Source organism: Massilia sp. BAP21 (assembly GCF_057801335.1).
The window spans coordinates 572,291-629,961 of the sequence record NZ_CM173596.1; the positions used below are offsets into that span (position 1 = coordinate 572,291).

Here is a 57,671-nt window from a genome sequence, read left to right on the forward strand (position 1 = left end):
AAGCCCTGATCATTCCACCGGAACTGGTGCACGCCCACCAGGGCGGCATGCTGCGCTATGTGACCAGCGGCGTCTCCACCGTGCTCGGCAAGCGCCTGGAACTGCCGGCCGTCCGCAAGGACGGCTCGCGCCTGACAGTGGAAGTGCGCATCAACGAACTCGAGGTGCGCGGCCAGAAGATGTTCAGCGCCTTCCTGCACGATATCACCGAGCGCAAGCAGGCCGAGGCCCGGCGCGAGTTCGAATCGCGCCACGACATGCTGACCGGCCTCCTGAACCGGCGCGCCCTGATGGAAACCCTGCCGATCGCCCAGTCGCGCGCGAACCGCAGCGGCCGGAGCCTGGGCCTGCTGTTCGTCGACCTGGACGGTTTTAAAGCCGTGAACGACACCCACGGCCACGAAGCCGGCGACCGCCTGCTGAGCGAAATCGGCACGCGCCTGCGCGGCGTGGTGCGCAAGACCGACAGCGTGTTCCGCCTGGCCGGCGACGAATTCACCGTGCTGCTCGAAGGCCTGCACGACACCGGCAGCGCCTACGTGGCGGCCTCCAAGATCATCGAGGACGTCAGCCGTCCGGTGGCCGTCGATGGCGGCCAGGCCCGGGTAGGGGCCAGCATCGGCCTGGCCCTGTTCGCCCCGAACGACGGCGCCAGCCCGGAGGCCTTGATCAAGGAAGCCGACGAGCGCATGTACCAGGCCAAGCGCGCCGGCAAGGGGCGCATCTGCCCGCCGGCGCCTTGACTGTCATCGCTTGACGCTGCCGAACGGATCGCCCTTCTTCCAGGTCGGCATGGCCGGCGCGTTGGCCACCGCATAGCCCAGATTCAGGGTGAACTGGGCCTGCTGCAGCATGCCCGACAAATCCCACTCCGGACGGTACTCGTCGCTCACCTGGTGGTAATCCTTCTTGAAGCCGACCATCTGCGCGCTGGCGTGGGCCTGGTCGTGCTCGAAGGTGAAGTGGCCGTCGCCCGAGAACACCGCCGAGCCGACGTTAAACGCCGGCACGCCGGCCTTGGCGAAATTGAAGTGGTCGGCGCGGAAGTAGGCGCCCGACAGGTCGGGAATCGTCGGTGCCAGCTTGAGTCCCATCTTCTTCGCCACCACGGCCGCCGTGTCGTACAGGCTGCTGCGCTCGGCGCCGGGCACGCCGATGTCGCGCGTGCGTCCGACGAAGTTCAAACTGTCGAGATTCAGGTCGGCCGCGGTCTTCGCCAGCGGCACCACCGGATTGGCCACATACGCGGCGCTGCCGAGCAGGCCCTGCTCCTCGGCCGCCGGCCACAGGAAGACCTGGGTGCGGCGCGCCGGCTTGCGCACCGCCTCGGCCGCCATTGCCAGCAGGGCCGCGGTGCCGGTGGCATTGTCGATGGCCCCGTTGAACACGTGGTCGCCCTCGCTGCCCAGCTTTTCGTCGATGCCGAAGTGGTCCCAGTGCGCCGAGTACACCACCGCCTGGTCTTTCAGCTTCGGATCAGTGCCGGGCACGATGCCGACCACGTTGAACTGCTCGACCTGGCGCACGGCCGACTTCATCCGCACGCTGACCTTCGTCTTCAGGTCCACCGGCTGGAAGTCGCGCCGCTCGGCCTGGGCGCGCAGGGTGTCGAGATCGAAACCGGCGGCGGCGAACAACTGGCGCGCGGTGTCTTCCTGCAGCCAGCCCTCGACCCCGTTGCCCGGGCTGGCCAGGCGGAAGCGCTCGTGCGAGAAGCTGTTGGCCGGCACGCTCCAGCCGTAGGAGGCCGAGGGCGTGGTGTGGATCAGCAGCGCGCCGGCCGCGCCCTGGCGCACCGCCTCCTCGAACTTGTACAGCCAGCGGCCGTACCAGGTGTAGGCCTTGCCGGCGAAGCGATTCGGTTCCTCGACGGTGGGCTGCGGGTCGTTGACCATCATGACCAGGATCTTGCCCTTCACGTCCTGGCCCTTGTAGTCGTCCCATTTTTCTTCCGGCGCCGAGACGCCGTAGCCGACGAAGAGCAGCGGCGCATCGAACGCCACGTCCGCCTTGCCGCTGCCGGTGCCGAACACGATTTCCTGGCCCGGCTTCGGCGCGATGCGCTTGCCGCTGGTATCGAAGCTGACCTCGCCCGACACCAGGCGCGTGCCGACGATGGGCACCGGCTGACGGTAACCGCCGCCCGGCATCGGCTGCAGGCCGATCGCGGCGGCCTGGGTTTCCAGGTAACGCACCGTCAGGTCGCCGCCACGCTGGCCGGTGCCGCGGCCTTCCAGCAGGTCGTCGGCCAAAAAGGAGAGGTGGGCGCGCAAGGCCGGCTCTTTCAACAGCGGGGCTTCCTGGGCAAACGCCGGGCAGGACAGGATGAAGGCGGCGCAGGCCGTCGATACCGAAGTGCGAAGACGCATCGTGATGGTTCCATGGGGTGATGAGAATCACAACATGTTACCGCAGGTGGGTGGACACGGTCGGCCGGGCGCAGGCGTATCGACAATCACGCGCCGTACCGCGTGGACACAGGTGTCCACCCTACGAACCCCGCCTTGGTAGGGTGGACCGGGCCACGCAAGGCACCTGTGTCCACGCTGTCTCACCATGTGATCATCGCCCATCATTCCACTCAATTGGAACGCTTGTACACCCTTACCCAATCCACCAGCATCCTTTGCGGCAGCACCGTCGTCTGGTCCGGATACCCCGGCCAGTACCCGCCTACCGCCAGGTTCAGGATCACATAGAAAGGATGCTCGAATACCCACTCCCCCTTCACCTTGTCCGGCGTGGCCGTGTGGTACAGGATGCCGTCGCGGTACCAGCGAATCTGCCTTGGCTCCCACTCCACCGCATACACGTGGAAGTCGTCGGCATACGCCCCGCTCTCGAGCTTCGACGGCGCGCCAAAGGCGTGCTCGCCCGAATAGCCCGGCCCGTGCAGAGTGCCGTGCACGATGCCCGGCTCCTTGCCGATGTTTTCCATGATGTCGATCTCGCCGCAGCGCGGCCAGCCGACTGTCCTGATATCGGCGCCCAGCATCCAGAACGCCGGCCAGATGCCCTGGCTGCGCGGTATCTTGATGCGCGCCTCGTAGCGCCCATAGGTGCGCTCCTGCAGGCCGGCGGTCTTGATGCGCGCCGAGGTGAATTCCTTGCCGCCGTAGGCTTCGCGATGCGCTTCCAGCACCAGCATGCCGCCGGCCACGCGCAGGTTCTCCGGGCGCTCGGTATAGAACTGCTTTTCGTTGTTGCCGTTATCCTGGCCGCCCGGCTCGGGCACCCACTTGCTGCGGTCCAGGGCCGTGCCGTCGAACTCGTCGTGCCAGTCGATGGCCCAGCCGGCGGGAACCAGGATCGGCTGCGCCGGTGCCGGGGTCTGTGCCTGCCCTGCGCCGCCACTGAATGCCAGCACTGCGGCCAGCACCGCCGCCAGCGCCATCCACCTTTTTCGCATCCGCTCCTCCTGTTGTTGGAAACGTTACCAAGCACCTGCGGGAAATGTAACACCCGGCTGTTTCGGGTGTCAACGCACGCCGTGTTGTTGCGCCTAGCACCCAGGCCCCCGCCCCGAAGAATATTCCGTTGACAATTTTTTTTCCTAAGCCTAATATTCAATCAGAACATATGGAAACGTTTCCACAGTTTCCAAAAAAACGCCACGAAAAGCCAGGTGGCATGGAAGGAATGACGAAGCGCCGCTGCTCCGGTTCAGGGATGCAGTCGGCCTTTCGTGTTGGGCAGCGCGGCAGCAAAGACAAGGCAACGAGACAGCGGCAGGTCGGCAGACCGGGTGCGGAGACCCGGGAAGGTGTGGCTGACAATCAAATCTATAAGAAAAGAGGAGAACACATGCACTACCCTTTGGCAAAGCAGAAACTCATCAGCCTGGCCGTCGCCGCTGCCTGCGGCGCCTTCCTGGCGCCGGCATACGCCCAGGAAGCCGGCCAGCCCGCCACCAGCACCAGCGGTAGCGAAACCGGCACAAGTTCCGGAACCAACGCCGACCAGGCCAGCGGCGCCAGCCCGAATTCGGGCGTCGTCGCCGATGCCACCGCCGCACCGCAGGTGGTCCTGGTCAAGGGCATCCGTCAGAGCATGGCCTCGTCGATGAACATGAAGCGCAACGCCACCGGCTTCGTCGACGGCATCGTCGCCGAGGACATCGGCAAGTTCCCCGACACCAACCTGGCCGAATCGCTGCAGCGCATCAGCGGCGTCTCGATCGACCGCAGCATCGGCGAAGGCTCGAAGGTCACCGTGCGCGGCGTCGGCCCCGACTTCAACCTGGTGCTGCTGAACGGCCGCCAGATGCCGACCTCGAACCTGGGCGACCGCAACGGCCGCGCCTTCGACTTCGCCAACATCGCCTCGGAAGGCATCTCGCAGATCCAGGTGTACAAGTCGGCGCGCGCCGACACCCCGACCGGCGGCATCGGCGCCACCCTGAACGTGATGACCGCGCGTCCGCTCGAGCGCAACGGCCAGCAGGCCAGCATCGGCATCAAGGGCGTGCACGACACCTCGTCCGACAACCTGCCGGACGACGTCAAGCGCGGCAACAAGAAGGTCACGCCGGAAGTGTCGGGCATCTACAGCACCGCCAGCGCCGACGGCAAGTTCGGCGTCGCCATCAGCGGCAGCTACCAGGAACGCCACCTGGGCTACAACCAGGCCGCGGTGCCGGGCGGCTGGCGTGGTCCGATCCGCGCCGGCGATCCCAACGCCTGGGGCGCAATCCCGCAGGCGAACACGCCGGGCGGCGCCAACATCGTCAACCGGCCGTCGGGCGACACCATCTACTCGGTGCCGCAGAACCTGAACTATTCGATGAACGGCGTACAGCGCGAGCGCACCAACGGCCAACTGGTCCTGCAATACGCGCCAAGCAAGGCCCTGACCACGACCCTCGACTACACCTATTCCGAAAACAAGATCCACACCCGTCGCCAGGACATGTCGGCCTGGTTCAACTTCGGCCCGTCGACCAGCAGCTGGGGCAATCCGGTGGGCGGCGTCGCGCCGCCGCTGGTGTACAGCGAAACCATCGAGCCCTACCTCGACGAAGAAACCGGCCGGATCGTCCAGCCGTCGAGCGACGTGGCAATGGGCAGCGGCGACTTCGCTACCCGCACCCGCAACAAGTCGCTCGGTTTCAACGCCGTGTGGAAGGTCAATCCCGACCTGCGCCTGGAATTCGACGGCCATAAATCGACCGCCGAATCGACGCCGAACAGCCCGTGGGGTTCATCGAATACCCTCGGCACCGCCAGCTTCAGCCGCGGCACCACGACCGCCGACTTCACCAAGGACTTCCCGGTCCTGGGCATGCAGTACGTCGACTTCGCCCGCGCCGGCCAGCAGGTGACCGGCTCGACCTTCCAGAACGGCTACATGAAGGGCGAAGTCGAGCAGGCACAGGTGAAAGGCAGCCAGAAACTGTTCGAGGCATCGGAACTGAACTTCGGCCTGGGGCTGACCGAGGTGAACAACCGCTCGGCCTTCTCGAACCAGCAGCGCGAAACCTGGGGCGGCGCCACCAGCGCGGCCGACTACCCGAGCAGCCTCTGGCACCAGGAAAGCCTGCGCCAGTACTTCGACAAGATCAACGGCAGCAACGATCCGAACCTGTTCAACACCTTCTACACCTTCGACTTCGGCCAGGTGCGCCAGATCGCGGCGAATGCCTCGGGCCAGCCGGAACTCTACCTGCCGAAGACGACCTACGACACCGACCAGCGCACCCGCGAACGCTCGAAGAGCCTGTACCTGCAGTTCAATACCGACTGGGACTTCGGCCTGCCGGTCCACACCGGCATCGGCGTTCGCTACGAAAACACCCACGTGGTCTCGACCGCGCTGGTGCCGATCCCGAACGGCTACAGCTGGGACTCGAACAACGAATTCAAGGCGCAGTTCGGCGAGAAGAACTTCACCACCCTGACCGGCAAGTACCAGTACTTCCTGCCGACGGTGGACGCCGACGTCGACCTGCGCCCCGACATGAAGCTGCGCTTCGCCTATGGCGAAACGATCGGCCGTCCGCGCTGGGACCAGATCGCCGGCGGCCAGGTGATCCTCGAACTGGGACGTGTGATCGGCGGCGACGGCTCGCAGGGCAATCCTTCGCTGAAGCCGGTCCATTCGAAGAACACCGACCTGTCCTATGAATGGTATTACGGCAAGCAGAGCTTCTTCTCGATCGGCCACTTCCGCAAGAACCTGAAGAACTACGCCGGCACCTCGCAATTCGTGGCCCAGCCGTTCGACGTGCACACCCCGGTCGGCGGCGCCTTCTGGAACGAAGCGATCGCCAGCGGCTGCGGCAACGCCGACACGACCTGCATCCGCAACTACATCTTCCGCAACAAGGCCGGCCAGCCGGGCGTGACCCCGCAGGGTGTCGACGCGAGCGGCAACTCGACGGGCAAGATCGCCGGCCAGCCTGGCGACCCGGTGGCCAACTTCACGATCACCACGTTCTCGAACGAGAAACGCGCCATGTTGTACGGCACCGAACTGAACGTGCAGCACATGTTCGGCAACAGCGGCTTCGGCGTCCAGGCGAACTACACCTTCGTCGACTCGAGCCTGCGCTTCAACAACAGCAGCCTGGGCGAACAGTTCGCGCTGCCGGGACTGAGCGACTCGGCCAACCTGGTGGGTATCTACGAAAACGACAAGTGGACGGTGCGCGCGGCTCTGAACTGGCGCGACGAGTTCCTGGCGGCCACCTTCGACGATGCCGGCCCGAACCCGCAGTACCAGGAAGCCTACAGGCAGTTCGACCTGTCGATCGGTTATGCGGTCAACGACCGCCTGAGCATCCAGTTCGAAGGCATCAACCTGACCAACGAAACCCAGCGCTCGCATGGCCGCACCAAGAACCAGGTGCTGTTTGCAACGCAGAGCGGACCGCGCTACATGCTGGGTGCGCGGTACAAGTTCTGATGAGGTGAGTTGAAAGGCCACGGCGGAATATCGCCGTGGCCTTTTGCTTGATCATCCGATGGTATGCGTCGGATTGCGATGTCAACCGTAAGGTGGGCACTCCGTGCCCACGCGGAACGTCGCGTTCAGTTGACGCTCTTGCTGTCACAGAGGCGAATGCTTGTTGACGCGTCCAAATGATCATTCGTGACGCTTCGATACATACCGGGTGTGTATTCAAAAAAAGCGCCAACATGGCGCCACCTTCCGCGTGGGCACAGCGTGCCCACCGTACGGTTCACGCCGCAGGCCAGAAAAACGCCAGAAGCTCTCTGCTTTTCGTGGTTTTTTTGGCTAGACTGCAATAAACTTCAAGCAACTTCAGTTTTTTGGAAACCATTCCATGGCGAGCAGCACCATCCGCCACGTGGTCATCGTCGGCGGCGGTTCGGCTGGCTGGCTGACCGCCGGTTTGATCGCGGCCGAACACCGCGCCAGCGTGCCGGACGGCCTGCGCGTGACCCTGATCGAATCGCCCGACGTGGCGCCGATCGGCGTCGGCGAAGGCACCTGGCCCTCGATGCGCGACACCCTGCGCCGCATCGGCGTCTCCGAGTCCGATTTCTTCCGCGAGTGCGACGCCGCCTTCAAGCAAGGCTCGCTGTTCGCACGCTGGAGCAGCGACCAGGAAGGCGACTATTATTTCCACCCCTTCTCCCTGCCGCAAGGCTACGGCGAGACGGACCTGGTCGAACGCTGGCAGCAAGCCCACGCCCAGGTGCCCTTCGCCGATCTGGCCAGCTACCAGCCACACCTGTGCATGGCCGGCCGCGCGCCGAAGCAGGCGGCCACGCCCGAATTCGCAGCGGTGGCCAACTACGGCTACCACCTCGACGCCGGCAAGTTCGGCCTCTTCCTGAAGAAGCACTGCCTGGAGCACCTGGGCGTGCACTACGTGCCCGACCACGTGCTCGGCATCGTGTCGCACGAGAATGGCGACATCGCCGCCCTGCGCACCCAACACCACGGCCTGCTGGCAGGCGACCTGTTCGTCGACTGCACCGGCATGCGCTCGCTGCTGCTCGGCCAGCACTACGGCGTGCCCTTCCTGTCGCAGCAGCACGTCCTGTTCAACGACACCGCCCTGGCGGTGCAGGTGCCCTACGCGCGCGAGGACAGCCCGATCGCCTCGCAAACCACCTCCACCGCCCAGCAGGCCGGCTGGATCTGGGACATCGGCCTGCCGACCCGGCGCGGCGTCGGCCACGTGTACTCCAGCGCCCACACGAGCGACGAGGAAGCCGAACGCGCCCTGCGCGCCTATGTCGTTGCCAGCGGCGGGCCCCGGGATTGCCCGGCTCCTCGAAAGATCAGCTTCCAGCCCGGCTACCGCGAACGCTTCTGGCACCGCAACTGCGTCGCCGTCGGGCTCTCCAGCGGCTTCATCGAACCGCTGGAAGCCTCGGCCCTGGCCATGGTCGAACTCTCGGCGGCGATGATCTGCGACGAAATGCCGGTCACGCGCGAACACATGGATGTCGTCGCGCGCCGCTTCAACGAGACTTTCCGCTACCGCTGGGAGCGCGTCATCGACTTCCTGAAGCTGCACTACGTGCTGAGCCGGCGCGAGGACAGCGCTGATTGCAGCTCTTATTGGCGCGACAACCGCACGCCCGAATCGGTGCCCGAACGCCTGCGCGAACTGCTGTCGCTGTGGCGCTACCGCGCGCCGATGCGCGGCGACTTCCCGCGCATCGAGGAAGTCTTCCCGACCGCCAGCTGGCAGTACGTGCTGTACGGGATGGGCTGGCGTAATGATGCCGGCGCCACCCGCCGCGCCGACGGCGCCCTGGCCGACCGCTACTTCCGCGAGGCGGCCGACCTGACGCGGCGCATGCTGCCCGCCCTGCCCGCCAACCGCGAGCTGCAGTCCCACATCCGCGCACACGGCCTGCCGCGGACCTGACAATCACAACAAAGAGACAACCATGCCGAATCCGGTCTTACTGAACAATATCGACCACGCCGCCATGCGCGTGATCGCCACCCGCGGCGCCGCCTACGGCGACAACGTGATGTCCGCGCTGACTTACCCGGACGAGTTCCGCACCTTGCAGGCGCACTACCCGATCGTCTTCCAGCAGAACGGCGCAGGCAGCTACGATGCGCTGGCCCTGTTCGGCTTCCAGCCGGGCGAAAACCTGTTCCTCGACGGTGCGCACTGGGACGCGTCCGAGATTCCGCTGTCGATCCAGCGCCAGCCCTTCCTGATCGGCACCGACGGCGCCGAACTGGTGGTCCACGTCGACCTCGACAGCCCGCGCCTGAGCCGCGACCAGGGCGAGCCGCTGTTCCTGCCACAGGGCGGCAACACCGAGTACACCGAGCGCATGGCTTCGGTCCTGCGCGCGATCCACCTCGGCCTGGAGGGCGCGCGCAGCTTCACCGCCGCCCTGCTCCAGCACAATCTGCTCGAATCCTTCTTCCTCGACATCACCCTCGACGACGGCTCGGACAACCGCCTGGCCGGCTTCTACACCATCCACGAGGAGCGCCTGGCGGCACTCGACGGCGCGGCCCTGGCGAACCTGCACGCCGCCGGCCACCTGCAGGCGATCTACATGGTGCTCGCTTCGCTGTCGCAGTTCCGCGCCCTGATCGACCGCAAGAACCGACGCCATGCCGGACAGCGCTGAACCCATCCGCGAGATCGACGCCGGCGGCCCCGGGGTCCTGAGCGATGCGCTGTTGACCTCGACCGAGCCGGTGGTGCTGCGCGGCCTGGTGGCGCGCTGGCCGCTGGTGCGCGCGGCGATCGCCTCGTTCGACAGTGCCGACGCCTACCTGCGCCGCTTCTACCGCGACGCCACCGTCACCGCCATGCTCGGCGCGCCCGACATCGGCGGCCGCTTCTTCTACAACCAGGATTTCACCGGCTTTAATTTCGCGCCGGTGCGGGCGCGCCTGGACACCGTGCTGGCCGAGCTGCGCGGCCACCTGCGCGACGATGTTCCGCCGGCGATCTACGTCGGCTCGACCACGATCGACACCTGCCTGCCGGGCCTGCGCGCCGAGAACGACATCGACCTGGGAAACCGCGACGCCCTGGCCAGCATCTGGATCGGCAACCGCACCCGCATCGCCGCCCACTACGATTTACCGGACAACATCGCCTGCGTGGCGGCCGGACGCCGCCGCTTCACCCTGTTCCCGCCGGAGCAGGTGGACAACTTGTACATCGGCCCGCTCGACCTGACGCCGGCCGGCCAGCCGATCAGCCTGGTCGATTTCCACCAACCGGACCTGGCGCGCTTCCCGAAGTTCGCCGACGCCATGCGCCACGCGCGGGTAGCCGAACTGGCGCCGGGCGACGCCCTCTTCATTCCGAGCATGTGGTGGCACCACATCGAGGCGCTGTCCCCGTTCAACGTGCTGGTGAACTACTGGTGGCGCCAGTCGCCGGACTACATGGACACGCCGATCAACGCGCTGATGCATGCGCTGATGAGCGTGCGCGACCTGCCGCCGGAGCAGCGCCGCGCCTGGCAGGGGCTGTTCAAGCGCTACGTGTTCGAGGCCGACGCGGAGACCGCGGCCCATATCCCGCCGCACGCACGCGGCGTATTGAACCCGCTCGACGATGCCGCCGTACGCGCCCTGCGCGCCCAATTATTAAAGCGGATGAACCGCTGAGGAGACAAGCATGGAGACGCACGTGAATAACAAACCCGTCCGCCGCGTGGTGATCGCCGGCGGCGGCACGGCCGGCTGGATGGTCGCCGCCTGCCTGAGCAAGTCGCTGGGCAAGCGCCTCGACATCAAGCTGGTCGAGTCCGACGAGATCGGCACCGTGGGCGTGGGCGAAGCGACCATCCCGACGCTGCAGAACTTCCACCACCTGCTGGAGATCAACGAGCAGGAATTCATGGCCGCCACCCATGCCACCTTCAAGCTGGGCATCAGCTTCGAGAACTGGCGCGACGTGCACCAGGACTACATCCACTCCTTCGGGAATACCGGCATCGACCACTGGACCGCCGGCTTCCAGCACTTCTGGCACAAGGGCCGCGAGCGCGGCCTGGCCGGCGACTACGGCGACTACTGCCTCGAACACCGCGCGGCCCAGCTGAACCGCTTCGCCCACCTGCCGAAGCAGATCATCAACTACGCTTACCACATGGACGCCGGCGCCTATGCGCGCTTCCTGCGCCGCTTTTCCGAGCACTACGGCGTGCAGCGGGTCGAGGCGAAGATCGTCGACGTGGTGAAGGACGCGCAGGCCAATACGATCCGCTCGATCAGGCTCGATTCCGGCACCGAACTGGAAGGCGATCTGTTCATCGACTGCAGCGGTTTCCGTGCGCTGCTGATCGGTGGCGCGCTGGGCGTGGAATACGAGGACTGGTCGCACTGGCTGTTCAACGACAGCGCCGCCGCCGTGCAGACCGCGTCCAGCGGCGAAGCCGTGCCCTACACCCGCTCGATCGCGCGCGAAGCCGGCTGGCAGTGGCGCATCCCGCTGCAGCACCGGGTCGGCAACGGCCACGTGTTCTCGAGCCGCTTCATCGACGACGAAGCGGCGATTGCCACGCTCAACCGGCACGTCACCGGCGAGCCGCTGATGCAGCCGCGCGTGATCCGCTTCCAGCCGGGGCAGCGCAAACAGGTCTGGGTCGGCAACTGCGTCGCCATCGGCCTGGCCAGCGGCTTCCTGGAACCGATCGAATCGACCAGCATCCACCTGATCCAGCGCGGCATCGTGCGTTTGATGCAGATGTTCCCGTCGAACGGCATCCGCGCCAGCGACGTGGCCGAATACAACCGCCAGGCGGCGGACGAGATCGCGCACATCCGCGACTTCATCGTGCTGCACTACAAGGTGACGAATCGCCGCGACACGCCCTACTGGCGCGCCTGCGCCGAGATGGACGTGCCGGCCTCGCTGCAGCACCGCATCGATCTGTTCCGCGAGACCGGGCGCGTGTTCCGGGCGCCGAACGAACTGTTCGCCGAGAACTCGTGGATCCAGGTGATGCTGGGACAAGGGATCATGCCGGACGGGCATCACCAGACGGCGGACTTGATGGGGGATGCGGAGCTGAAGGGCTTCCTGGACAACATCAGCGGGACGGTGAACCGGACCGTGGCGCAGTTGCCGCCGCATGAGGCGTACGTGCGGCAGTATTGCGGCGTCGCCAAATAAAACCCGCGGCTTGAACCGTATGGTGGGCACTCCGTGCCCACGCGGAACGTCGCACAGCGTTACAGCATGTTCGTGGCATAAAGAAAGCGCCGCGTTATCGCTTCAGAAGCGGTAACGTGGCGCTTGTTTTTCGGCCGGATCAAACGTCAACATGACGCGACGTTCCGCGTGGGCACAGCGTGCCTAGCGCGGCCCGGCCCACCGTACGGTTGACGCTACAGACTCCGGTTACTGCGCGGTGCCTTCGCGGTGCAGCCCCGCATACTTCACCCCGAAGAACAGGATGAACAGGTAGCACGCCGCCGGCACCAGGAAGGAAATCTGCAGCCCGATGCTGTCCGCCATCCAGCCCTGGATGAACGGCACGATCGCGCCGCCGACGATCGCCATGCACAGGATGCCCGAACCCTGGCCGGTGTGACGGCGCAGCCCATGCAGCGCCATGCTGAAGATGGTCGGGAACATGATCGAGTTGCACAGGCCGACGGCGACAATCGCCCACATCGCCACCGAACCTTGCGTGAAGGTCGCCAGCAGCACCAGCGCGATCGCACCCAGCGCGTTGAAGGCCAGTGTCTTGCCCGGGCTGACGTAGCGCATCACGGCAAAGCCGATGAAGCGGCCGATCAGCGCGCCGCCCCAGTACATGCTGACGTACTTGGCCGCCGCCGCGTGGTCCAGGCCCGCGATGTGCGACTCGCCCAGGAAGTTGACCAGGAAGCTGCCGATACTGACCTCGCCGCCCACGTACACGAAGATCGCCACCGCGCCCAGCACCAGGTGACGGTAGCTCCAGGCCGAACCCTTGCCGGCCACGGCGGCCGCCGCAGGACCTTCTTCATGGTTGATCTTCGGCAGGCGCGCCAGTGCGAACAACACCGCCAGGACCGCCAGCGCCGCGGCGAGCGCCAGGTAAGGCCCCTGCACGGTAGCCGCTTCCTGCGCCTTGTAGGCTGCCTGCTCGGCCGCCGTCATGGCCGCCAGCTGGTCGGCGCCGACCGCGGCCGCCGACAGGATCAGCATGCCGCCCAAGAGTGGGCCGATGGTGGTGCCGAGCGAATTGAAGGCCTGCGTCAGCGTCAGGCGGCTGGACGCGGTGCGCGCCGGTCCGAGCACGGTGACGTAAGGATTGGCCGCCACCTGCAGGATCGTGATGCCGCTGGCCAGCACGAAGAAGGCGAACAGGAACAGCGCATAGCCGCTCTGCGCCGCCGGGTAGAACAGCGCGCAGCCGCTGGCGGCGATCAAGAGGCCGGTCACGGCACCGCGCTGGTAGCCGATGCGGCGGATCAGGCCGCCGGCGGGAATCGAGACGATGAAGTAGGCGCCGAAGAAGCAGAACTGCACCAGCATCGCCTGCACATAGGTCAGCGTGTAGATCGATTTCAGGTGCGGGATCAGGACGTCGTTCAGCGAGGTCAACAGCCCCCACATGAAGAACAGGATGGTGACGATGACCAGCGGGCCGGTGTTCGATTTGAACTCGCCCTCGTGTGCGGCAGCGGCGCCCTTGTCGATGCGTGGACTGCCTGCGGTGTGTTCCATGTTGCCTCCTTCAGTGCTTCTTTATTGTTGGTTGGCGATGTGCGCGGACAGCATGGCCGCCACGCCTTGCAGCGCCGGGTAAGGTTCGGTAATCAGCCAGGTCGGAATGCGCGCGAGATAGGGCGACAGGCGCCCCTTGTCTTCGAATCGCCGCCGGAACGAAGACTGCGCAAACAAGGATCCCAGGCGCGGCACGATGCCGCCGCCGATGTACATGCCGCCGGTGGCACCCAGGGTCAGGGCGACATTGCCGGCAACGCTGCCGAGGATACCGCAAAACGTCTCGACCGTACGAATACAGGCGTCGCATGAACCGTCCAGTGCCTGGCGCGTGATGTCGGGTGCGGCCAGCGAATCGCCCGACAGCACTCGGTGGATCGCTTCCAGGCCGGAGCCGGACAGCAGGCGCTCGGCCGACACATGGCCGTATTCTTCCTGCAGGCGTTCGAGGATGACGAACTCGTCGCGCGTGCAGGGCGCAAAGCTGGCGTGCCCGCCTTCGCCCGCCAGCGCGGTCCACTGGCCACCGGCCGGGATCACGCCCGACACACCCAGGCCGGTGCCGGGGCCGACCAGGCCGATCGGACGTCCGCTCAGATCCATGCCGCCGCCCGCATCCCCTCCTATACGTTCGCGCTGGTACGGCTGCAGATAAGGCAGCGACATCGCCAGCGCCGCGAAGTCGTTCACCACCAGCAGCGTCGCCAGAGCACGCTCGTCGCGCAGGCCGGCAATCGAAAAGCTCCAGTGGTGATTCGTCATGCTGACCCGGTCTTCCTCGACCGGATTCGCGATCGCGATCGCCGCGTGGCGGATGCCGTCCACGGCAAAGCCGCGCTTCCCCGCCGCGCCAAGGTAGCTGTGCATGGCGCCGGCCAGCGTCGCGTGGCCGGCGCAGGGCAGCACCTCGATGCAGTCGAAGCGGCCTTCGTGATGCAGGGCGAAGCGCGCGTTCGTGCCGCCGATGTCGGCGACCAGGCTGGGCATGTTCATTTCAGTTCCTCGCAGCGCACGGCATCCGCCTCTTTCGCGCCGCCGCCCAGGATGTCGATGTTGGTGAACGAGGCCGTGAAGGCAGCGCTGCTGCCCACCACGAACGGCGCCTCGACCCGCGCCAGGTTGGCGCCGCGCGCGCTGAAGCAGGCCAGAGGAATCTTGACGGTCTGCTTGCCCTTGCCGGCCAGGCGCGCGAACAGCGCGGTGGCGTCGAGCGGCGTGCCGCAGGCGGCGTTGGCGCCGCAAGCCATGGCAACCGTCACCTTGCCCGCCGGCGCGGCGCTGACGATGGTGTCGAAGCGCAGCGCGCCATCCGCCGCAGCGGCAGGCGGCAGCACCATGGCTTTCGTGCCGCGCGCCTCGATGCTGGCAGGCCCGGTCCAGGTGACCTGCTTCGCATCCTGCTGGGTGTTGATCTGCGACGTCTGCACGCTGACGTTCGGCAGCGTGAACGTGGCGTTCAGGTCGGCGCCGAGCGGCTTGAATTCGCCGCCGCTCCTGATCGCCAGCGGGAAGCTGGCGCGGTCGGCCTGGCCATACACCGGGAAGCTGTTGCTGACGCCGCAGCCGCCGGCCGAATAATTCGCATCCAGTTGGCCGAGTTGCGAGCGCGTGCCCGTACGCAGGCCGTAGCCGAGCTTGAACAGCGGATCGTAATTGGCGCTGCCGGCGTTCAAATCGGTCTGGCAAACGGTCTTCGGCCACGAGAACGACAGCGTACCGGTGAAGTCATACCGTTTCGGCCCCGCGACCAGCAAATCGGCCACGCCCTTGCCTTCGCTGCCCGGCAGCCAGGCGGCGACAAAGGTGTCGGACAAATTCATCAGGTCGTTGACCCAGAGCGGGCGCCCGGCCACGAACACGGTGACCACCGGCTTGCCCTTGCCGGCAACCGCCCGCAGCACGGCCAGGTCTTCCGGATGGCGGCCGCTGTGGCGCAGCGTGCCGGTCGGGCCGATGTCGCCGTCGCCTTCGGCATACGGGGTTTCGCCGATCACGGCCACCACCGCGTCGAAGTCGGCCACGTTCACCCCCGCCCCATCGGCGCTGTAGCTCACGTTGGCGGCGCCGGCTGCTTCGCGGATGCCGGCCAGGATGCTGTCGGCGTTCGGGAAATCGGCATTCGTGTTGGCCGTGCCCTGCCAGGTGAGCGACCAGCCGCCGGTCTGGTTCGAGATGCTGTCGGCGGTCTTGCCGACCACCAGGATTTTTTTACCTTTCGCCAGCGGCAGCGCTGGTCCCTCGTTCTTCAGCAGCACCAGCGACTGGCGCACGGCGCGGCGCGCCAGGGCGCGGTCTTGCAATGCCGCGTCCTTGCCGGCATAGGCGTTGGTCGAAGGCCGCTTGCCGAACAGCCCGGCGCGCAGCTTCACGCGCACGATGCGGGTCACGGCGTCGTCGATGCGCGCCATCGGGATTTCGCCGCTTTCTACCTGTTTGGTGGTGTTGGCGATGAAGGCCTTCCAGTCGTCCGGCACCATGAACATGTCCATGCCGGCGTTCACGGACTGGGCGCAGCTGTCGTTGCGGCAGCCCGGCACTTCGGCGATGCCGTTCCAGTCGCTGACGACGAAGCCGTCGAAGCCCATCCTATTCTTCAGGATGTCGGTGATCGCCACGCGGCTGCCATGCAGCTTGCCGTGTTCGGTGTTGGTAGCAGTGTCGGTCCAGCTGTTAAACGAGATCATGACCGTCTGCGCGCCCGCCTCCAGGCCGGGATAGTAACCCTGGCCGTGGATGTTCATCATCTGCTCGGCGCTGGCTTTGGTGACGCCGCGGTCCTTGCCCTGGTCGGTGCCGCCGTCGCCCATGAAGTGCTTGATCGAGGCAACCACGTTCGCGTCCTTGTCGAAGCGGCCCTGCAAGCCCTTCACGTAAGGACCGGCATAGCTTTTCACCAGCAGCGGGTCTTCCGAGAAGCTTTCGTAGGTGCGGCCCCAGCGGTCGTCGCGCACCACGGCCACCGTCGGGCCGAAGACCCAGGCCAGGCCGGTGGCGCGTACGGCGCGCGCGGTGGCGGCGCCGATCTCGCCGGCCAGCTTCGGATCGTGGGCCGCGCCCAGGCCGATGTTGTGCGGGTAGATGGTGGCGCCGACCACGTTGTTGTTGCCGTGGACGGCGTCGATGCCCCAGATGACCGGCACCTTGATCGCCATGTCGGTGGCCATCGAGGCGTCGTAATAGGCGTTGGCCAGCGCCAGCCAGTCGGCGGCAGTGCCGTGCTTGTTGTTGTTCGGCCAGCTGCCGCCGCCGTTCAGCACCGAGCCGAGGTAGTAGCGCTTGACGTCGTCAGGCGTGGCGGTCTTGATCTCGGCCTGGGTCATCTGGCCGATCTTCTGGGCCAGCGTCATCTTGCTCACGATCTCGGCGACGCGCGCTTCCAGTTTCGCATCCTTCGCGATCGCGCTTTTCGGCGCGGGCCAGTCGGTCAGCGCCGCCGTGGGTGCGGCAGTGGCGGGAAAGGCAAAGGCGACGGCCAGGGCCAGTACAGACAGGTGCAGCTTCTTGTTCATCTCGTCTCCGTGTTTTTATCGTGCGTTAGTCCTGGCGCAGGAAGCCGCGGTACCACTTGCCGCTGTCCTTGAGCGTGCGTTGCTGGGTGTCGTAGTCGATGTGCACCAGGCCGAAGCGGCGGCCATAGCCCTCGGCCCACTCGAAGTTGTCGACCAGGCTCCAGGCGAAATAACCCTTCACCGGGACGCCGCCGTCAATCACGTCGCGCAGCGCCGCCAGGTGGCGCTGCAGGTAGCGGCGGCGCTCGGTGTCGTTGACGCTGCCGTCTTCGCCCACCACGTCGTCGTAGCAGGAGCCGTTCTCGGTGATGTACATCGGCCCCGGATGATAGTCGTTCTCGATGCGCGCCAGCAGTTCGGCCAGGCCCTCGGGCGCGACTTCCCAGCCCAGGGCCGTGGTCTCGACGTCTTGCGGCGGCAGCACGCGCACCGACAGCGGGCCCTCGCCCGGCGCATCCTGGATGGTCTCGGGGAAGTAGTAGTTCACGCCCAGGAAGTCGGTCTGCACGGCGATGGCGTCCAGGTCGCCCGGGTGCACTGCCGGCGCCGCATCCTTGATGAGATCGAGCGTGGCCTGCGGATAGCCGCGGCCGTACAGCGGGTCGAGGAACCAGCGGTAGCGCAGGCCGTCGTGGCGCAGCTTGGCCGCCTGGTCCTCGGGGCTGTCGCTCGCTGCCCTCAGCGGGTGCAGCGACAGCGACAGGCCGACCTTCGCATCCGGCACATTCGCGCGGATCAGCGGCACCGCCTTGCCGTGCGAAAGCAGCACGTGGTGACAGACCTGGAGCGCGGTGGCGAAGTCGGTGTGGCCCGGCGCATGCAGGCCTTCCCAGTTGCCGATGAAGGCGGTGCACCAGGGTTCGTTGTGGGTGATCCAGTGCTGCACGCGGTCGCCCAGGCGGCGCGTCATGGCATCGACGAATTCGAGATACGCGTCGACCGTGCTGCGCTCGGCCCAGCCGCCGCGGTCCTGCAGGAATTGCGGCAAGTCCCAGTGGTAGAGCGTGGCCCAGGGCTGCAGGCCGCGTTCGAGCATGCCGTCGACCAGGCGCGAATAGAAATCCAGGCCTTTCTGATTGGGCTTGCCGCCGACCTCGGAAAAGATGCGCGGCCAGGCGATCGAGAAGCGGTAGGCGTTCAGGCCCATGTCGCGGCCGATGTCGAAGTCCTCGGGCCAGCGGTGGTAGTGGTCGCAGGCCACGGCGCCGTTCGCGCCGCCCTTCACCTTGCCGGGGGTGGCGGCGAAGCGGTCCCAGATCGACTCGACGCGGCCGTCTTCGAAGCCGGCGCCTTCGATCTGGTAGGACGAGGTGGCGCAGCCCCAGAGGAAGTCGGAAGCGAATTCGCTGCGCGCGGGCGGGTGCTGGTCTGTGCTGTTCGTTGTCGTCATGGTCTCGGTTCGGTGGACAATAGTCGAATGTTTTGGAAAGCTTTCCATATTCATCTCAAAAAAAAGCGCCAGGCCGGCGCCTTTTCCGTCTGTTCGTGTTCATGCGGCCTTTGGGCGGCGTGCGCGTTTGGCCACTGCGCCCACCTCGCCCGCCTGCGCCAGCGAGGCGCGCAGCGTTACCGACACCGGGAAGCTGCGCTCGACCGGGCGCTGCAGGTCGTAGCAGCGGTTCAGCAGCGCGTTCAGGCCGTTCAGGGTCATTTCACGCCAGGGCATGCGTACCGAGGTCAGGCGCGGCGCAGAGAACTCGGCGCTCGGGGTGTCGTCGTAGCCGATCACGGACAGATCGTGCGGCACGCGGATGCCCGCTTCCTGGAAGTAGGACAGCGCACCGACCGCCATCTCGTCGTTAGCGCAGAACAGCGCGCTGCACGGGTTGCCCGATTCGATCAGGGCCTTTGCCGCGGCCCAGCCGCCGGCCGGCGAGAAGTCGCTCTCGGCCACCCACAGCTTGCCGGTGACGATGCCGGATTCTTCCAACTCGGCCTTGAAGCCTTCCACGCGCTCGACGTTGTCGATCAGGCTGGCCGGGCCGGCGACAATCGCGACGTTTCGGTGGCCGTGTTCGAGCAGCGTGCGCGCCGCCAGGCGCCCGCCGAGGCGGTGGTCGACCATGAAGCACTGGTCGGGGATGCCGGCGAAGCTGTGGTTCAGCGCCACCAGCTGGCGGCGCTTGGCGCCCAGCGCGGCAATGTCTTCTTCGAGCAGGGCGCCGGTCATCACGATCAGCCCGTCGCAGCCGCGCTCGAGCAGGAAGTCGATGCCGTCGATCGCCTGGCGCCGGGCGTCGCCCAGGCCGACGCCAAAGGCGACCACCATGTGCAGGCCGGCGGCGCGCAGTTCGGTGTCGATGATCTGCAGGATGGGCGTATAAAAGGTGCCGGAGAGGACGGGAATGTAGACGCCGATCATGCGGCTGGAGCCGGACAGCAGCGCGCGCGCGGCGTGCGAGGGCCGGAAGCCCAGCTCGTCGATCGCCTTTTTCACGCGCTCGAGCGTCGCCGGCGAGACCGAACCCTTGCCGCTGACCACGCGCGACGCGGTTCCCAATCCCACGCCTGCCAGGCGCGCTACGTCTTTGATCGTTGCCACTTAATTCCTTCGTCTATCGTTGTTGTCGTCAGCATGAAAGCATACTCCATGCCTGCTTATCTTTACAGCCGCCTGCCATCAGCCGGGTCGAACAGCGACACGCGCGCGGCGTCGATCCCGAAGCGCAAGGCCTGCCCTGCCGTGAACACGGCCGGCCCGTGCACGATGGCCGACAGCACCTGGCCGCCGCAATCGAGCCACAGCACCTGGTGGTTGCCCATCGGTTCCACCAGGGTCACAGTGCCGGCCAGCGGACCGTCCGCATCGATGTGCACGTGCTCGGGCCGCACGCCCAGGGTGGCCGCGCCGGTCGGCACGGGTTCCTGCAGGGCCAGCGCCAGGCTGCGCGAACTGAAGCGGTTGTGCAGGTCGACCTCGCCCTCGATGAAGTTCATCGCCGGCGCGCCGAGGAAGCTCGCCACGAAGCGGTTCGCCGGACGCTCGTACACCTCGGCCGGGGTGCCGATCTGCTGCACCACGCCGCCTTGCATGACGACGATGCGCGAGGCCAGCGTCATCGCTTCCACCTGGTCGTGGGTCACGTAGATCATCGTGGAACCGAGGCGCGCGTGCAGGAGCTTGAGTTCGCGGCGCAGTTCGGCGCGCAGCTTGGCGTCGAGGTTCGACAGCGGTTCGTCGAACAGGAAGACGCCGGCTTCGCGCACCAGGGCGCGCCCGATCGCCACGCGCTGGCGCTGGCCGCCCGACAGCTGGGCGGGCTTGCGCGACAGGAGTGCGTCGAGCTGCAGCATCTCGGCGGCGCGTTCCACGCGGCGTGCGATCTCGGCCTTCGGCGTGCCGGCCATTTTGAGGCCGAAGGACATGTTGTCCTTCACCGTCATGGTCGGGTACAGCGCATACGACTGGAACACCATGCCGATGCCGCGTTCGCTGGGATCGGCCAGGGTCATGTCCTGGCCGCCGATCTCGATGCTGCCGGCCGTCGCGTCGATCAGGCCGGCGATGCTGTGCAGGAGCGTGGACTTGCCGCAGCCCGAAGGCCCGAGCAGCACCAGGAATTCGCCCGGTTCCACCTGCAGGTCGAGCTCGCGGATGATGGGCTTGCCGCCGAGCGTGATGGAGAGTTTGCGTAAATGGACGTTCGCCATGCATCAGCCTTTCACGGCGCCGGCGGCGATACCGCGCACAAACCAGCGTCCGGAGAAGAAGTAAAGCGCCAGCGGCACCAGGGCCGTGAGGATGGTCGCGGCCATGTTCACGTTGTACAGGCGGGTGCCGGTGGTGGTGTTGATCACGTTGTTCAGCTGGACCGTCATCGGCAAATTGTCGCGCCCGGCGAACACCAGGCCCAGGATGTAGTCGTTCCACACGCCGGTTACCTGCATGATGGCCGCCACCACGATAATCGGCACGGACAAAGGCAGCACCACGTGCAGGAAGATGCGCCAGAAGCCGCCGCCGTCGATGCGCGCCGCGTGGAACAGTTCCTGCGGCAGGCTGGCGTAGTAATTCCGGAACAGCAGGGTCATCACCGGCATGCCGAAGATCAGGTGCACCAGCACGATGGCGGGCAAGGAACCGAAGATGCCGGCGCCGGCCAGCAGGCGCACCAGCGGATAGATCATCACCTGCACCGGGATGAAGGCGCCGGCCAGCAGCACGCCGAAGAGCAGATGCGCGCCGCGCGGACGCCAGAAGCTCAGCGCGTAGCCGTTGATGGCGCCAATCAGGATCGGCAGGATCGTGCTCGGCACCGTGATCGCCACCGAATTCCAGAAGCCGCCGCGGATGCCTTCGCAGGAGGCGCCGGTGCAGACCTGGCTCCAGGCCTGGCGCCAGGGTTCGACCGTCCATTCGGTCGGCAGCGCCAGGATGGAACCGGCGCGGATCTCGTCCATGCCTTTCAACGAAGTCACGAGCATCACGTACAGCGGCAGCAGGAAGAACAGCGCGGCGCCGAACAGGAAGACGTAGATGCCGACGCGCGCCGGCGTGAAGTGGCGGCGGCGCGCACGGGCCGCAACGGGCGCATGCACGGCGGGCGTGCGCAAGGCGGTCTGCGCCATCATGCCCTGCCTCGTTCACGACTGCGGCGGCTGCGAGCATAGACATAGGGCGCCAGCAGCGCCACCACCGGCACCAGCAGCATGATCGCGCCGGCCGAGGCCAGGCCGATGTTCGAGCGCAGGAACAGATGGTCCATGATGAACTTGGCCGGCACTTCGCTGGCGGTGCCGGGGCCGCCCTGGGTCATGGCGACCACGGCGTCGTACAGCTTCACGACACTGGTTGCCAGCAGCAGGAACACGGTGGCGACGGTCGGCCACAGCATCGGCAGGATGATGGAGACATACACGCGCCAGGCCGGGATGCCGTCCAGGCGCGCCGCCTTCCAGATGTCGCCGTCGATGCCACGCAGGCCGGCCAGCATCAGCGCCATCACCAGGCCCGCCGATTGCCAGACGGTGGCAATCACGATCGTATAGATCGCCATGTCCTGGTCGACGATCCAGTCGAACACGAAGTCGGGAAAGCCCAGGCGCGCGATGGCGCCGTCGATGCCGGTGCCGGGCGTGAGCAGCCATTGCCACACCAGCCCGGTGGCCACGAAGGACATCGCGTACGGATACAGGAAGACCGTGCGCAATACCCCCTCGCCGCTGACGTTCTGGTCGATGAAGACGGCCAGCAGGAAGCCGATCACCAGGCAGGCCAGGATGAACAGCAGGCCGTACACGGCCAGGTTGTTCAGCGAGAGCATCCAGCGCTCGTTGTCGAACAGGCGCGTGTACTGCGTCATGCCGATGAACTTATCGGACGGGAAGGTACGCGAGGCGGTAAACGAGGTGCGCAGCGTCCACGCCATCGTGCCGAGGTAGGCGACGATGACGGTGAGCGCCATCGGCAGCAAAGCCGCGTAGGGCATTACTGCGGGCGTCGCTGCGCGGATCGGACGGGCGAGCATCTTATTCCTGCAGCGCCGCGGCGAGGTTCTTCTGCGCCTTCTCGACCGTCATGTTGGTGTTCCAGTAGGCGGTCAGCACGTCCTGCATGGCGCCGTTCTGGTCCGGGGTCAGGTAAACCTCGGACACGCCCAGGTGGCGCGAGCGGTCCTTCATGATGGCGATGCCCTTCTGCGCGCAGGCGTCGGCCTGGCTGGCGTCGACATCGGAGCGCACCGGCACCGAGCCTTTCAGTTTGCTGAAGGCGAGCTGGGTATTCGGCGCCACCACCACGCTGGCCAGCAGCTTCTGCGCCTGCACCGCCCCGGCGTTGCGGGTTTTCGGGAACACGAAGACGTCGCCCTGCATCAGGTAGGGCGCGTTCGGCGCCAGGCCGGCGATGCAGCCGAACTGCTGGTCCGGCACCTGTTTCGCGGCGGTGAACTCGCCCTTGGCCCAGTCGCCCATGATCTGCATGCCGGCCTTGCCCGAGATGAGCATGGCGGTGGCGTCGTTCCAGTTGCGGCCCGGCGAACGGGCGTCGACATAGCTTTGCAGGCGTTTATACGCCAGCAGCACGTTGCGGAAGGCCGGCGAGGCGATGGCCTTCGGGTCGCGGTCGCGCAGCACTTTCAGGTAGAGGTCCTTGCCGCCCAGGTTGGACAGCATGGCGGAGAACAGGATGGTCTCTTGCCAGGCCTGGCCGCCGTGGGCCAGGGGCACGATGCCGGCCGCCTTGAGTTTGTCGAGGGCGGCGAAGAATTCGGGGACGCTGGCGGGTTCCTTGGCGATGCCGGCCTTCTGGAACGCCGCCTTCGAATACCAGATCCAGGTCTGCATGTGGATGTTCAGCGGCACGGCGTAGTAATGGCCGTCGACCTTGATCACGCTGACGATGGGTTCGGGCAGCAGCTTGTCCCAGTTCTGGGCGCGCGCCACGTCGTCGACGTTGTTCAGCATGCCCTGCTCGATGATGTCGAAGAACTGCTTGGAGGTGTTGAACTGGGCGGCGGTGGGCGGGTTGCCGCCGACGATGCGGTTGACGGTGACGGCGCGCGACTGGTCGCCGCCGGCGATCGCCGTGTCGACCCAGACGCCGCCGGCGGCGCGGTAGGCCTGGGCCACCTGCTTGACGGCAGCCGATTCGCCGCCCGAGGTCCACCAGTGGATGACTTCGGCGCGGGGCGCCGAACCGGCTGCCGCCGCGCCGGCGCCGGCTGCAAGCGTGTTTGCGCTGGCGAACAAGGCCGCGCAGGCGCAGGCCAGCGCCCTATTCTGTGCTTTATACATCGTGTCTCCGATCCATCGCCTGTCCTTGTCGGTACGTTTTTGGAAACGTTACCAGCGGCTTTGTCCGACTATAGCATCACGCGATTTTTTGTGTCAATTGATAACTTTTTTGTTTCCTGAACAGTCGATCGCTGTTCTTGCAGAAACGTTGTGGTATCGTTTCCAACGCCTTCTTCCCTTGCAGTCAATACGGCGCCGGCTTACCATAAAAAAATATCTGGGAGACATTATGCACACAGCCATGGGGACGACCGAGATCTTTTTGATCGCAATGCTCGTCATCTTTACCCTGCCCTACCTGATCTGGCGGCTGGGGAATACCGACTATTGGGCGCCGCTGGTCGTGGTGCAGATCATCACCGGCGTGCTGCTCGGCCCCGGCATCCTCGGCCGCGCCTACCCCGAGTACTACAACTTCGTCTTCAACCCGCAGGTGATGGCCGCCATGAACGGCATCGCCTGGTGGGCCGTGATGCTGTTCGTGATGATCGCCGGGATCGAACTCGACCTGAAGAAGGCCTGGGAGCACCGGCGCGAAAGCATGATCACGGCCTCGCTGGCGCTCGGCACCCCGCTGGTGTTCGGCTGCATCGCCGCCGTGGGCGTGCTCGGCTACGCCGGCTGGAAAGGCGCCGAGGCGCACGACTGGCAGTTCGTGCTGGGCGTGGGCATGGCCTGCGCGGTGACGGCGCTGCCGATCCTGATCCTGCTGATGGAAAAGCTGGAGATCCTGCGCGAGCCGATCGGCCAGCGCATCCTGCGCTACGCCAGCCTGGACGACATCGCGATCTGGGGTGTGCTGGCCCTGATCCTGCTGGACTGGGACCGCGTCGGCCGCCAGCTCGGCTTCTTCCTGGTGTTCGCCATCGCCACCCTGCTGTTCCGGCGCCTGATGGCCTGGCTGGAAGAGCGCGACCGCTGGTATGCGATGCCGGTCTGGCTCGCCCTGTGCGCGCTGGCCGCCGACTGGGCCGGGCTGCACTTCATGGTCGGGGCCTTCCTGGCCGGCGCCGTGAGCGAAGCGTCGTGGTTCGACCAGAAGCGCCTCGACGCCCTGCGCCAGCACCTGCTGCTGACCTTCATGCCGGTCTACTTCCTGAGCACCGGCCTGAAGACCAACTGGGCGGTGGGCGGCTCGGCCGTGTTCGTGGCGGCGGCGGTGCTGCTGCTGGCGTCGGTGGCGGGCAAGCTGGCCGGCACCCACCTCGCCGGCCGCATCCTGGGCTGGAGCCGCACCGAATCCTCGATCATCGGCTGGCTGCTGCAGACCAAGGCGCTGATCATGATCATCTTCGCCAACATCCTGCTCGACAAGGGCGTGATCACCAACGAAACCTTCACCGCCCTGCTCCTGATGGCGATCGGCAGCACCATGCTGACGGTGCCGGTGGTGTATCCGAAGCTGCGGGCGGCGGCGCAGCTGGTGTTTAAGACGAGTTGAGGCAGCAAGCGCCTGCGTGTCGATGCTTCACACCGGCACGCAGCGCCTCCCGTACGGTGGGGTCATTGATGCTGGGGGCATCAATGACAAAGTGCCCACGCCGTTACGTGCGCGTCCTTTTTGCGTTGGCTGTGGAACGTCGCTCGCGAAATATCCGATGAACGAAGGGCCAGGCATGGCGTCGGGCCAGGCTCCACGTCATGGGGCGAAAAGTCGCCGCACGTAGTGCAAGGGAACGCACGTAACCGCGTGGGCACGGAATGCCCACCGTACGGATTAAGGCCGCGGGCCGGGCGTACGGTCGCGCCTCACAACCCCACCCGCGCCACCGCTTCCTTCAACGCCGCGAAGCAGCGCGCGTCGAGCGCCGTGCCGACGGTCTTTTCCATCATCGCCAGCGCCTCCAGCGGCGGGATCGCCCTGCGGTACGGCCGCTCGGCGGTAATCGCGTCGAAAATATCCGCAGTGGTGATGATCCGCGTTCCAAGTCGATCTCGTCGGCCACCAGGCCGCGCGGGTAGCCGCCGCCGTCGAGCCGTTCGTGGTGGGCGCCGGCGATGCGGCCCAGTTCGGCAAAGGCGGCGATCCGCGACAGGATGATCTCGGTGAACTCGGCGTGGCGGCGCACGGCCGCCCATTCGTCGCGGTCGAGCGCGCCCGGCTTGTCGAGGATGCTGTTGCTCACGCCCAGCTTGCCGACGTCGTGCAGCAGCGCGCCGCGTTTCAGCCAGCGCCGCCGTTCGGGCGACAGGCCGAGCGCCTCGCCGATCATGTCGGTGTACAGCGCCACGCGCGCGCTGTGGCCGCCGGTATAGGGGCTCTTCGAATCGACCACCTGGCCGAAAGCGGTGGCGATGTCGTCCAGGTAGTCGTCGTCGATCGGCATGGTGTGCTCGGCTGGCTCCATGGCGAACACGGTCGCATCCAGCGCCGGGTCGGCCAACATGGTCCAGAAATCGTCGCTGGCGGCCACCGTGTCGAAGCAGCGCACCAGTTCCGGGTCGAGCCAGGTGCCGTTGCGGTGGCGCAGTTCGGCCAGGGCCGCGGCCTTGCCGCCGGCGGTGTGGAACACGTCGACCAGCTGGGCCAGCATGGCGATGCGCGCGTACACGGGAATCGCCTCGCCCTTCAGGCGCGCCGGCTTGCCCTTGCCGTTGTAGTGTTCATCGAGGCTGTAGATGCCGGCCGCCACGGATTCGGGAAAGCGCAGCAGGCACGCGATCTCGGCGCCGCGCAAGCAGCGCGTGACGATCAGTTCCTGGGCCGTGCTGCGGCCTTCGCGCAGCATGGTCAGCACGGCGCGGAAGCGCTCGGACAGGCCGGCCTTCAGGCCAGTGTGCTTGAGGACAAAGGCGATCAGGTGCGGCGTGCTGTCGCGCACCGCCTTGAAGTCGCGCTTGAAGCCGAGGTCGTCGGTCAGGTACAGCTCGCAGATGCGCGCCGCATTGCTGCTGCAGCCGACGTCCTTGAGCAGCAGGGTGTAGTAGAGCTCCCACAGCTGTTGCCCGTTCAGTCCGGCCATGGCGCCGACGCGCATGCCGATCCAGCACGAGCGCACGCAATGGCCTTCGGACTGGCCCTCGGTCAGGTCGAGGGCGTAGCTGAGCGACCCGATCAGCTCGGACAGCTTGAGCGAGCCGGCGCCGGTCTGCACCAGCGCCTCGGGGAATCGGTCCATGACGGTGAATTTCTGCGTGGAAATAATTAATTCTACGCGACACGGGCTGTGCGCACGATTGGCAACCTCTACTGTCAACAATACTGGACGAAGCGTGCTGTTTTGCCCCCCAGATGCGCCACGGTTTATTGTAGAGCTTGCCAGCTTGCGGTATTCCGATGCGACCGTATTTGCGTGAATATGGTAAATTGCTGGATTATCAATATCGCGTTGCCGCCATCGCCGGCCGGCGCAACAAGGCACGCGCGCATGCTTCGGCAACCGGCGGCGCGCCCATCCCGCCCTCCTCTTGTACTGACTGGACCACCTTGAATTCGCCACACAGCTTTCTCGCCGGCGGCGGCGAAATGGGCGCACTCATGCGCGAACACGACTGGCGCCGCCACCCGCTCGGCACGCCGGATACCTGGCCCTCCACGCTGAAGACCCTGGTTCGCCTCCTGCTGTCGAGCAACCACCCGATGTTCATCTGGTGGGGCGAAGACCTGGTCCAGTTCTACAACGACGCCTACCGCCAGACCCTGGGGCCGGAACGCCATCCGCAGGCGCTCGGCGCGCCCGGCCGGCAATGCTGGGCCGAGGCCTGGCACCTGATCGGCCCCGACATCGAGCGCGTGATGGCAGGCGGATCGACCTGGCACGAAGACCGCCTGGTGCCGCTCACCCGCAACGGCGTGCGCGACAATATCTGGTGGACCTATGGCTACAGCCCGATCGAGGACGAAGCGGGAATCCGCGGCGTGCTGGTGATCTGCAAGGAAGTCACCGAGGAACACCTGCTGCGCGAGCGGCTGGAGCAGACCAACCACGCCCTGATCGAGACCATGGACGAAGGCTTCTGCCTGATCGACATGGTGCGCGACGAAACCGGGCGCGCCGTCGACTATGAATTCGTCGAGGTCAACAAGGCCTTCTCGCAGCAGACCGGCCTGCGCAATTGCGTGGGCCGCCGTGCGCGCGAGCTGGTGCCGGGGCTGGAACAGCGCTGGATCGACATCTACGACGAGATCGCCGTCACCGGCGCAGCGCGCCGTTTCGTCGAGGGCTCGTCGGCGATGGGCCGCTGGTTCAGCGTCTACGCCAGCCGCATCCGGCATCCCGGCGGACGCCGCGTGGCCCTGCTGTTCACCGACATCACCGAGCGCAAGCAGACCGAGGAAGCGCTGCGCGAGAGCGAGGCGAAGTTCCGCACCATCGCCGACGCCATGCCGCAAATGATCTGGTCGGCCACGCCCGACGGCCGCTTCGATTACGCCAACGAAGGCTGGCGCGAATTTGCCGGCGTGGCGCCTGAGTCGCTCCACGGCGCCGGCTGGAAAGTCCTGGCCGATCCCGCGGAACTGCCGGCCCTGCACGCAGCCTGGTGCGCGTCGCAGGACGGCGGCGCGCCCTTCGAGATCGAGCACCACGCGCGCCACCGCAGCAGCGAATGGCGCTGGGTGCTGACGCGCGCGCTGCCGGTGCGCGACGCCGAAGGGCGCATCCTGCGCTGGATGGGCACCATGACCGACATCCACGAGCAGAAGACGACTTCCGAGGAACTCAGGCTGGCGAACAGCCGCAAGGACGAGTTCCTGGCGATGCTGGCGCACGAACTGCGCAACCCGCTGGCGCCGATCAGCACCGCGGCCCAGATCCTGAAATTGTCGGGCAGCGACCCGAAACGCCTGGCGCATGCGAGCGACGTGATCGGGCGCCAGGTGCGCCACATGGTCGAGCTGGTCGACGACTTGCTGGACGTGTCGCGCGTGAACCGCGGCCTGGCCGAACTGGAACGGGTCGAGGTCGACATGCGCACCATACTGCATGGCGCGCTGGAACAGGCACGTCCGCTGATCGAGCGCCAGCGCCATACCCTGGTGGAGGAAGTGGGGCCGGGCAGCGCCATCGTCATCGGCGACAGCAAGCGCCTGGTGCAGGTGCTGGCGAACCTGTTGACGAACGCCGCCAAGTACACGCCGGAAGGCGGACGCATCGCGGTCGCGCTGTCCACCACGCTTGATGAAGTGCGGCTGTCGGTGCGCGACAACGGCATCGGCATCGAGGCGCCCTTGCTGCCGCACGTGTTCGACCTGTTCACCCAGGCCAAGCGCACCCCGGACCGCTCGCATGGCGGCCTGGGCCTGGGGCTGGCCCTGGTGCGCAGCATGATCGTGCTGCACGGCGGCCGCGTGGAAGCCGACAGCGCCGGCCTGGGCCAGGGCAGCTGCTTCACGGTGATCCTGCCGCGCCACGCTCCGGCGCCGGCTGGCGATACGGGCGGCGCTGGCGCGCCGCTGCCGGCGCAGGCGGCCGGGCAGCCGGCGCCGCTGCTTGTGCCGCGGCGCGTGCTGATCGTCGACGACAACCGCGACGCCGCCGAATCGCTGTGCGTGGTGCTGAACGCGGTCGGGCACAGGGTGGCGGTGGAAACGACGCCCGAAGCCGCACTGGCGCGCGCGGCCGCCGAAGCCATCGACGTCTACCTGCTCGACATCGGCCTGCCCGGCATGGATGGCCACCGCCTGGTCGAGCACCTGCGCGCCATGCCGAACGCCGCCGCTGCGCGGATGATCGCGCTCAGCGGCTATGGCCAGGCCCAGGATATCGCGGCCTCGAAGCGGGCCGGCTTCGACGCCCACTTGGTAAAACCAGTCGAGCTGCCGCAGCTGCTCGCCCTGCTGGCGGCCTGAAGCGCCGGCGCCGCCCGCCCGGCAGTGACCGCGCTGCCGGCGGCGCCATACCGGATGCACGAAAACGCTTCCTGCGCCCCGCAAATCCGGTACTGCCGGGTAGGCGTATACCTACACAGATTACTTGTCGTTCTTGCGGCTTTGCGCGCCTGCCTTGGCATGCTGTTCCGGCGTACCGCCGCGCGTGGCATTGCCCTGGCCGCCCTGGTTATTCGCCTGGTTGCCGCCGCTTTGCCGGCTGCCGCCGGCCCCGCTCTGGTTGTTGCCGTCGTTCTTGTGGCTCATCGAGCCGGCGCGGCGCGCCTCTTCCGATGTGAATTCATGCGCGTTTCCCGATGCATGCGCCGCACGCCCGCCTTCGCTGGCGATCTCGCGCTGGCGTTGCGGGTCCATCGATGCGAAGCCACGGTTGCTGGTGTTGCCTGCCTGCTTGTTGCCCTGGTTGCCCCCGTTGCCCTGGTTGCCGTTGTTACCGTTGTTACCGCCCTGGTTGTTCGATGCCATGGTGAGCTCCTTGTTCGGTTGAACTCAGCCCGTGGTTGGCTGAGACAGGTACATGGTAGACACCTCACCGCTGTGAAGGCACAGCCTGCTGGCCGTAGGCCTGTAGGAGCGGTCCGATAGCTTTGTCGGCCCGGACTGTCGCATTCTGGACAATCTTTTCAGATGAAACCGAACGCTTCAGCGTTCCCAATACCGGCCCCGGGCGCCGCCGGCGGCGCTGCGTTCCTGCACGCCGCGCCCGCGCGCACGGGCGATATCGCGCAGCAGCAGGCGCAAATCGCCGCCTTTTACCGGCTTCACGAAGTGGTAGTCGAAGCCGGCCGCCAGCGCCGCGCGCTGCGCCTCCTCGCCGCCATAGCCGGTAACCGCAACCAGCACCGCACCGGCCCCGGCCGCCTCGGCGCGCAGGCGCCGCGCCAACTCGTGGCCGTCCACGCCCGGCAGGCCGATGTCGAGCAGGTAGACGTCGGCCGCATGCAGGCGCGCCTGGTCCAGGGCCTCGCCTGCCGTGTGGACGGTGCGTACCGCGTGGCCGAAATGCCGGACCATGATGCCCAGCATCTGGGCGGCGTCGCGGTTGTCGTCGACCACCAGCACCTCGAGCGCCTGGCCGGCGGCGGCCGGAAGCTGGGCCGCCTGCGCGCCGCCGGCGTGGGCCGCGCCGGGCGCTAGCGGCAGGGTCAGCGTAAAGCAGCTGCCCTGCCCCGGCCCGCCGCTGTCCACGGCGATCTGGCCGCCGTGCAGCTCGACCAGGCGGCGCACCACGGCCAGGCCGATGCCGAGCCCGCCCTGGGCGCGGTCGGCATCGCGCTCGGCCTGGGCGAACAGTTCAAAGGCGCGGCCCATCAGCTCGCGCGTCATGCCGATGCCGTTGTCGCTCACGCTCAGGCGCGCGCGGCCGGCCTCGGCCTGCGCCGCCAAGCGGATGCGGCCGCCCGGCGGCGTGTACTTGGCGGCGTTGTTGAGCAGGTTGGCCACCACCTGCACCAGGCGCTTGCGGTCGCCGCAGACGGTGAGCGGCGCCGCCTGCACGTCGAGCGCGAGGCTGTGGCCGCGCGAGGCCACCAGCGGCTGCACCTGCTCCACCGCTTCGGCCACCACCGTGCCCAGGTCGAGCGGCGACTTGTCTATCACCGCCAGCCCGCGCGTGATGCGCGACACGTCCAGCAGATCGTCGACCAGGCCGGCCAGGTGGCGCGCCTGGCGCCCGATGATGGCGCTGGCCTGCTTCACGCCGGCCGGCGCGGCGGCGTCCTGCACCAGCAGCTCGGCCGCCGCCATGATCGGCGCCAGCGGGTTGCGCAGTTCGTGCGCCAGCATGGCCAGGAATTCGTCCTTGCGGCGGTCGGCGTCGCGCAGCGCGTTTTCGGCGCGCAGGCGCTCGGTCATGTCGAGCAGGACCACGACGGCGGCGTCAACCTGGCCGTCATGCCCGCGGATCGGCGCGGCCGAGCACACCACGATGCGCCGCGCGCGGCTGGCGCCGAAGGTCTCGATCTCGATCAGGTGGTGGGCGCTCGGTTCGCCGCGCAGGGCCGCCGCCAATGGCCACTCATCGACTGCCAGCGCCTGGCCATGGCGCGCCGAGCCGTCGGCCCACCAGCCCTTCCATTCGGAAAAATCGAGCGGGGCCGCGCCCGGCTCGCAGTGGCGGCACCAGAGCGCATCGTGGGCCGCGTTCGCGTCGATCACCTTGCCGCGCGTGTCGGCCAGCACGATGCCGACCGGCGCCGCCTGCAGCACGGCGCCCAGGCGCGCCCGCTCCGCCTCGGCCTGGCGCGCGGCGTCCAGGGCCTCGCGCTGGCTCAGCAGCAAGGCTTCTTCCGCCTGCTTGCGCGCGGTGCCCCCGATGCTGACGTGCTGGATGCAGCGCAGGCTGCCGTCGGCGCCGAAGATCGGCGTATTCGTCATGCTCCAGAAGCGCTTGACGAAGACTTCGCGGCCATCCGGCAGGATGCTGCGGATCGGGTAACGCTGGGTGGTCAGGGATTGCGGCTCGCCGCTGGCCAGCACGCGCGCCAGCGCATTGCGCAAGGCCGTCACGCCATTGCTGTACGGATCGTCGGGATCCCCGGGCGCGGCGGGCAGCGCGGCAAACAGCAGGTGGCCGACGAGTTGTTCGCGGGTATGGCCGACATCGCGCAGGAAGGCGTCGTTGACGTCCAGGATCACAGGGTCGGCGCTCGCGGACAGCACGATGGTGCCGATCGGCGACCGGGAGAACATCGACTGGTAAAGAGTGGCGTCGAGCATGGTGCGGCTTCCTGTGACTAGCGAACGAGCTAGCCTAGCCCAGCCATGCGAAGTTGCCGGTGCGGTAATTAACGGTTTGCCATATTTAACGACTTCCGGCCCGCCTGGGGGCCGGACATGGCGCGCTGCCGCAGCGGACAGCCAGCCCGGTCAACTGCCGAAACGGAAGAAGATGCCGACCGCCAGTTCCGCCCACACGTAGATAAAGGCCAGGCCCAGCAGGCCCACGCCTGCCAGGCGCTGGCGCCGGTTCGGCAGGCGGCGCAGCAGCAGCTCGAGCACGCTGCCGGCGCCCAGCAGCAGCACGGCGGCGACGAGGAAGTCGCTGCCGGTCCAGTTCACTTCGTCCGTGAAGCGCATCGCCACCAGCGGCACCAGCAGGATCGCCGCCGTCCCGAGTACGACCCGCAGCCAGCCCTTGCCGTTGCCGTGTGCATTGCCGCCATGTCCGCCGATCATTGTGCTCATTGTTCTTCTCCAGGCCGTCGCTGTGGGTGGATGGCCAGTGTGCCATGATTGGCCCGGGCGTTCAACATATGCTGCCTTGTGCGCCCGGCGCGCGCAAGGGACGTAAAAAAAGCGGGCCGGGCCCGCTTTTTTTGTTGCAGCAGCAAGGACCCGATCAGGCCTTGTTGTTGCGGCGGCGCACTGCCACGCCGGCGCCCAGCATGGCAATGGCGAACAGGGCCAGCGAACCTGGCTCCGGTACTTGCGCATCGTCCTCGGCCAGCTTGAACTGACCGTTGCCGCCGATGAAGAAGTACTGGTTGTTGCGGTTGCGGTAGGCGTTGCCATTGCAACCGTTACCCGTGAAGCCGGCGAATTGGCACACGATTTCGCTGACCTGGGTCGCGTCCGGACGGCCGATGGTGTTGGCGTTGGTAAAGGCGAACGACAGGATCGATTCTTCCGACAGGTCGGCACCATTCGAACGGAAGAAGAAGCCGCTGTCGAGCATGCCCGGCGCGGCGCTGGCGAAGACGCTCACCTGGCCATTGTTGACCGGGCTGCCGTTGGCATTGACCATGCCGCCGCCGCCTTCCAGCACGTTGAACTCGGCGATCTGGTTGCCGAGGTTGGCGCCGTAGAAGCCGGCGGTCGTGGCGTATTGGTCGTTCGTCGGGTTCTGGTACATGCGGATGGTGCCGCCCGTAAACGTAAAGGCGCCACCGAGGGTACCGGTGCCTTGCGCCGTGAACGTGGCGGTGATGTTACCGCCAGGATACCGCAAGGGGAACAGCTTACCGTTGCTATCGGCTTGCGTGATGTTGAAGACGGCCGTTTCCGTGAAATTGAAATTGTTGTTGCCGGTATCCGTCAATCGGATAAAGGCATTGCCGTTGACGTCCAGGTATTCGTTGATGACCTGACCGCCTGCAAAACCGCCACCAGTGGGGTTGAAGACCCAATTGTTGAGGACTGGACCAGCGTTTGCGGCACCAGCCGTCGACAGGGCTACCGCCGTCGCGCAGATGAGTTTCTTGAAGAGTTTCATGTTCGGTTTTCCGTGATGAGTGGCTGTTGGTAACAACCTGAGCCTTGGAAAAGCAATCACCGTGCCATCACATCCCGGACCCGAAAAATCAAGGGCTTACGCCATTCAAGAAAGATGCGTGTAAATACGTGTAAGAATTTCCGACACTTTTGGTAGAGGGAAAACTCGACTGTATAGCATTGCCCGGAAACGCCGCGTCCGGCGCGACCGCATGCGCCGGCATGGACAATATGTCCACCCAATGGAACATGCAGTTTCCGGGCCAGCTCCTATAATGCGCTCATGCACAGGATGACGAGACACTGGACCGCGTACGCCTGGATCGCCGCCCTGGCCATCCTGTTCAACGCGCTCGCCCCGGTCGTTTCGCAATCGCTGAGCCTGGCGTCCAGCACGGCGCGCCAGGTCGAAATCTGTACCGCGATGGGCATCGAGATGGTGCCGATGGCGGACGGCGCCTCCTCGTCTGCACCTTCCTCCGACGCCCTGCTCAAGGGGCTCATGCACTGCGCCTACTGCGCGCCGCATGCGGGCGCGTTCGCCCTGCCGCCGCCGGCCGCCACAGTGGCCGCCGTCGTGACCGGCCACGACGCCTATCCCCCACTGTTCTATCGTGCGCCGCAGCCGCTGTTCGGGTGGCTGTCCGCCCAGCCGCGCGCCCCGCCCGCGCTGGCCTGACCCGCACCCGCCCTTCCAGCCGCCTGCACGCGCCGCCGTTCACCGAATTGCGGCGCCAGCCTGAGAACCCTGCGCACCATGCCGGTGGCGCGTGGTCTCACCCATGGCGGCCGGCATCGACTACCGGCAGCACGAACAGAACATCACCATGACAACGCAGTTCCCCAAGCAAGCATTCGGGCATGCGGCGCAGCCGCGCCTGGCCCCCACGCTCATCCACCTCGCCTGCCTGCTCGCGATCGGCACCGGCAGCGCGGCCACTGCCTCGGCCGAGGAAGCCGCCATCCCCACGGTGCTGGTCACCGGCAGCAGCCAGGACGGCAAGCTGAAGGGCGACACCTCGACCGGCTCGAACCTGGGCCTCTCGCGCCTGGAAACGCCGGCCAGCGTCGACGTCATCACCCGCAGGCAGCTCGAGGAGCGCGGCGACGCCAACCTGGTTGAGGCGATCACGCGCGCGCCCGGCATCAGCAACATGGGCCACCCGGGCAACGGCAGTTCCTCGCTCAGCGCGCGCGGCTCCACCGACACCGTCTCGGTGCTGCGCCTGTACGACGGCATGCGCCAGTACGGCGGCGCCGGCATCACCTTCCCCTTCAGTACCTGGGCGGTCGAACGCATCGAGGTGCTGCGCGGCCCGGCCGCCGTGATCTACGGCGAAGGCGCGATCGGCGGCGTGGTCAACATCGTTCCCAAGGCGCCAACGCGCGGCGCGGTGCAGAACGAACTGCAGGCGGCGCTCGGCACCGAAGGCACGCGCCGGCTCGCCGTGGGCAGCGGCGGCGCCATCGGCGAAGGCTGGTCCTACCGCCTCGACGCCAGCGGCGAGGAATCGAACGGCTGGGTCGAGCGCGGCGACGCCAGCAACCGCGCCTTTTCCGGCGCGCTGCGCTACGACGTGTCGCCCGAGCTCGACGTGCGCCTGAGCCTGGCGCACGGCCGGCAAAAGCCGATGCGCTACTTCGGCACGCCGCTGGTGGACGGGCGCCAATTGGCGGCGCTGCGCGAAAAGAACTACAACGTGGGCGACAGCCGCATCGCCTACAAGGACAGCTGGGCCGACCTGCTGGCGAACTGGCGCCCGAACGGGGGCGTGCTGGTGCGCACGCGCCTGTACCATGTGGACAGCGAGCGCCACTGGCGCAACGCCGAGGCCTATGTCTACAACCCGGCAAGCGGCCTGGTCGACCGCTCGGACAATACCGAGATCCTGCACGACCAGCAGCAGACCGGCATCACGACCGACGCCGCCTTCAAGGGGCTTCTCTTCGGCCTGGAGAACACGCTGTCGCTGGGCTTCGACGTCAACCGCGCCGAGTTCACGCACACGAACAACACCTATGTCGGCTCCTCGGGTGCGGTCGATCCGTTCGAACCGGCGCCGGGTGTCTTCATCAGCGACGTACCGACGATTCTGCGCTACCGCACCGAAGCGAAGCAGTATGCGCTGTTCATGGAGGACCGGCTGGCCCTGACGCCGCAATGGTCGCTCGTCGGCGGGCTGCGCTACGACCATGCCGATGTCGAACGCCACAACCTGGTGGCGGGCAGCCTCGCCTTCGACAAGACCTTTGCGAACGTCGGCTGGCGCCTCGGCAGCGTGTACGCGCTGACGCCGGACCTCAGCGTGTACGGCCAGCTGTCGAAGGCGGCCGATCCGGTCAGCGCGCTGTTCTTCCTGTCGCCGGCGAACAGCAATTTCAGGAATGCCACCGGGCGCGGGCTGGAAATCGGCGTCAAGCAGGCCTTGCCGGACAAGCGCGGCGAATGGACGCTGGCCGTGTACGACATCAACAAGGACAATCTGTTGACGCGCGACCCGGCCAATCCGGCGCAGAGCATCCAGGTAGGCGAGCGTTCCTCGCGCGGCATCGAGGGCACGCTGAACCTGAACCTGGCGCAGGGCTGGACCCTGGACGCGAACGCGGCCCTGCTGCGCGCGCGCTTCGACGACTTCCAGGAAGCCGCGGCCGGCGTGCTGGTGTCGCGCGCCGGCAAGCGCCCGCCGGACGTGCCGCAACAGACCGCCAACCTCTGGCTGCACTGGGACTTCCAGCCCGGCTGGAGCGCCGGCGCCGGCCTGCGCCACGTGGGCGCGCGCTACGCCGACAACGCGAACACCCTGGAGATGGCCGCGTACACCACCACCGATTTGTCGCTGCGCTGGAAGGCGACGGCGCAGACCAGCCTCACGCTGCGCGGCTTCAACGTCTTCGACAAGCGCTACTACACCACCGCCTACTACACGCCGACGCAATGGCTGGTGGGGCCGGACCGCCGCGTCGAGCTGGTGCTCGACCACCGTTTCTGAGCGCGCCGTGGGCTTTGCTACACAAGCCAAGCGCATGACCTTCCTGGTCCATCGCTGGACCGGGGTGTTGATGTGCGTGCTGATGGCGCTGTGGTTCGTCAGCGGGATGGTGATGCTGTTCGTCGGTTACCCGAAGCTGACGCCGTGGGAGCGGATGGCAGGCCTGCCGGCCCTGCCGGCCTCCGGCTGCTGCATCGACGTAGCGGCCGCGCTGGCGCAAAGCCACGATGCCGGCGCCGTGAAAGGCATCGTGCTGACCTCGGTCGCCGGACGGCCGCATTACGTGCTGCAGGAGGGCGACGGCAGCCGGGTGGCGCTGGACGCCGTCGACGGCACGCGCCTGGCGGCCGGCCCCGGCCGGGCCGTGGAATCGGCGCGCGCCTTCCTGCATGGCGCGCCTGCCAGGTATATGGGCTTTGTCGATGAAGACCGCTGGACGCATTCGCGTTCGCTGGCGCCGCACCGGCCGCTGCACGTGGTCGAGATGGGCGACGCCGATGCAACGCGCCTCTACCTGTCGTCGGCCACCGGCCAGGTGGTGCTGGATGCGCCGCGTGCCGAGCGGCTGTGGAACTTCGCCGGCGCCTGGCTGCACTGGCTCTACATGTTCCGCAACCAGCCGCTTGATCCGGTGTGGAGCTGGACGGTGATCGTGTTGTCCGGCATCGGCGTGGTGTCGGCCCTGGCCGGCGCGCTGAACGGCATCTGGCGCTGGCGCTTTGCGGGGACATATAAAAGCGGGTCGAAGTCGCCGTTTCGCGAGGATTACCTGCGCTGGCACCACATCCTCGGATTGTCGTTCGGCGCGCTGCTGCTGGCCTGGATCTTCAGCGGCCTGATGTCGATGAATCCGCTGGGCGTGTTCGATGCGAAGGGGCCGCGGCCGGACGTGGCGGCTTTCGAAGGCGGCAGCGCGGCGTCGCTGCGCCTGCCCTTGCCGGCATCGGAGGCGGTGGCGCTGCTGGCGGCGCAAGGCTTCCGGGCCAGCGAGCTGGAATGGCGGGTGCTGGCCGGCCAGCCTTTCATCCTGGCGCGTGACGGGCGAGCCCGAACCCGGCTGATCGTGTCCGAACACGGCGCCTATGCCGTGCGCGAGCGCTGGCCGGAAGCCGTGCTGCTCAAGGCGGCGCGGCGTCTGCTGGCGCAGCCGATGGTGAGCAGCGCGACGCTGGCCGGCTACGACGCCTATTACTACCAGCGCCAGGAACAGTCGATGTACGGCGCCGACGACAAGCGCCTGCCGGTGCTGCGCGCCGTCTTCGACGACCCCGGCCGCACCTGGGTGCACCTGGACCCGTACACCGGCCAGGTCGAATCGAGCCTGGACAGTTCGGAGCGGGTCGGGCGCTGGCTGTTCAACTTCCTGCACAGCTGGGACTTGCCGGCCATGCTGGCTGCGGTATGGTGGCGCGAGGCCGTGCTGATCCTGCTGTGCATTGGCGGCGTGCTGCTGAGCGTGACGGCGGTGGTGCTGGGTGTGCGCCGGCTGCGCAAGTCAGCCGCGAAGATCGCGACACGCTGATCGGTGCGGCTGCGCAAACCGTACGGTGGGCACTCCGTGCCCACGCGGAAGCTTGACTGGTGTTGACCGCGTTGGATGCGCGCATGTGGCCCAAACGTAGCGCCAACAAATGATCATTTGTTAGCGCTACATCGGTGCGTGCACTGCGGCTCTGTCATTAGCCAACACGACGCACCGTTCCGCGTGGGCACGGAGTGCCCACCCTACAGTACCGGGTGCGCCAGTTGCGCAAACGATGTCACACGCTAGCCTTGGGCCCAATCCCCAGCGTCGCCGCGAAATGCACAATCAAGGCCTGCACCTTCGGCACGTGCTGGCGTGTTCTCTGCCAGACCAGGTGCAGCGGCAGCCCGCGCGTGGCCAGCTGCGGCAGCACCTGCACCAGCCGCCCTTCGCGCAGTTGCCCCTCGACCAGCCAGGTCGCCAGCTGGGCTATCCCCAGGCCCGCCTCGACCGCCGCCACCTGCGCCTCGGCCTGGCCCAGCACGATCCGCCCTTCCACATGCTGGCGCGCCAGTGGCGCCCGGCCATCGTCGATCAGCCACGGACTGGTACTGCCATCGGCGCGCCCATACAGCACCGCCGCGTGCCGCCACAGTTCATCCAGCGATTGCGGCGCGCCATGCAGCGCGACGTAAGCGGGCGATGCGCAGAACACCAGTTCCTCGTGCCCGAGATAGCGGTAATCAAGCGCCAGCGGCCAGGTGTCGCCGCCGCCAATGCGCACCACCAGGTCCAGGCCATCCTCGACCGGGTCGACGAAACGGTCGGTGAACGACACTTGCGGCATCACTTGCGGATAGCGCCCGGCAAAGTCCAGCAAGGCGGGCAAGGCATGCATGCGGCCGAAGGTGGCGGGCAAATCGACCCGCAGCCGGCCGGACGGCTCGATCTCGTCGGCCGAGATGACGCGTTCGGCTACCTCGAGTTCTTCCAGCACGCGCACACATACCTTGTAGAAGACCTCGCCGGCATCGGTCAGTTCCAGGCGGCGCCGGCTGCGGTCGAACAGCGGTTGGCGCAGGCGCTCTTCCAGCCGCGCCACCGCCTTGCCGACCGCCGAGTTGGTGAGGTTCAGGCGCGCAGCCGCCGCCGTGAAGCTGCCGGCTTCGGCCACGGCGACAAAGGTCGCCAGGCCTTTCAGGCGTTCCGAAGGGGTCATTTTTCTTAAAGAATTTAATTCCATTTATATGGCGAATTTATATCCAACAGGAGAATTCTATTCTTGATTACGATGCACGGTCTATTTCTGGAACCCTGCAATGACCACAACAACCATTTCCCCTTCCCTGCCCCGCTCGGGCGGCGCCGCGATTCCCATCCTGGCCGTGGCCGCCTTCGTGATCGTGACGACGGAATTCCTGATCGTCGGCCTGCTGCCGGCGCTCGCGCGCGAGCTCGGCATGGCCGTCTCGACTGCCGGCCAGGTGGTGACGATGTTCGCCGTCGTCGTCATGCTGTGCGGCCCCTTCCTCACCGCCTGGCTCGCCAACGTCGACCGCAAGCGCCTGTTCGTGGCGATCCTGGTCCTGTTCGCCGTATCGAATGGCCTGGCGGCGCTGGCGCCGAACATCTGGGTGCTGGCCATCGCGCGCCTGCTGCCGGCGCTGGCGCTGCCGGTGTTCTGGGGCACCGCCAGCGAAACGGCGGCGCAGATCGCCGGGCCGGAACGCGGCGGCAAGGCCGTGGCGACGGTCTACCTCGGTATCTCGGCTGCCATGCTGTTCGGTATTCCGCTCGGCACCCTGGCCTCGAACGCCATCGGCTGGCGCGGCGCGTTTGCCCTGCTGGCCGTGCTGTCGCTGGTAATCGCGGTGCTGATCCAGGCCAGCATGCCGGCCGTGCGCGCCGCCCGCAAGGTCGCCATCGGCGAACAGGCGGCAATCCTGAAAAGCCCCTTCTTCCTGGCGAACGTCGCCTTGTCGGTGCTGGTGTTCACGGCCATGTTCGCGGGTTACACCTACCTGGCCGAGACCCTGGAAAAGTCGGCCGGCATCGCGCCCGGCCAGGTGGGCTGGTGGCTGATGGGCTTTGGCGCGGTCGGGCTGTTCGGCAACTGGCTGGGCGGGCGCTGGGTGGACGGCAAGCCGCTCGCCACCACCGCCCTGTTCAGCGCGCTGCTGGCGCTGGGCATGGCGGCAAGCATGTCGCTGACCGGCGCGCGGCTATGGTTCGCGCTGGCGCTGGCCGTGTGGGGGATTGCGAATACCGCGCTGTATCCGATCTGCCAGATCCGCGTGATGAAGGCGGCGGCCAAGGCGCAGGCGCTGGCCGGGACGATCAACGTGTCGGCGGCAAATGGCGGGATTGCGTTCGGGGCCATGATCGGGGGCTTGAGCGTGTCGCACTGGGGAGCGGGTTGCGTCGGCTATGTATCGGCGGGGATCGCGCTGCTGGCTGTCGTGGGCAGTGCGCTGGTGGCGAAGCTCAGGCCCTCCTGACCGGCTGGGCAGCCTGGCGGCTCATGGCTTGATCCCGAGCGCCGCTAGGCGCGCCTCGCTTTCGCGCGCATCGAGATCGGCCTGGCGCTGCTCGCGCGCATCCTTGCGGCGCATGTACAGGGCGTTCATGGCGAAGGTGAGGATGGCAGTGCCGATGCCGACTGCGACGCCGACATCGGTGAGTGTCAGCGATGCACAGACTGCGCTGATGGCGCCGGCATAGCTGCTGAATTCCGGTACGGTGATCTTGCTCATTGTGTGCCTTTCGATCGGGCCGTGACGACAGCGCCCGGAAGCGGCCGCCGCCCAGCGCCGGCAGTGGCCAGATCAATCAACGACGGCGCGCGTGGGCGATGTACTGCAGTAAAAATCGTCCCGCTTTTGTGCTCGCTCAAACGCCTGCTGTGGATGCATATTAGTCTGACTAATCAAAACGGTCAACAGTCTGACTAATTATCTTGTTTAGTAGTCAGACTAATCGTAGAATGGGATTTTTCACCACGAGTACCGCGCATGCCCGCCCTACCACTCACCCCAGCGCAGCTCGACGACGCTGCCCGCCTGAAGCAGCGTTTCGTCGAGTGGCAGAAGCGCCAGAAGGATGCGGGCCAGCCGGCCTCGCAAGAGGCGGCCGGTGAACTGCTGGGCTTTAACCAGAGCGCGCTCAGCCAGTATCTGAACGGACGCATTCCCCTGAACGTCGGCGCCGCTACCCGGTTCGCCTCGGTCATGGGCTGCACTGTGGCGGATTTCAGTCCCCGTTTGCAGGAACAGTTAAGCGATTACGTGTCTGCTGCCATGCCGGATGGCGTGGCGGCCAACGATGGCATGCTGGCCAGGGCCAGGCGCGTGCTTCCCTGGGAAGACTCGGACACGGTTGGGGTCCGGCTGGTCACCCTGAAACTGCGAGCCGGCGTGGCGCGTTTCGGCACCGAGCCTGTGGTCGAGGACAGCGGCAGCATCAGGATTCCCCGCGCGGACATCGAGCGCGGCAAGCTCAATCCGGACAAGCTGATCGCGATTCAGGTACGCGGCCAGAGCATGGAGCCCCTGATGTTCGAGGACGACGTGATCGTGATCGATCCGACGGACAAGAAACTGGTCAATCGGGAACTGTATGCCTTGAACTTCGACGGCGATTGCTGCGTGAAGCAGATGGTCAAGCGCAATGGTGAGTGGTATCTGCATTCGGTGAATCCGGATTTCGGGCCGGTGAATGCGCGCAGCGGAGAGTTCAGCGTGATCGGGCGGGTGGTGTATCAGCCGGGGCGGTCGCTGACAGGAAGGATGTAGTCAAGCCGACGCTTCCGTCGTCGCCACGGCCGTGCCGGAGACGTCGGCTACCATGTCAACATCCCAGCTCGGCGGGACTGATGTTCGTGAAGTAATGATCGTAATCGATTGACGTCACATGCCGCAGGCCGTATTCGCCCAGCAGCGAGAAGACCTCTGCGCGCGACGACTCGTAGGCTTCGATCTGGAGCAGCACCTGGTTTTCCCGTAGGGTCTGTTCCATGCCTCGCAAGGCATAGGGTTCATGCCCCTCGATGTCGATCTTGATTGCGATATGGGTGCCGCGCAGGTTCAAATGCGAATCGATGGTCACTGCCCTGGTTTCGAACTTGTCGCCCTGGTGATCCGGAAGTGCAAACCCCGTACCGCCCCTGTTTCCGTCCGGATGCTGGGTACTGTCGAGGATGTGCACGGTTCCATCCTGATCGCTCACCGCGAGATTTTGCGCAGTAATGGCGTGGGTAGCATGGTTCAGGAACAGGTTGGCCTGGAGTTGGGCGAAATTGTGCGCGTCCGCCTCGAACGCCACAATCCGGTGAAACACGCCCGTCCTCCACATCAAGAATGAATAGACGCCAAAATAAGCGCCGATGTCCAGGAAGACCGGCTCTCCTTTACCCCGGAAACCTGCGACAGCCTTGGTCAGGAAATCCATCTGGCGCGGCTCCCAGCGATTCATGACGATGATCTTCCGGTCGACATGGGAGCGTCCATCGAGCAAGAATCGAAACCCGAGGCGGCGGTAAACCTTGGGCGTGACGCCTTTCCTGTTCATCAAATGACGCAGCAGGCCGTGCCCGACTATCTTGGCTTTATCGACCAGGCTGGATTTGCCGTGAGCGGAAAACAGATTCATCTGTAAGACCTTGTTGCAGTAGGCATGCACCAGTGATTCCGCCTTCTGGCGTAGCCGGGTCAATGTGCAAACCGGATTATCGAAACCGGATACAACTCAGCCATCGTTGAAGCACCAACAAAAAAAGCGCCATTCACTAAGCCAGCCGTCGACTCGATTACCGAGCTGGACTGGGTGAAAAGCGCTTTCAGAACAACTAATGACAGCAACGTACAAATTCTTGGCGGAGAGAGGGGGATTCGAACCCCCGATAGGCTATGAACCTATACACGCTTTCCAGGCGTGCGACTTAAACCACTCATCCATCTCTCCTGATGGGTTCCGCGCATGCGTTCACGCGAAGCCGCCTATTATAACAAGGTTTCTCGGCTGTACAAGAGCATCTTGGCAAGCGTCGCGCCGCTAGCTGGATTGCGCCAGGTTCGCAGCGCCAGCCGATCCACGCGGCTGTCAACGTAATCCCTCCCCTGCCGTTGATGCAGGAGTGCCGTCTGCCGGCAGACGGCGACACAACAGGAGAACACCATGGAAATGAAGAACATTAACGCCGGCAAGCTGCGCGCCATCGGCTACGACGCCCGCGAGCGCACGCTGCGCGTGGAATTCGACGACGGCAGCGCCATCGACTACGCCGCCGTGGGCACCGAAGTCTGGCGCAAGCTCTCCACCTCGGGCTCGCCCTGGAGCTATTACCGCGACAATATCGAAGAAGAATTCACCGGCCGCCGCGGCCGCGCCGCCGTGTCGACCGACAAGAAAACCCTCGACCGCGAGGCCCTGATGAAAGCCTTCGGCGGCGAGCCGGACGGCGCTTAAGACAACGGATAAGACAGCACACATGAAACAACGCCGCCCTGTCGAAACAGAGCGGCGCCGGCACGCATCGATTCAGGCGCCCCAGCCGGGCGCCTGTCACATCAGGACGCTTCCTTCAACTGCTCCAGGATCGCCGGATTCTCCAGCGTCGACACGTCCTGGGTAATCGTTTCGCCCTTGGCCAGCACGCGCAGCAGGCGGCGCATGATCTTGCCGGAACGCGTCTTCGGCAGATTGTCGCCAAAGCGGATCTCCTTCGGCTTGGCGATCGGCCCGATCTCCTTGCCGACCCAGGTGCGCAGCTCGGCCGCCAGCTTCTTCGCTTCCTCGCCCGTCGGCCGCGCCTGCTTCAGCACGACGAACGCGCAGATCGATTCACCCGTGGTGTCGTCCGGCTTGCCGACCACGGCCGCCTCGGCCACGATCGGATTGGCCACCAGCGCCGACTCGATTTCCATCGTGCCCATGCGGTGCCCGGACACGTTCAGCACATCGTCGATGCGCCCGGTGATCGTGAAGTAAGCCGTGTCCTTGTTGCGGATCGCGCCATCGCCGGCCAGGTAATACTTGCCGCCCAGTTCTTCAGGGAAGTAGCTCGTACGGAAGCGGTCCGGGTTGTTCCAGATGGTGCGGATCATCGACGGCCACGGACGTTTTACCACCAGAATACCGCCCTGCCCGTTCGCCACATCCGCACCGGATTCGTCGACGATCGCCGCCATGATGCCCGGCAGCGGCAGCGTGCACGAGCCCGGCACCATCGGCGTCGCGCCCGGCAGCGGGGTGATCATGTGGCCGCCGGTTTCGGTCTGCCAGAAGGTGTCGACGATCGGGCAGCGTTCCTGGCCCACGTTCTTGTAGTACCACATCCAGGCTTCCGGATTGATCGGCTCGCCCACCGAACCGAGCAGGCGCAGCGAGGACAGGTCGTAGTTCTTCGGATGGACTTTTTCGTCCACATCCGAGGCCTTGATCAGCGAGCGGATCGCCGTCGGCGCGGTGTAGAAGATCGACACCTTGTGCTTGGCGATGGTCTCCCAGAAGCGGCCGGCGTTCGGGTAAGTCGGCACGCCTTCGAACACGACCTGCGTGCCGCCCACCGCCAGCGGACCATAGGCGATGTAGCTGTGGCCGGTTACCCAGCCGATGTCGGCGGTGCACCAGAACACGTCTTGCGGCTTGATGTCGAACGACCATTTCATGGTCAGGGCGGCCCACAGCAGGTAGCCGCCGGTCGAGTGCTGCACGCCTTTCGGGGTGCCGGTCGAGCCCGAGGTGTAGAGGATGAACAGCGGGTGCTCGGCGTCGACCCATTCCGGTTCGCATTCGGCGGACTGGCCTTCGACCAGGTCGGACAGCGCCATGTCGCGCCCCTCGACCCAGGCGATGTTCCCTCCCGTGCGCTTGTAGACGATCACGTCCTTCACCGACTCGCAGCCGCCCAGGGCCAGCGCTTCGTCGACGATGGCTTTCAGGGGCAGCGACTTGCCGCCGCGCTGCTGTTCGTCGGCAGTGATGATGGCCACGGCGCCGGCGTCGATGATGCGCTCCTGCAGCGACTTGGCCGAGAAGCCGCCGAACACCACCGAGTGGGTGGCGCCGATGCGCGCGCAGGCCTGCATCGCGGCCACGCCTTCGATCGACATCGACATGTAGATGATGACGCGGTCGCCTTTCTTGATGCCGCGGCTCTTCAGGCCGTTGGCGAACTTGCACACACGCTCGTGCAGCTCGCGGTAGGTGGCGCGGGTGACGCTGCCGTCGTCGGCCTCGAAGATGATGGCGGCCTTGTCGGCATTGCCGTTGCTGAGGTTGCGGTCCAGGCAGTTGTACGACGCGTTCAGCTGGCCGTCCTTGAACCACTTGTAGAAAGGCGCATCCGATTCGTCGAGCGTGCTGGTGAAGTCCCGGTGCCAGTCGAGGTGCTCGCGCGCCAGGCGCGCCCAGAAGCCTTCGTAGTCGCTTTCGGCTTCCGCGCACAGTTTGTTGTAGGCGTCCATGCCCGAAATGGCGGCATTGGCAACGAACCCGGCTGGTGGCGGAAACACGCGGTGTTCCTGCAAGCCATGGTTTTCCTGATTGGTCTCGTTCTCGGCCATGCTAGTCTCCATGTAGTAGTTTTGCCAGACACCATAGGCGCGCTCGCTTACTGAACGCTTACGAGCCGCGCCATCCCTTATGCGTGTGATTCTACCAACCATCGGGCAAACCGATGCGGTCTGCTGCAACGCGGCAGGAGAGGTGTAAAATGATGGGCTGAATGTTGACGGAACCCTGGAGCCGTACCCGATGTCGCAAAACCCATCTCCCCTTGCACAACGCAAGCTCACGCCTCTTAATAACCTGATTTTCGCCAGCCGCTGGCTGCAGTTGCCGCTCTACCTGGGCCTGATCCTGGCGCAGTGCGTCTACGTGTTCCATTTCTGGGTCGAGCTGGTCGACCTGATCGGCGCCGCCTTCGGCAACGCGGATTCGCTGAACCACATCCTCGAAGCCGTGGGCATGACCAACGGCCCGAAAAAGCTGACGGAAGCAACCATCATGCTGGTCGTGCTGGGCCTGATCGATGTGGTGATGATCTCGAACCTGCTGATCATGGTGATCGTCGGCGGCTACGAGACCTTCGTGTCGCGCATGCACCTGGACGGCCACCCCGACCAGCCGGAATGGCTGTCGCACGTGAACGCCTCGGTACTGAAGACCAAGCTGGCGATGGCCATCATCGGCATCTCCTCGATCCACCTGCTGAAGACCTTCATCAACGCCGCCGCCTACGATCCAAAGGTGTTGATCGCGCAAACGGTCATCCATATCGCATTCCTGCTCTCGGCCCTGGCCATTTCGTGGACCGACCGCATTACCACCGAAACGCATCACCAGCCCAAACAGCATTAATCAGCCACTAACATCACAAGAGAATTGTCATGACAGTCATCAAACAGGAAGACCTGATCGAATCGGTCGCCGCTGCGCTCCAGTACATCAGCTATTACCACCCGGCTGACTACATCCAGCACCTGGCGCGCGCCTATGAAGCCGAGCAAAGCCCGGCGGCGAAGGACGCGATCGCGCAGATCCTGACCAACTCGCGCATGTGCGCCGAAGGCAAGCGTCCGATCTGCCAGGACACCGGCATCGTCAACGTCTTCCTGAAGGTCGGCATGAACGTGCGCTTCGAAGGCTTCGGCAGCGGCTCGATCACCGACGCCGTCAACGAAGGCGTGCGCCGCGCGTACAACTTCCCTGACAACAAACTGCGCGCCTCGATCGTCGCCGACCCGCACTTCGAACGCAAGAACACCAAGGACAACACCCCGGCCGTGGTCCACATGGAGCTGGTCCCGGGCGACACGGTCGACGTGAAGGTCGCGGCCAAGGGCGGCGGCTCGGAAAACAAGACCAAGTTCGTGATGCTGAACCCGTCCGACTCGCTGGTCGACTGGGTCCTGAAGACGGTGCCGCTGATGGGCGCCGGCTGGTGCCCGCCGGGCATGCTCGGCATCGGTATCGGCGGCTCGGCCGAAAAGGCCATGCTGATGGCGAAAGAGTCGCTGATGGAAGACATCGACATGTACGAACTGAAGCAGCGCGGCCCGCAAAACAAGCTGGAAGAACTGCGTATCGAACTGTGCGACAAGATCAACGCGCTCGGCATCGGTGCCCAGGGCCTGGGCGGCCTGACCACCGTGCTCGACGTGAAGATCAGCATGTACCCGACCCATGCGGCCTCCAAGCCGGTGGCGATGATCCCGAACTGCGCCGCCACCCGCCACGCCCACTTCGTGCTCGACGGCTCCGGTCCTTCGTACATCGAACCGCCTGCGCTGTCGACCTGGCCTGAAGTGCACTGGACCCCGGACACGCAGAAATCGAAGCGCGTCGACCTCGACACGCTGACCAAGGAAGAAGTCGCGTCCTGGCAGCCGGGCCAGACCCTGCTCCTGAACGGCAAGATGCTGACCGGCCGCGACGCCGCCCACAAGCGCATCCAGGACATGCTGGCCAAGGGTGAGCAGCTGCCGGTGGACTTCACCAACCGCGTGATCTACTACGTCGGCCCGGTCGATCCTGTGGGCGATGAAGTCGTCGGCCCGGCAGGCCCGACCACCGCGACGCGCATGGACAAGTTCACCGACATGATGCTGGAGAAGACCGGCCTGATCTCGATGATCGGCAAGGCCGAGCGCGGCCCGATCGCGATCGAGTCGATCCAGAAGCACAAGTCGGCCTACCTGATGGCGGTCGGCGGCTCGGCCTACCTGGTCTCGAAGGCGATCAAGTCGGCCAAGGTGATCGGCTTCGAAGACCTGGGCATGGAAGCGATCTACGAGTTCGAGGTGCAGGACATGCCGGTGACGGTGGCCGTCGATTCGACCGGCACCTCGGTGCACAACACCGGTCCGAAGGAATGGGCAGCGAAGATCGAATCGCTGAAAAACATCCCTGTCACGGTAGCGTAAGACGTAGGGTGGACGGCTATGCCGTCCACGCGTTCAACCCACGTGCGCGTGGACACACCGCTGTCCGATCACCCGCAATGACAACACCGCTTCCCTCCCCCACCGCCCCCGTCGGCATCTTCGATTCCGGCGTCGGCGGCCTCTCGGTCCTGCGCCACATCCGCGCGCAGCTGCCGCAGGAACACCTGCTGTATTTCGCCGACTCCGGCTTCGCCCCTTACGGCGGCAAGCCCGAACACGTGATCGCCGAGCGCGTGCTGGCCGTTGGCAGCTTCCTCGTCGAGCAAGGCGTGAAAGCCGTTGTCGTTGCCTGCAACACTGCCACCGTGGCGGCCATCGCGCGCCTGCGCGAACGCTTCCCCGGGTTGATCATCGTCGGCGTCGAGCCGGGCTTGAAACCGGCAGCCGCAGCCACGCGCAGCGGCACCGTCGGCGTGATCGCCACCGAGCGCACCCTGGCCGGCGCGAAGTTCCTGCAGCTGCGCGACCAGGTCAGCGCCGCCACAGGTGCCCGCTTCCTGCTCCAGCCATGCCCCGGCCTGGTCGACCAGATCGAGCTGGGCGAACTCAATTCCGACGTCACCAACGCCCTGCTGGCGCGCTTCGTCGTGCCGCTGCTGGACGCCGGCGCCGATACCCTGGTGCTGGGCTGCACCCACTACCCGCTGGTGCAGGCCTCGATCGAAAAGGTCATTGCGCGCAGCACCGAGCGCGCCGTGACGCTGGTCGATACCGGCGAAGCGGTGGCGCGGCACCTGGCGCGTTTGCTGGCAGCTGCCGGGCTAGCGAACGGCGCCTCCGGAATGGCCCGCCTGGACGGCTACACCAGCGCCAGCGCCACGGCCTTGTCGGCGGCATTCGCCAGCCTGCTCGGCATCGATCCGCCGGTGCACGAGGTCGCCTCAAACGCGTCCGGAAGAATGTTGATCGGACCTAACAATTAGATTTGCCAGTTTGCTTCGGAGTTTGTATAATCTTGTTCTGTCTTCGCAGCACTGAAGACAAAAAGCAAGACAATGGTGGCTGTAGCTCAGTTGGTAGAGTCCAGGATTGTGATTCCTGTTGTCGTGGGTTCGAGTCCCATCAGCCACCCCAAGAATTCTGCGAAAGCCCGGTCATCTGATCGGGCTTTTTGCATTCCGGGCCGCGGCAGCTTCCTTCCGCATAGGCGGGGCCAGGCATCGCCCCAGCCGGATCGCCCCGTTTCATGAACAGCCTGCACCGGCTGTTCCGCACCCGCACCCGCAGACTGCCAGCCGGTATCACACGGCGTGCAGCCCCTCCTGATGGCTGCACCACTGCACCAACTGCGCAGGCGCCAATGGCCGGCTGAAGTAATATCCCTGGCCCAACTGGCAACCGCGTTCGCGCAGGTAGTCCAGCGCCGCCTCGGTTTCGATGCCCTCGGCTACCAGTTCCAGTCCCAGGCTATTGGCCAGCGCAATGACCGCGTCGATGACTGCGCGGCTGGCGTGGTCGGTCTCGATGGCGCGCACGAACGACTGGTCGATCTTCAGCTTGTCCACCGGCAGTGCCGACAGGATGCTGAGGCTGGAATAACCGGTCCCGAAATCGTCGAGCGCGATCCTGACTCCCAGCGCCTTGATCGCATGCAGGATCCCGACCGCTTCTTCGATGTTTTCCATGAGCGAGGTCTCGGTCAGTTCAATCACCAGATGCCGGGGATGGATGCCGGTTGCCTCGATGATGCCGCGCACCTGGTCGACGAAGCCGGAGCGCCGGAACTGCAAGGCCGACACGTTGACCGAGACGTTCAGGGGCAAGCCCTCATCCTGCCAGCTCGCCTGTTGCCGGCACGCTTCCCGTGCGACCCACTGCCCGATCGGGAAAATCAGGCCGGAGCTTTCGGCGATGGGAACGAACACGCCCGGCCCGACGGCTGGGGCGATGCCGTCTTCGAGGCGGATCAGGGCTTCGACGCCATCGATCCGGCCCGAGGCCAGCGCAATGATCGGCTGGTAATGCAGGGCGAGTCCACGGCCTTCGAGCGCGCTCTGCAGCCGGCGCTCTATGCTCAAGGTAAATTGAGCCTGCTCGTCCATCGCACTCGAATAATAGGCGTAGCCCGCCCGGCCATCCTGCTTGACCTGCAGCATGGCCATGTCGGCGGCATGGATAAGGGCGCTGGCCGTGTCGCCATCCTCGGGGAAGCGGCTGATGCCGATCGACGTGCTCAGCCTGACCTCGATGTTTCCGATCGACACAGGGCTGGAAATGGTCTCGATGAGCGCGGCGGCGCGCTCGGCGGCCTGCGTGTGCGCCTGTGCGAGATCGGGCAGTATGAACAGGAATTCGTCGCCACCCACGCGCGCCAGCAGTTCACCTTCCTGCACGCAGGTTTCGAGCCGGCGCGCGATCGTATGAAGGACGCGGTCGCCAACCTCGTGGCCGTGCAGGTCGTTGACCGGCTTGAAACGGTCGAGGTCGAGAAACAGCAGGGCTCCGCGGGCCTGCCCCGCGCGCACCTGCGCCAGCGCCCGCTCGAGGAACTGGGTTGCGTGGGCACGGTTGGCCAGGCGCGTGAGTCCGTCATGGGCGGCGGCCCAGCGCAGCGCCTGCTCTGCCTGGCGGCGTTCGCGGATATCGCGCGGCGCCACATGCATCAGCCACTCGCCCTTGTGTTCGAGCACGGTCGCGGTGATCTCCACCGGAACATCGGTGCCATCCTTGCAGCGGTATACGCGCTCGAATGCCGGCGGCTGGGCTTCGCGGCACCTCGCAAACACGAATTGCAGACGGTCCGGCGTGGTGGGAAGATCGATCTGGAACAGTGTCATCGACAACAACTCGGCATTGGCGTAGCCCAGCACCTCGGAGGTCATCCGGTTCGCATAGCGGATGTTGCCCTGCTCGTCGAGCAAGAGCAGCATTTCATTCGCGTTCTCACTGAAAAACTTGAACTGTTGCAGTTCGTCGCGCTGCGCCTGCAAGGCGGCGTCCCTTTCCTGCAGCAGGCTCGCGGCGCGTGCGATGGCGTCGCCGACCTCGGCCGCTTCGCTGACCCGCACCGAGCGAATGGCCAGCGATTTCCCCTGTCCGAGGGCGCTTGCGGGTTCGATCAGGGCATGGATCGAATCCGCGATCCTGCGGCTCATGCGCCTTGCCAGGAACAGGCCGAGTCCGAACAGGGCGAACGCGGTGGCCCCGAGGTAAGCCAGCCTCGCCTGCAGGGGCTTGACGAGCTGCTCGCGCGGAATGCCGACGACCGTGGTGTAGCCCGTCTGCGCAGAGCGGTGGAACACGGCGAGGTTCTCGATGCCGTCGCGCGTGACCGTTTCCAGGCTGCCCGACGCGCTGCGCGCGATGGCCTGGCACAGATTGCCGGCCGCCTTCTGCCCGACGAACCGGTCGGCGGCCCGGGTGCGCCCGACGATCGTGCAGCGGCGGTCGAGCAAGCTTCCGAGCCAGCCTTCGGGCAGGTGGCGCGCCGCCAGGAGCGTGCTGGTGATCGTCGCCGGCACCACCACCGCCAGCACATGGCCGACCCTGCCCTGCCGGAAAACCGGTACGTAGCTGGCAACGACCGGGCGCGCCGAAACAGTGTCGACGAACAGGTCCGAGGCAAACGTGCTTCGGCCCTCGAAACCGGCCCGTAGCGCCTCTTGCTCGACGGAGCCGAGCCTTGCCGCCGTGCCTGGCGGGGCGTCGGCACGGGTGCCGTCACGGCGGTATACGAAGACCTGGCCGTTGGCGGAAAGCGCCGACATCAGGGGCGCGGCGTGGCGCGCAAAGGCTTGCATGTCGCCAGCGGCCAGTTCGTCGGACCGGGCCAGGGCACGCGCCAGCGCCTCGGTACGCCGCATCTGCTGGTCCTGGTTTTCTACCAGGGAGCGCGCGATCTGCTGGGACTCTTCGGTGGAACGCTGGCGTTCCTCACGGTATTCGTTGACCAGGAATACCAGCAAGCCTATGGCACCCGGCAACAGGCAGGCCAGCACCAGGATGCTCAGGAGGCGAGACACGGGCCGTTGTCGTGTTGTCAGAATCGAATGCTTAAATAGAGGCATGCTGTGCCAGCCGAGAATTCCTTGAACAAACGATGATACCCAATTGCATCAAGGTAACGCCACTTGCAAATTAGAAATTGTCGACAACGTGCGACAGAATGTTTACAAACTTGTCAGGAAAATAAAAAAGGCTACCCGCAGTTACTACGGGTAGCCTATCACTTTATGCTGCGTCAAGGCGGGCGCATGCCCGCGCTTATTAATAACGATTCGGATTGTTCGGACGCGCATCTGCACGGTTCGGCACGCCATCGCCGTCGCGGTCATGGCGCGGGGCCACGCGGTCGCCGTGCTGCCAGCCGCCACGCTCCAGGTACCAGCCGTTCCGGTCACGGCGCCATTCGGCGCGCTGGTACACGTAACCCGGACGCACTTTCTCGTAGTGGCCTTTCACCCAGGTGTAGCGGTTGCCCGTCCAGTTCCAGTAACCCGGCACCCATTCGAAACCGCGGCGTGCGGCCGGCACAGCTTCGCGGCGCGGCGCAGGCGGCGCCTTCTTCACGATGATGACCTCGGTACGGCCATGTGGCTGGTAGGCTTGTGCCGGGCTGAGGGCTGCGGTGCTGATCAGGACGGCTGCTGCGGTCAAGAGGATTCGTTTCATGGTAGTGCTCCTTTTGTTTCGGTGTGAGATCACTATAGCCAAAGCTTCCTGTGCGCAGTAGCACTGATGCAAGTGCTTACAATCGAAACAATTCCAGCAGGGAACGTAACAGCGGCGTAACCGCCACCGTGCCATGTGTAACAAACGCGCCCCATTTCCCTGGCCGGAAAACAGAACAGCCGGCATCAGCCGGCTGTTCACATTACCCACCCTGAACGGACAGATCAGTCCAGCTTCCAGGCGTAGTCGACCTTGGTGGTGGTCTGGGCTGGCGAGCCGTCCTTGGTGCCCGGCTTGAATTTGCAAGCCGACAGGCCTTTCTGGGCTGCCTTGTCCAGGCCTTTGAAACCGCTCGATTTTTCCAGCTTCGAATCGACGACGCTGCCGTCGGCGCCGACCACGAAGCTCAGCGAGGTCACGCCCTGCTCTTCATTCATCAGCGAAGCTTTCGGGTACTCGACCTTGCACTTGGACGGGTCGAAGGAGGCAGGCACTTCAGCGGCGAAGGCCGAGCCGGCGATCGAAGCAAAAACGAGGGTGGCAATGGCGCTCAGGTAAGGCTTTTTCATAATTAGTATTCCCAAAAAGTGAGTTAATGTGCCGCTGACTGCTTGCGGTCTTTCAGTGTGCCCGGCAACTTCGCCGTAATCAGAATTCTTCCCATTCATCGTTGCCCGCTGCAACCGGCGCCTTCTTCGGCTTGGCTGCGGCGGACTTTGCCGGCGCTGCCGGTGCAGCCGCTGCCGCCGGTTTCTTCAGCGCCGGACGTGCCGGACGCGCTGCCGGGGCGCGCACCGCCGGCACGCTGGCTGCGGGTGCCACGGCTGCCAGTCCGGCGCCGCCGTCTTCGCCTTCGATCAGCTTGAAGATGCTGACCACGCGCGCCAATTCGCCCGCCTGGTCCTGCAGGCTCTGGGCCGCAGCTGCCGCTTCCTCGACCAGCGCCGCGTTCTGCTGGGTCATGCTGTCCATCTCGATGATCGACAGGTTCACCTGCTCGATGCCGGCGCTCTGCTCGGCGCTGGCGTTGGCGATCTCGCCCATGATGTCGGTCACGCGCTTCACACTCGCCACCACTTCGTCCATCGTCACGCCGGCCTGGCCGACCAGCTTGCTGCCGCGCTCGACCTTCTCGACCGAGTCGCCGATCAGGGTCTTGATCTCTTTTGCCGCCGCAGCCGAACGCTGGGCCAGGTTGCGCACTTCGGACGCCACGACCGCAAAGCCGCGGCCCTGTTCGCCGGCGCGGGCCGCTTCCACTGCCGCGTTCAGCGCCAGGATGTTGGTCTGGAAGGCGATGCCGTCGATGACGCCGATGATGTCGGCGATCTTGCTGGCCGAGCTATTGATCTCGCCCATGGTGCCGACCACTTGCGACACCACGTCGCCGCCCTTGCGCGCCACGTCCGAGGCACTGGCCGCCAGCTGGTTCGCTTCACGAGCGTGCTCGGCGTTCTGGCGCACGGTGGTGGTCAGGGTTTCCATGGCCGAGGCGGTCTTTTCCAGCGAGCTGGCCTGCAGTTCGGTACGCGAAGACAGGTCGATGTTGCCGGCGGCGATTTCACGCGAGGCGGTACCGATGGTCTCGGTGCCGCGGCGCACCTGGCCGACGATCTTGACCAGGCTGTTGCGCATTTCGCTCATTTCCGACAGCAGGCTGCCTTTTTCGGCGGTGCTGGTGTCGATGTCGATGGCCAGGTTGCCGTGGGCGATGCTGCCGGCAATCTTGGTGGTGTAGTCAGGCTCGCCGCCCAGCTGCTTGATCAGGCCGCGGGTGATGAACCAGGCAGCGGCCACGCCCATGACGACGGCCACGACCAGCATGATGACCATGAAGTTACGGGCGTTCACGAAGGCGGCTTCGGCGTCCTGCTGGCTCTGGGCGCTTTGCTTGTCTTCCAGCTGCACCAGCTTGTCCAGGGCTTCGGTCCACTTCTTCTGGACCGGACGCACTTCCTTCACCATCACGCGGGTGGCGTTCATGGCGTCGTTGGCGAGGTAGAGTTCCGACGCCTTGGCAATCGCCGGCAGGGCGGCGGCTTCATGCTGCTTGACTTCGGCCAGCAGGGCTTTCTCGGCCTCGCTGCCGTTGGCGGCGAAAATCTGGCTGACCTTGGTCTGCGCTTCGGTGTACTTGGCGGACTGGTCCTTGAACTTCTTGAGTTCCGGTTCCATGTCGGCAGGGTCGGCCATCAGGGTCAGCACGCGCAGCGATGCCAGGCGGTCCTGCACGTTGTTGCGCATTTCGATGACCATGCGGCTCGACACGTTGTTCACGCTCACCACGTGATCGAGGCGATCCTGGATCTGGCCCATGCGCAACACGCCGACCACGGTCACCGCCACCAGCAACACCAGCACCAGGGCGAATCCCAGCCCCAAGCGCATACCGACCTTCATGTTCGATAAATTCATTTCGCCTTCCCTATTCTGTTATTCAGATTTGCCTGGAACCAGTGTGTCCGCATGATGTGCCAGTCGCAGACTTCCCTTACGGAAACTGTTTCCAGAAGGATAAATCAAATCGTGCGGCGTTACACGGAAATTTATGCATATACAAGAAACACGCCCGCAGACCGGAGTGTTTCTTTAACAAATCTTCGTTTGCTACCAGCGAAATTATGGATGGGGTCTTGCCCTAGAGCAAGCTCGGCCTTGAGATGTCTACACGAATCATTATTTCCGTGTAGCAAATTTCCTACATCTGATCAGAAGAACACGTAATTTCTTGCTATTACAATCATTGTAATTACTATACGGAATTGTATGTATCTACATGGAAATATAAATGAAGGATGCTATTGGTCTGGGCAACACGGGGTTATGGCCCTGCACGAGCCTGAACGATAGGTGCGCGTAAACGCAAAAGCGGCGCCCTGGAGCGCCGCTTTGCGGATATTGGTCTCGCTGCCGCCCTACAGGTTCCGAATTCCCGCCGCCGCCTCGAGCAACAGTTGCGGATCGGCCGTGGCCAGCTTCTTCGGGTCCGACAGCATCTGGCGGAAGGCGCGCGCGCCCGGCAGGCCGGCGGTCAGGCCCAGCATGTGGCGCGTGATGCTGTTCAGCTTCAGGCCGTACCCGCCATAGCGCGCCAACTGGTCTGCGATGTACGGCACCATCGCCGCCAGCACCTCGGCGCGGGTCCTGGCCGGGGCGTCGTCGCCATAGAAACGCGCATCCCATTCCGCCATCAGGTAGGGATTGTGATAGGCCTCGCGCCCGAGCATGACGCCGTCCACGTGCTGCAGGTGCAGCGCGATCTCGTCGTTGGTCTTGATGCCGCCGTTGATCAGGATTTCCAGCTCCGGGAAGTCGCGCTTGAGCTGGTAGGCCACTTCGTAGCGCAGCGGCGGAATCTCGCGGTTTTCCTTCGGCGACAGGCCCTTCAGGACGGCATTCCGGGCATGGACGATGAAGGTGCGGCAGCCCGCATCGGCAATCGTACCGACGAAGTCGCGCACGAAGCCGTACTCCTCGTTCTTGTCGATGCCGATGCGGTGCTTCACCGTGACGTCGATCGTCACCGCGTCGCGCATCGCCTTCACGCAGTCGGCCACCAGTTGCGGCTCGTTCATCAGGCAGGCGCCAAAGGCGCCCTTCTGCACCCGCTCGGACGGGCAGCCGCAGTTCAGGTTGATCTCGTCGTAGCCCCATTCCTGGCCCAGCTTTGCACTCCTGGCCAGGTCGGCCGGCTCGCTGCCGCCCAGCTGCAGGGCGACCGGATGCTCGACTTCGTCGTAGCGCAGGTGGCGCTCGACGTCGCCGTAGACCAGGGCGCCGGTCGTGACCATTTCGGTGTAGAGCCAGGTGTGTTGCGTGATCTGGCGGTGGAAGACGCGGCAGTGGCGGTCGGTCCAGTCCATCATGGGGGCGACGCTGAGGGTGCGGGGGCGGTAAGTCATGCGGGTATGAGAGCGCTGAAGCTGCCGGCGAGGGCATCGGCGCATGGAAAAGATGGGCAAGGGGCGCATTCTACCGGAGCCGGATGCGGGCCTCAAGCGTGCAGGAACCAGTGCTCTTCGATGTGCTACACGTCCCGCCCCGGAAGAACCACGCCCTCCGCTGCGGCGCTGCGCCGCAAGCCCTGCGCAAAGTCGACCCGCGGCCGCCAGCCAGGCGGCGGCACGAAGTCCGTCCACGCGGTCACGACGTCGCGTGGCCGGCCGGGGCGCTCGCCCCAGCCCGCTTCGACCCGCAGGCCGGTGGCCTGCTCGAACGCCGCCACCAGCTCCCTCAGGCGCAGCGGCGCGCCGGACGACACGCCATAGCGCAGCTGTACCGCGCCCGCAGTGCGCAACGCGCGCTCGGCCGCGAGGAAGGCTTCGGTCACGTCGTCGATGTAGACCATGTCGAGCAGCTGGTCGCCGGCGGACATCGACAGGCGGGTGCCGTTCATGGCCGCGTTCCACAGCGCCTTGACCAGCTTAGGCCGCGGGTCGTGCGGGCCGTAGGTGTCGAACAGCGCCAGCGTGGCAGCCGAGAATCCGCGCGCGTTGACGTAGTAGGCCAGGATCGCCTCGAAGGCCTGCTTGGTGGCCGCGTACAGGTTCACCGGGTCGTAGCCGCGGTTCTCGTAGTGCTGCCAGGCGGTGCCGGTGTTCACCAGCAGGCGCACCTCGTTGGCGGCCATGGCTTCCAGCAGCTGGGTCGACAACAGCAGGTTGGCCTGCACCAGGGTCTTGACGTCCTCCGGGCGATGCTCGGCGAGAAAGGCGGCGGCGAGGTGGAACACGGCGTCGGGCGCG

42 protein-coding genes, 2 tRNA genes and 1 pseudogene (2 of these 45 running past the window's edge) are annotated in these 57,671 nt (G+C 65.8%); 18 read left to right on the forward strand and 27 right to left on the reverse strand.

Translation table 11 applies throughout. From position 1 onward, the window contains the following. Positions 1–743, forward strand: partial view of a bifunctional diguanylate cyclase/phosphodiesterase gene (locus ACWYRN_RS02560; protein ID WP_488690987.1) — the end only. It extends 1,186 nt beyond the left edge of the window; the window shows 743 of its 1,929 coding nt (coding positions 1,187–1,929); its start codon lies off the left edge, out of view; the stop codon is at positions 741–743. 3 nt (positions 744–746) lie between these two features. Here the strand turns inward: ACWYRN_RS02560 and ACWYRN_RS02565 are convergent, their stop codons facing one another. Both ACWYRN_RS02565 and ACWYRN_RS02570 read right to left on the reverse strand, forming a co-directional pair. Continuing rightward, on the reverse strand, positions 747–2,369 hold the full coding sequence (locus ACWYRN_RS02565) for a M28 family peptidase (RefSeq protein WP_488690988.1): 1,623 nt from the start codon (positions 2,367–2,369) through the stop codon (positions 747–749). A 212-nt stretch (positions 2,370–2,581) separates the two neighbouring features. Further along, entirely contained in the window at positions 2,582–3,409 is an 828-nt protein-coding gene (locus ACWYRN_RS02570) for a glycoside hydrolase family 16 protein (RefSeq protein ID WP_488690989.1), read from the reverse strand. 395 nt (positions 3,410–3,804) lie between these two features. Between ACWYRN_RS02570 and ACWYRN_RS02575 the strand changes: the two genes are divergently transcribed. The 5 genes from ACWYRN_RS02575 (at position 3,805) to ACWYRN_RS02595 (ending at position 12,085) form a co-directional block, all read left to right on the forward strand. Then, positions 3,805–6,903: a TonB-dependent receptor gene (locus ACWYRN_RS02575; protein ID WP_488690990.1), complete on the forward strand. Its 3,099-nt coding sequence runs from the start codon at positions 3,805–3,807 to the stop codon at positions 6,901–6,903. Between the two features lie 382 nt (positions 6,904–7,285). Then, a complete protein-coding gene (locus ACWYRN_RS02580) occupies positions 7,286–8,848 on the forward strand; it encodes a tryptophan halogenase family protein (protein WP_488690991.1) in 1,563 nt (520 codons plus the stop codon). Positions 8,849–8,870: 22 nt separating this feature from the next. After that, positions 8,871–9,578, forward strand: coding sequence for a SapC family protein (locus ACWYRN_RS02585; protein ID WP_488690992.1), 708 nt, complete (start codon positions 8,871–8,873; stop codon positions 9,576–9,578). Further along, on the forward strand, positions 9,562–10,575 hold the full coding sequence (locus ACWYRN_RS02590; RefSeq protein WP_488690993.1) for a cupin-like domain-containing protein: 1,014 nt from the start codon (positions 9,562–9,564) through the stop codon (positions 10,573–10,575). Before ACWYRN_RS02585 ends, ACWYRN_RS02590 begins: the two co-directional genes overlap by 17 nt. Positions 10,576–10,597: 22 nt before the next feature. Beyond that, positions 10,598–12,085 carry a tryptophan halogenase family protein gene (locus ACWYRN_RS02595; RefSeq protein ID WP_488690994.1) on the forward strand — a complete coding sequence of 496 codons (1,488 nt, stop codon included), beginning with the start codon at positions 10,598–10,600 and terminating at the stop codon, positions 12,083–12,085. A gap of 228 nt (positions 12,086–12,313) precedes the next feature. On the opposite strand, the gene fucP is transcribed toward ACWYRN_RS02595, so the two are convergent. From fucP to ACWYRN_RS02640, 9 genes are all read right to left on the reverse strand, one after another. Then, the gene (gene fucP, locus ACWYRN_RS02600; protein WP_488690995.1) at positions 12,314–13,630 is read right to left on the reverse strand and encodes an L-fucose:H+ symporter permease; all 1,317 of its coding nucleotides are present in this window, start codon (positions 13,628–13,630) and stop codon (positions 12,314–12,316) included. Positions 13,631–13,651: 21 nt separating this feature from the next. Beyond that, positions 13,652–14,623, reverse strand: a complete 972-nt coding sequence (locus ACWYRN_RS02605) for a glucokinase (protein WP_488690996.1) — start codon at positions 14,621–14,623, stop codon at positions 13,652–13,654. Continuing rightward, on the reverse strand, positions 14,620–17,139 hold the full coding sequence (locus tag ACWYRN_RS02610) for a glycoside hydrolase family 3 protein (protein WP_488690997.1): 2,520 nt from the start codon (positions 17,137–17,139) through the stop codon (positions 14,620–14,622). Before ACWYRN_RS02610 ends, ACWYRN_RS02605 begins: the two co-directional genes overlap by 4 nt. A 25-nt stretch (positions 17,140–17,164) precedes the next feature. Next, the gene (locus tag ACWYRN_RS02615; RefSeq protein ID WP_488690998.1) at positions 17,165–18,529 is read right to left on the reverse strand and encodes a GH1 family beta-glucosidase; all 1,365 of its coding nucleotides are present in this window, start codon (positions 18,527–18,529) and stop codon (positions 17,165–17,167) included. Positions 18,530–18,628: 99 nt separating this feature from the next. Continuing rightward, complete coding sequence (locus ACWYRN_RS02620) at positions 18,629–19,681, reverse strand: LacI family DNA-binding transcriptional regulator (RefSeq protein ID WP_488690999.1); 1,053 nt, start codon at positions 19,679–19,681, stop codon at positions 18,629–18,631. Between the two features lie 62 nt (positions 19,682–19,743). Then, a complete protein-coding gene (locus tag ACWYRN_RS02625; RefSeq protein WP_488691000.1) occupies positions 19,744–20,790 on the reverse strand; it encodes an ABC transporter ATP-binding protein in 1,047 nt (348 codons plus the stop codon). A gap of 3 nt (positions 20,791–20,793) precedes the next feature. Beyond that, on the reverse strand, positions 20,794–21,711 hold the full coding sequence (locus ACWYRN_RS02630) for a carbohydrate ABC transporter permease (protein WP_488691001.1): 918 nt from the start codon (positions 21,709–21,711) through the stop codon (positions 20,794–20,796). Next, positions 21,708–22,607, reverse strand: a complete 900-nt coding sequence (locus ACWYRN_RS02635; RefSeq protein ID WP_488691002.1) for a carbohydrate ABC transporter permease — start codon at positions 22,605–22,607, stop codon at positions 21,708–21,710. The genes ACWYRN_RS02630 and ACWYRN_RS02635 overlap by 4 nt, the downstream gene beginning before the upstream one ends. Position 22,608: 1 nt before the next feature. Beyond that, positions 22,609–23,874: an ABC transporter substrate-binding protein gene (locus ACWYRN_RS02640; protein WP_488691003.1), complete on the reverse strand. Its 1,266-nt coding sequence runs from the start codon at positions 23,872–23,874 to the stop codon at positions 22,609–22,611. Positions 23,875–24,115: 241 nt separating this feature from the next. Between ACWYRN_RS02640 and ACWYRN_RS02645 the strand changes: the two genes are divergently transcribed. Further along, on the forward strand, positions 24,116–25,315 hold the full coding sequence (locus ACWYRN_RS02645) for a cation:proton antiporter (protein ID WP_488692765.1): 1,200 nt from the start codon (positions 24,116–24,118) through the stop codon (positions 25,313–25,315). 308 nt (positions 25,316–25,623) lie between these two features. On the opposite strand, the pseudogene ACWYRN_RS02650 reads toward ACWYRN_RS02645, so the two are convergent. After that, positions 25,624–26,993 (reverse strand): annotated as a pseudogene (locus tag ACWYRN_RS02650) (HD-GYP domain-containing protein). A 308-nt stretch (positions 26,994–27,301) separates the two neighbouring features. On the opposite strand from ACWYRN_RS02650, the gene ACWYRN_RS02655 reads away from it, so the two are divergent. Then, complete coding sequence (locus tag ACWYRN_RS02655; RefSeq protein ID WP_488691004.1) at positions 27,302–29,665, forward strand: PAS domain-containing hybrid sensor histidine kinase/response regulator; 2,364 nt, start codon at positions 27,302–27,304, stop codon at positions 29,663–29,665. Positions 29,666–29,785: 120 nt separating this feature from the next. Here ACWYRN_RS02655 and ACWYRN_RS02660 read toward each other — a convergent pair whose 3' ends face one another. From ACWYRN_RS02660 to pepA, 4 genes are all read right to left on the reverse strand, one after another. Then, a complete protein-coding gene (locus ACWYRN_RS02660; RefSeq protein ID WP_488691005.1) occupies positions 29,786–30,169 on the reverse strand; it encodes a KGG domain-containing protein in 384 nt (127 codons plus the stop codon). Between the two features lie 177 nt (positions 30,170–30,346). Continuing rightward, the gene (locus ACWYRN_RS02665) at positions 30,347–32,422 is read right to left on the reverse strand and encodes a PAS domain-containing hybrid sensor histidine kinase/response regulator (protein ID WP_488691006.1); all 2,076 of its coding nucleotides are present in this window, start codon (positions 32,420–32,422) and stop codon (positions 30,347–30,349) included. Between the two features lie 150 nt (positions 32,423–32,572). Beyond that, positions 32,573–32,890, reverse strand: a complete 318-nt coding sequence (locus ACWYRN_RS02670; RefSeq protein ID WP_488691007.1) for a hypothetical protein — start codon at positions 32,888–32,890, stop codon at positions 32,573–32,575. Between the two features lie 154 nt (positions 32,891–33,044). Further along, on the reverse strand, positions 33,045–33,917 hold the full coding sequence (pepA, locus tag ACWYRN_RS02675) for a flocculation-associated PEP-CTERM protein PepA (RefSeq protein WP_488691008.1): 873 nt from the start codon (positions 33,915–33,917) through the stop codon (positions 33,045–33,047). A 291-nt stretch (positions 33,918–34,208) separates the two neighbouring features. On the opposite strand from pepA, the gene ACWYRN_RS02680 reads away from it, so the two are divergent. The 3 genes from ACWYRN_RS02680 (at position 34,209) to ACWYRN_RS02690 (ending at position 38,428) form a co-directional block, all read left to right on the forward strand. Next, entirely contained in the window at positions 34,209–34,595 is a 387-nt protein-coding gene (locus ACWYRN_RS02680; protein ID WP_488691009.1) for a DUF2946 domain-containing protein, read from the forward strand. Between the two features lie 148 nt (positions 34,596–34,743). Continuing rightward, positions 34,744–36,906 (forward strand): TonB-dependent receptor, encoded by a 2,163-nt coding sequence (locus ACWYRN_RS02685; RefSeq protein ID WP_488691010.1) that lies wholly within the window; start codon positions 34,744–34,746, stop codon positions 36,904–36,906. A 34-nt stretch (positions 36,907–36,940) separates the two neighbouring features. Beyond that, positions 36,941–38,428: a PepSY domain-containing protein gene (locus ACWYRN_RS02690; RefSeq protein ID WP_488691011.1), complete on the forward strand. Its 1,488-nt coding sequence runs from the start codon at positions 36,941–36,943 to the stop codon at positions 38,426–38,428. A 238-nt stretch (positions 38,429–38,666) separates the two neighbouring features. On the opposite strand, the gene ACWYRN_RS02695 is transcribed toward ACWYRN_RS02690, so the two are convergent. Further along, positions 38,667–39,590, reverse strand: a complete 924-nt coding sequence (locus tag ACWYRN_RS02695; protein ID WP_488691012.1) for a LysR family transcriptional regulator — start codon at positions 39,588–39,590, stop codon at positions 38,667–38,669. Positions 39,591–39,690: 100 nt separating this feature from the next. Between ACWYRN_RS02695 and ACWYRN_RS02700 the strand changes: the two genes are divergently transcribed. Continuing rightward, complete coding sequence (locus ACWYRN_RS02700; protein ID WP_488691013.1) at positions 39,691–40,869, forward strand: MFS transporter; 1,179 nt, start codon at positions 39,691–39,693, stop codon at positions 40,867–40,869. Positions 40,870–40,890: 21 nt separating this feature from the next. Here ACWYRN_RS02700 and ACWYRN_RS02705 read toward each other — a convergent pair whose 3' ends face one another. Next, on the reverse strand, positions 40,891–41,124 hold the full coding sequence (locus ACWYRN_RS02705) for a phage holin family protein (RefSeq protein ID WP_488691014.1): 234 nt from the start codon (positions 41,122–41,124) through the stop codon (positions 40,891–40,893). Positions 41,125–41,382: 258 nt separating this feature from the next. Here ACWYRN_RS02705 and ACWYRN_RS02710 point away from each other — a divergent pair, with 258 nt between their 5' ends. Beyond that, positions 41,383–42,162 carry a LexA family transcriptional regulator gene (locus tag ACWYRN_RS02710; protein ID WP_488691015.1) on the forward strand — a complete coding sequence of 260 codons (780 nt, stop codon included), beginning with the start codon at positions 41,383–41,385 and terminating at the stop codon, positions 42,160–42,162. 55 nt (positions 42,163–42,217) lie between these two features. On the opposite strand, the gene ACWYRN_RS02715 is transcribed toward ACWYRN_RS02710, so the two are convergent. Further along, positions 42,218–43,018: an FkbM family methyltransferase gene (locus ACWYRN_RS02715; protein ID WP_488691016.1), complete on the reverse strand. Its 801-nt coding sequence runs from the start codon at positions 43,016–43,018 to the stop codon at positions 42,218–42,220. A 221-nt stretch (positions 43,019–43,239) separates the two neighbouring features. Then, positions 43,240–43,330: transfer RNA gene (locus ACWYRN_RS02720), tRNA-Ser, on the reverse strand. 213 nt (positions 43,331–43,543) lie between these two features. Between ACWYRN_RS02720 and ACWYRN_RS02725 the strand changes: the two genes are divergently transcribed. After that, complete coding sequence (locus tag ACWYRN_RS02725) at positions 43,544–43,834, forward strand: KTSC domain-containing protein (RefSeq protein ID WP_229438521.1); 291 nt, start codon at positions 43,544–43,546, stop codon at positions 43,832–43,834. A gap of 101 nt (positions 43,835–43,935) precedes the next feature. Here ACWYRN_RS02725 and acs read toward each other — a convergent pair whose 3' ends face one another. Further along, positions 43,936–45,933, reverse strand: coding sequence for an acetate--CoA ligase (acs, locus tag ACWYRN_RS02730; RefSeq protein WP_488691017.1), 1,998 nt, complete (start codon positions 45,931–45,933; stop codon positions 43,936–43,938). A gap of 190 nt (positions 45,934–46,123) precedes the next feature. On the opposite strand from acs, the gene ACWYRN_RS02735 reads away from it, so the two are divergent. From ACWYRN_RS02735 to ACWYRN_RS02750, 4 genes are all read left to right on the forward strand, one after another. Next, the gene (locus ACWYRN_RS02735) at positions 46,124–46,729 is read left to right on the forward strand and encodes a YqhA family protein (protein ID WP_488691018.1); all 606 of its coding nucleotides are present in this window, start codon (positions 46,124–46,126) and stop codon (positions 46,727–46,729) included. 29 nt (positions 46,730–46,758) lie between these two features. Then, positions 46,759–48,294, forward strand: a complete 1,536-nt coding sequence (locus ACWYRN_RS02740) for a fumarate hydratase (protein WP_229438524.1) — start codon at positions 46,759–46,761, stop codon at positions 48,292–48,294. 77 nt (positions 48,295–48,371) lie between these two features. Beyond that, entirely contained in the window at positions 48,372–49,238 is an 867-nt protein-coding gene (gene murI, locus ACWYRN_RS02745) for a glutamate racemase (protein WP_488691019.1), read from the forward strand. A gap of 75 nt (positions 49,239–49,313) precedes the next feature. After that, positions 49,314–49,389: transfer RNA gene (locus ACWYRN_RS02750), tRNA-His, on the forward strand. Between the two features lie 167 nt (positions 49,390–49,556). Here ACWYRN_RS02750 and ACWYRN_RS02755 read toward each other — a convergent pair. The 6 genes from ACWYRN_RS02755 to ACWYRN_RS02780 form a co-directional block, all read right to left on the reverse strand. Further along, positions 49,557–52,277 (reverse strand): bifunctional diguanylate cyclase/phosphodiesterase, encoded by a 2,721-nt coding sequence (locus ACWYRN_RS02755; protein WP_488691020.1) that lies wholly within the window; start codon positions 52,275–52,277, stop codon positions 49,557–49,559. A 244-nt stretch (positions 52,278–52,521) separates the two neighbouring features. Next, a complete protein-coding gene (locus ACWYRN_RS02760) occupies positions 52,522–52,926 on the reverse strand; it encodes a YXWGXW repeat-containing protein (RefSeq protein ID WP_488691021.1) in 405 nt (134 codons plus the stop codon). A 224-nt stretch (positions 52,927–53,150) separates the two neighbouring features. Then, positions 53,151–53,495, reverse strand: a complete 345-nt coding sequence (locus tag ACWYRN_RS02765; RefSeq protein ID WP_229438528.1) for an energy transducer TonB — start codon at positions 53,493–53,495, stop codon at positions 53,151–53,153. Between the two features lie 79 nt (positions 53,496–53,574). Next, on the reverse strand, positions 53,575–55,341 hold the full coding sequence (locus ACWYRN_RS02770; protein WP_488691022.1) for a methyl-accepting chemotaxis protein: 1,767 nt from the start codon (positions 55,339–55,341) through the stop codon (positions 53,575–53,577). Between the two features lie 500 nt (positions 55,342–55,841). After that, complete coding sequence (gene dusA, locus ACWYRN_RS02775; protein ID WP_488691023.1) at positions 55,842–56,828, reverse strand: tRNA dihydrouridine(20/20a) synthase DusA; 987 nt, start codon at positions 56,826–56,828, stop codon at positions 55,842–55,844. A 125-nt stretch (positions 56,829–56,953) separates the two neighbouring features. Next, on the reverse strand, positions 56,954–57,671 hold the 3' portion of the coding sequence (locus ACWYRN_RS02780) for an NAD-dependent epimerase/dehydratase family protein (RefSeq protein ID WP_488691024.1). The gene runs 239 nt beyond the window's last position; the window shows 718 of its 957 coding nt (coding positions 240–957); the start codon falls outside the window, past its right edge; its stop codon occupies positions 56,954–56,956.

Coding starts and splice junctions, on each gene's coding strand:
- ACWYRN_RS02565 (WP_488690988.1), bottom strand. CDS start 2,369: ATGCGTCTTCGCACTTCGGTATCGACGGCCTGCGCCGCCTTCATCCTG.
- ACWYRN_RS02570 (WP_488690989.1), bottom strand. CDS start 3,409: ATGCGAAAAAGGTGGATGGCGCTGGCGGCGGTGCTGGCCGCAGTGCTG.
- ACWYRN_RS02575 (WP_488690990.1), top strand. CDS start 3,805: ATGCACTACCCTTTGGCAAAGCAGAAACTCATCAGCCTGGCCGTCGCC.
- ACWYRN_RS02580 (WP_488690991.1), top strand. CDS start 7,286: ATGGCGAGCAGCACCATCCGCCACGTGGTCATCGTCGGCGGCGGTTCG.
- ACWYRN_RS02585 (WP_488690992.1), top strand. CDS start 8,871: ATGCCGAATCCGGTCTTACTGAACAATATCGACCACGCCGCCATGCGC.
- ACWYRN_RS02590 (WP_488690993.1), top strand. CDS start 9,562: ATGCCGGACAGCGCTGAACCCATCCGCGAGATCGACGCCGGCGGCCCC.
- fucP (WP_488690995.1), bottom strand. CDS start 13,630: ATGGAACACACCGCAGGCAGTCCACGCATCGACAAGGGCGCCGCTGCC.
- ACWYRN_RS02605 (WP_488690996.1), bottom strand. CDS start 14,623: ATGAACATGCCCAGCCTGGTCGCCGACATCGGCGGCACGAACGCGCGC.
- ACWYRN_RS02610 (WP_488690997.1), bottom strand. CDS start 17,139: ATGAACAAGAAGCTGCACCTGTCTGTACTGGCCCTGGCCGTCGCCTTT.
- ACWYRN_RS02615 (WP_488690998.1), bottom strand. CDS start 18,529: ATGACGACAACGAACAGCACAGACCAGCACCCGCCCGCGCGCAGCGAA.
- ACWYRN_RS02625 (WP_488691000.1), bottom strand. CDS start 20,790: ATGGCGAACGTCCATTTACGCAAACTCTCCATCACGCTCGGCGGCAAG.
- ACWYRN_RS02630 (WP_488691001.1), bottom strand. CDS start 21,711: ATGATGGCGCAGACCGCCTTGCGCACGCCCGCCGTGCATGCGCCCGTT.
- ACWYRN_RS02635 (WP_488691002.1), bottom strand. CDS start 22,607: ATGCTCGCCCGTCCGATCCGCGCAGCGACGCCCGCAGTAATGCCCTAC.
- ACWYRN_RS02640 (WP_488691003.1), bottom strand. CDS start 23,874: ATGTATAAAGCACAGAATAGGGCGCTGGCCTGCGCCTGCGCGGCCTTG.
- ACWYRN_RS02645 (WP_488692765.1), top strand. CDS start 24,116: ATGGGGACGACCGAGATCTTTTTGATCGCAATGCTCGTCATCTTTACC.
- ACWYRN_RS02660 (WP_488691005.1), bottom strand. CDS start 30,169: ATGGCATCGAACAACCAGGGCGGTAACAACGGTAACAACGGCAACCAG.
- ACWYRN_RS02665 (WP_488691006.1), bottom strand. CDS start 32,422: ATGCTCGACGCCACTCTTTACCAGTCGATGTTCTCCCGGTCGCCGATC.
- ACWYRN_RS02670 (WP_488691007.1), bottom strand. CDS start 32,890: ATGAGCACAATGATCGGCGGACATGGCGGCAATGCACACGGCAACGGC.
- pepA (WP_488691008.1), bottom strand. CDS start 33,917: ATGAAACTCTTCAAGAAACTCATCTGCGCGACGGCGGTAGCCCTGTCG.
- ACWYRN_RS02680 (WP_488691009.1), top strand. CDS start 34,209: ATGACGAGACACTGGACCGCGTACGCCTGGATCGCCGCCCTGGCCATC.
- ACWYRN_RS02685 (WP_488691010.1), top strand. CDS start 34,744: ATGACAACGCAGTTCCCCAAGCAAGCATTCGGGCATGCGGCGCAGCCG.
- ACWYRN_RS02690 (WP_488691011.1), top strand. CDS start 36,941: ATGACCTTCCTGGTCCATCGCTGGACCGGGGTGTTGATGTGCGTGCTG.
- ACWYRN_RS02695 (WP_488691012.1), bottom strand. CDS start 39,590: ATGACCCCTTCGGAACGCCTGAAAGGCCTGGCGACCTTTGTCGCCGTG.
- ACWYRN_RS02700 (WP_488691013.1), top strand. CDS start 39,691: ATGACCACAACAACCATTTCCCCTTCCCTGCCCCGCTCGGGCGGCGCC.
- ACWYRN_RS02705 (WP_488691014.1), bottom strand. CDS start 41,124: ATGAGCAAGATCACCGTACCGGAATTCAGCAGCTATGCCGGCGCCATC.
- ACWYRN_RS02710 (WP_488691015.1), top strand. CDS start 41,383: ATGCCCGCCCTACCACTCACCCCAGCGCAGCTCGACGACGCTGCCCGC.
- ACWYRN_RS02715 (WP_488691016.1), bottom strand. CDS start 43,018: ATGAATCTGTTTTCCGCTCACGGCAAATCCAGCCTGGTCGATAAAGCC.
- ACWYRN_RS02725 (WP_229438521.1), top strand. CDS start 43,544: ATGGAAATGAAGAACATTAACGCCGGCAAGCTGCGCGCCATCGGCTAC.
- acs (WP_488691017.1), bottom strand. CDS start 45,933: ATGGCCGAGAACGAGACCAATCAGGAAAACCATGGCTTGCAGGAACAC.
- ACWYRN_RS02735 (WP_488691018.1), top strand. CDS start 46,124: ATGTCGCAAAACCCATCTCCCCTTGCACAACGCAAGCTCACGCCTCTT.
- ACWYRN_RS02740 (WP_229438524.1), top strand. CDS start 46,759: ATGACAGTCATCAAACAGGAAGACCTGATCGAATCGGTCGCCGCTGCG.
- murI (WP_488691019.1), top strand. CDS start 48,372: ATGACAACACCGCTTCCCTCCCCCACCGCCCCCGTCGGCATCTTCGAT.
- ACWYRN_RS02760 (WP_488691021.1), bottom strand. CDS start 52,926: ATGAAACGAATCCTCTTGACCGCAGCAGCCGTCCTGATCAGCACCGCA.
- ACWYRN_RS02765 (WP_229438528.1), bottom strand. CDS start 53,495: ATGAAAAAGCCTTACCTGAGCGCCATTGCCACCCTCGTTTTTGCTTCG.
- ACWYRN_RS02770 (WP_488691022.1), bottom strand. CDS start 55,341: ATGAATTTATCGAACATGAAGGTCGGTATGCGCTTGGGGCTGGGATTC.
- dusA (WP_488691023.1), bottom strand. CDS start 56,828: ATGACTTACCGCCCCCGCACCCTCAGCGTCGCCCCCATGATGGACTGG.